General features: G+C 65.8%; 47 protein-coding genes, 1 tRNA gene and 1 other RNA gene (1 of these 49 only partly in view). 10 read left to right on the plus strand and 39 right to left on the minus strand.

Annotated elements, in window-relative coordinates; genetic code table 11:
• Positions 1–227 precede the first annotated feature (227 nt).
• The 4 genes from YS110_05180 to YS110_05195 form a co-directional block, all read right to left on the minus strand.
• On the minus strand, positions 228–536 hold the full coding sequence (locus YS110_05180) for a DUF736 domain-containing protein (GenBank protein ID UJB64194.1): 309 nt from the start codon (positions 534–536) through the stop codon (positions 228–230).
• 504 nt (positions 537–1,040) lie between these two features.
• Complete coding sequence (locus tag YS110_05185) at positions 1,041–1,505, minus strand: thioesterase (protein UJB64195.1); 465 nt, start codon at positions 1,503–1,505, stop codon at positions 1,041–1,043.
• 236 nt (positions 1,506–1,741) lie between these two features.
• Positions 1,742–3,790, minus strand: a complete 2,049-nt coding sequence (locus tag YS110_05190) for a ParB/RepB/Spo0J family partition protein (GenBank protein UJB64196.1) — start codon at positions 3,788–3,790, stop codon at positions 1,742–1,744.
• Positions 3,791–3,884: 94 nt separating this feature from the next.
• A complete protein-coding gene (locus YS110_05195; GenBank protein UJB64197.1) occupies positions 3,885–4,712 on the minus strand; it encodes a DUF945 domain-containing protein in 828 nt (275 codons plus the stop codon).
• Between the two features lie 697 nt (positions 4,713–5,409).
• On the opposite strand from YS110_05195, the gene YS110_05200 reads away from it, so the two are divergent.
• Entirely contained in the window at positions 5,410–5,613 is a 204-nt protein-coding gene (locus tag YS110_05200) for a hypothetical protein (GenBank protein UJB64198.1), read from the plus strand.
• Positions 5,614–5,883: 270 nt separating this feature from the next.
• Here YS110_05200 and YS110_05205 read toward each other — a convergent pair whose 3' ends face one another.
• The 3 genes from YS110_05205 to YS110_05215 form a co-directional block, all read right to left on the minus strand.
• Positions 5,884–6,930 carry a hypothetical protein gene (locus YS110_05205; protein UJB64199.1) on the minus strand — a complete coding sequence of 349 codons (1,047 nt, stop codon included), beginning with the start codon at positions 6,928–6,930 and terminating at the stop codon, positions 5,884–5,886.
• A 265-nt stretch (positions 6,931–7,195) separates the two neighbouring features.
• Entirely contained in the window at positions 7,196–7,990 is a 795-nt protein-coding gene (locus tag YS110_05210; protein UJB67355.1) for an NYN domain-containing protein, read from the minus strand.
• Between the two features lie 250 nt (positions 7,991–8,240).
• Positions 8,241–11,543 carry a hypothetical protein gene (locus YS110_05215; GenBank protein ID UJB64200.1) on the minus strand — a complete coding sequence of 1,101 codons (3,303 nt, stop codon included), beginning with the start codon at positions 11,541–11,543 and terminating at the stop codon, positions 8,241–8,243.
• A gap of 458 nt (positions 11,544–12,001) precedes the next feature.
• Between YS110_05215 and YS110_05220 the strand changes: the two genes are divergently transcribed.
• Both YS110_05220 and YS110_05225 read left to right on the plus strand, forming a co-directional pair.
• A complete protein-coding gene (locus YS110_05220; protein UJB64201.1) occupies positions 12,002–13,840 on the plus strand; it encodes a hypothetical protein in 1,839 nt (612 codons plus the stop codon).
• Positions 13,837–15,417, plus strand: a complete 1,581-nt coding sequence (locus tag YS110_05225) for a hypothetical protein (protein ID UJB64202.1) — start codon at positions 13,837–13,839, stop codon at positions 15,415–15,417. The genes YS110_05220 and YS110_05225 overlap by 4 nt, the downstream gene beginning before the upstream one ends.
• A gap of 203 nt (positions 15,418–15,620) precedes the next feature.
• On the opposite strand, the gene YS110_05230 is transcribed toward YS110_05225, so the two are convergent.
• The 11 genes from YS110_05230 to tolB form a co-directional block, all read right to left on the minus strand.
• On the minus strand, positions 15,621–16,985 hold the full coding sequence (locus YS110_05230; protein UJB64203.1) for a DNA-processing protein DprA: 1,365 nt from the start codon (positions 16,983–16,985) through the stop codon (positions 15,621–15,623).
• The gene (locus YS110_05235; GenBank protein ID UJB64204.1) at positions 16,982–19,057 is read right to left on the minus strand and encodes a DEAD/DEAH box helicase; all 2,076 of its coding nucleotides are present in this window, start codon (positions 19,055–19,057) and stop codon (positions 16,982–16,984) included. Before YS110_05235 ends, YS110_05230 begins: the two co-directional genes overlap by 4 nt.
• Positions 19,058–19,564: 507 nt before the next feature.
• Positions 19,565–20,824: an integrase arm-type DNA-binding domain-containing protein gene (locus tag YS110_05240; GenBank protein UJB64205.1), complete on the minus strand. Its 1,260-nt coding sequence runs from the start codon at positions 20,822–20,824 to the stop codon at positions 19,565–19,567.
• Between the two features lie 218 nt (positions 20,825–21,042).
• Positions 21,043–21,420: a transfer-messenger RNA gene (gene ssrA / locus YS110_05245) on the minus strand.
• Positions 21,421–21,432: 12 nt separating this feature from the next.
• Positions 21,433–22,098: an HAD-IA family hydrolase gene (locus tag YS110_05250; protein UJB64206.1), complete on the minus strand. Its 666-nt coding sequence runs from the start codon at positions 22,096–22,098 to the stop codon at positions 21,433–21,435.
• Positions 22,099–22,106: 8 nt separating this feature from the next.
• Positions 22,107–22,817: a bifunctional 2-polyprenyl-6-hydroxyphenol methylase/3-demethylubiquinol 3-O-methyltransferase UbiG gene (gene ubiG, locus YS110_05255; GenBank protein ID UJB64207.1), complete on the minus strand. Its 711-nt coding sequence runs from the start codon at positions 22,815–22,817 to the stop codon at positions 22,107–22,109.
• A gap of 419 nt (positions 22,818–23,236) precedes the next feature.
• Positions 23,237–23,312 (minus strand) — tRNA-Lys (locus YS110_05260).
• Positions 23,313–23,366: 54 nt separating this feature from the next.
• On the minus strand, positions 23,367–24,131 hold the full coding sequence (locus YS110_05265) for a tRNA threonylcarbamoyladenosine dehydratase (GenBank protein ID UJB67356.1): 765 nt from the start codon (positions 24,129–24,131) through the stop codon (positions 23,367–23,369).
• A gap of 8 nt (positions 24,132–24,139) precedes the next feature.
• Positions 24,140–24,910, minus strand: a complete 771-nt coding sequence (ybgF, locus tag YS110_05270; GenBank protein UJB64208.1) for a tol-pal system protein YbgF — start codon at positions 24,908–24,910, stop codon at positions 24,140–24,142.
• The gene (gene pal, locus YS110_05275; GenBank protein UJB64209.1) at positions 24,910–25,446 is read right to left on the minus strand and encodes a peptidoglycan-associated lipoprotein Pal; all 537 of its coding nucleotides are present in this window, start codon (positions 25,444–25,446) and stop codon (positions 24,910–24,912) included. Before pal ends, ybgF begins: the two co-directional genes overlap by 1 nt.
• Before the next feature lie 47 nt (positions 25,447–25,493).
• A complete protein-coding gene (gene tolB / locus YS110_05280; GenBank protein ID UJB64210.1) occupies positions 25,494–26,810 on the minus strand; it encodes a Tol-Pal system protein TolB in 1,317 nt (438 codons plus the stop codon).
• A gap of 121 nt (positions 26,811–26,931) precedes the next feature.
• Between tolB and msbA the strand changes: the two genes are divergently transcribed.
• Positions 26,932–28,719, plus strand: coding sequence for a lipid A export permease/ATP-binding protein MsbA (gene msbA / locus YS110_05285; GenBank protein UJB64211.1), 1,788 nt, complete (start codon positions 26,932–26,934; stop codon positions 28,717–28,719).
• Positions 28,720–28,781: 62 nt separating this feature from the next.
• Here msbA and YS110_05290 read toward each other — a convergent pair whose 3' ends face one another.
• The 6 genes from YS110_05290 to mltG all read right to left on the minus strand — a co-directional run bounded on the left by YS110_05290 (position 28,782) and on the right by mltG (position 33,482).
• Positions 28,782–29,453, minus strand: a complete 672-nt coding sequence (locus tag YS110_05290) for an ankyrin repeat domain-containing protein (protein UJB64212.1) — start codon at positions 29,451–29,453, stop codon at positions 28,782–28,784.
• The gene (locus YS110_05295; protein ID UJB64213.1) at positions 29,450–30,256 is read right to left on the minus strand and encodes a TatD family hydrolase; all 807 of its coding nucleotides are present in this window, start codon (positions 30,254–30,256) and stop codon (positions 29,450–29,452) included. Before YS110_05295 ends, YS110_05290 begins: the two co-directional genes overlap by 4 nt.
• A gap of 56 nt (positions 30,257–30,312) precedes the next feature.
• The gene (locus tag YS110_05300; GenBank protein UJB64214.1) at positions 30,313–30,672 is read right to left on the minus strand and encodes a PilZ domain-containing protein; all 360 of its coding nucleotides are present in this window, start codon (positions 30,670–30,672) and stop codon (positions 30,313–30,315) included.
• An 18-nt stretch (positions 30,673–30,690) separates the two neighbouring features.
• Complete coding sequence (locus YS110_05305) at positions 30,691–31,686, minus strand: DNA polymerase III subunit delta' (protein ID UJB64215.1); 996 nt, start codon at positions 31,684–31,686, stop codon at positions 30,691–30,693.
• On the minus strand, positions 31,683–32,339 hold the full coding sequence (locus YS110_05310; protein UJB64216.1) for a dTMP kinase: 657 nt from the start codon (positions 32,337–32,339) through the stop codon (positions 31,683–31,685). Before YS110_05310 ends, YS110_05305 begins: the two co-directional genes overlap by 4 nt.
• Positions 32,340–32,504: 165 nt before the next feature.
• Complete coding sequence (mltG, locus tag YS110_05315; protein UJB67357.1) at positions 32,505–33,482, minus strand: endolytic transglycosylase MltG; 978 nt, start codon at positions 33,480–33,482, stop codon at positions 32,505–32,507.
• Positions 33,483–33,542: 60 nt separating this feature from the next.
• On the opposite strand from mltG, the gene YS110_05320 reads away from it, so the two are divergent.
• Positions 33,543–34,448 carry a folate-binding protein YgfZ gene (locus YS110_05320; GenBank protein ID UJB64217.1) on the plus strand — a complete coding sequence of 302 codons (906 nt, stop codon included), beginning with the start codon at positions 33,543–33,545 and terminating at the stop codon, positions 34,446–34,448.
• Between the two features lie 9 nt (positions 34,449–34,457).
• Here YS110_05320 and YS110_05325 read toward each other — a convergent pair whose 3' ends face one another.
• The 3 genes from YS110_05325 to YS110_05335 form a co-directional block, all read right to left on the minus strand.
• A complete protein-coding gene (locus YS110_05325) occupies positions 34,458–37,025 on the minus strand; it encodes a TonB-dependent siderophore receptor (GenBank protein UJB64218.1) in 2,568 nt (855 codons plus the stop codon).
• Between the two features lie 91 nt (positions 37,026–37,116).
• Positions 37,117–37,998, minus strand: a complete 882-nt coding sequence (locus tag YS110_05330) for a FecR domain-containing protein (protein UJB64219.1) — start codon at positions 37,996–37,998, stop codon at positions 37,117–37,119.
• Complete coding sequence (locus YS110_05335; protein UJB64220.1) at positions 37,998–38,537, minus strand: RNA polymerase sigma factor; 540 nt, start codon at positions 38,535–38,537, stop codon at positions 37,998–38,000. Before YS110_05335 ends, YS110_05330 begins: the two co-directional genes overlap by 1 nt.
• 211 nt (positions 38,538–38,748) lie before the next feature.
• Here YS110_05335 and YS110_05340 point away from each other — a divergent pair, with 211 nt between their 5' ends.
• Entirely contained in the window at positions 38,749–40,002 is a 1,254-nt protein-coding gene (locus YS110_05340) for a sodium:proton antiporter (protein UJB64221.1), read from the plus strand.
• Between the two features lie 72 nt (positions 40,003–40,074).
• Here the strand turns inward: YS110_05340 and YS110_05345 are convergent, their stop codons facing one another.
• The 3 genes from YS110_05345 to YS110_05355 all read right to left on the minus strand — a co-directional run bounded on the left by YS110_05345 (position 40,075) and on the right by YS110_05355 (position 42,847).
• Entirely contained in the window at positions 40,075–40,935 is an 861-nt protein-coding gene (locus YS110_05345) for a YbgC/FadM family acyl-CoA thioesterase (protein ID UJB67358.1), read from the minus strand.
• Positions 40,936–40,944: 9 nt separating this feature from the next.
• A complete protein-coding gene (locus YS110_05350) occupies positions 40,945–41,865 on the minus strand; it encodes an alpha/beta hydrolase (protein ID UJB67359.1) in 921 nt (306 codons plus the stop codon).
• A 112-nt stretch (positions 41,866–41,977) separates the two neighbouring features.
• Positions 41,978–42,847 (minus strand): fumarylacetoacetate hydrolase, encoded by an 870-nt coding sequence (locus tag YS110_05355; GenBank protein ID UJB64222.1) that lies wholly within the window; start codon positions 42,845–42,847, stop codon positions 41,978–41,980.
• 61 nt (positions 42,848–42,908) lie between these two features.
• On the opposite strand from YS110_05355, the gene YS110_05360 reads away from it, so the two are divergent.
• A complete protein-coding gene (locus YS110_05360) occupies positions 42,909–44,045 on the plus strand; it encodes an iron-containing alcohol dehydrogenase (protein ID UJB64223.1) in 1,137 nt (378 codons plus the stop codon).
• An 84-nt stretch (positions 44,046–44,129) separates the two neighbouring features.
• Here the strand turns inward: YS110_05360 and YS110_05365 are convergent, their stop codons facing one another.
• Together YS110_05365 and YS110_05370 are read right to left on the minus strand one after the other, a co-directional pair.
• A complete protein-coding gene (locus YS110_05365) occupies positions 44,130–44,954 on the minus strand; it encodes an HDOD domain-containing protein (protein UJB64224.1) in 825 nt (274 codons plus the stop codon).
• A gap of 57 nt (positions 44,955–45,011) precedes the next feature.
• A complete protein-coding gene (locus YS110_05370; protein ID UJB64225.1) occupies positions 45,012–47,390 on the minus strand; it encodes an RNA-binding transcriptional accessory protein in 2,379 nt (792 codons plus the stop codon).
• Positions 47,391–47,503: 113 nt separating this feature from the next.
• Between YS110_05370 and YS110_05375 the strand changes: the two genes are divergently transcribed.
• A complete protein-coding gene (locus YS110_05375; GenBank protein UJB67360.1) occupies positions 47,504–48,550 on the plus strand; it encodes a DUF72 domain-containing protein in 1,047 nt (348 codons plus the stop codon).
• 146 nt (positions 48,551–48,696) lie between these two features.
• Positions 48,697–49,314, plus strand: a complete 618-nt coding sequence (locus tag YS110_05380; GenBank protein UJB64226.1) for a DUF1566 domain-containing protein — start codon at positions 48,697–48,699, stop codon at positions 49,312–49,314.
• 17 nt (positions 49,315–49,331) lie between these two features.
• On the opposite strand, the gene YS110_05385 is transcribed toward YS110_05380, so the two are convergent.
• Entirely contained in the window at positions 49,332–50,702 is a 1,371-nt protein-coding gene (locus YS110_05385; protein UJB64227.1) for a DUF3089 domain-containing protein, read from the minus strand.
• A 193-nt stretch (positions 50,703–50,895) separates the two neighbouring features.
• Here YS110_05385 and YS110_05390 point away from each other — a divergent pair, with 193 nt between their 5' ends.
• Positions 50,896–52,122, plus strand: a complete 1,227-nt coding sequence (locus tag YS110_05390; GenBank protein ID UJB64228.1) for a prolyl oligopeptidase family serine peptidase — start codon at positions 50,896–50,898, stop codon at positions 52,120–52,122.
• Between the two features lie 3 nt (positions 52,123–52,125).
• On the opposite strand, the gene YS110_05395 is transcribed toward YS110_05390, so the two are convergent.
• From YS110_05395 to yddG, 6 genes are all read right to left on the minus strand, one after another.
• The gene (locus YS110_05395; GenBank protein UJB64229.1) at positions 52,126–53,028 is read right to left on the minus strand and encodes an SDR family oxidoreductase; all 903 of its coding nucleotides are present in this window, start codon (positions 53,026–53,028) and stop codon (positions 52,126–52,128) included.
• A gap of 10 nt (positions 53,029–53,038) precedes the next feature.
• Positions 53,039–54,055, minus strand: coding sequence for an NADP-dependent oxidoreductase (locus YS110_05400; protein UJB64230.1), 1,017 nt, complete (start codon positions 54,053–54,055; stop codon positions 53,039–53,041).
• A gap of 102 nt (positions 54,056–54,157) precedes the next feature.
• Positions 54,158–54,568, minus strand: coding sequence for a PaaI family thioesterase (locus YS110_05405; GenBank protein UJB67361.1), 411 nt, complete (start codon positions 54,566–54,568; stop codon positions 54,158–54,160).
• A 23-nt stretch (positions 54,569–54,591) separates the two neighbouring features.
• Complete coding sequence (locus tag YS110_05410; protein UJB64231.1) at positions 54,592–55,383, minus strand: SDR family oxidoreductase; 792 nt, start codon at positions 55,381–55,383, stop codon at positions 54,592–54,594.
• A gap of 126 nt (positions 55,384–55,509) precedes the next feature.
• On the minus strand, positions 55,510–57,375 hold the full coding sequence (locus YS110_05415; protein ID UJB64232.1) for an acyl-CoA dehydrogenase: 1,866 nt from the start codon (positions 57,373–57,375) through the stop codon (positions 55,510–55,512).
• Between the two features lie 70 nt (positions 57,376–57,445).
• Positions 57,446–57,671: the end of an aromatic amino acid DMT transporter YddG gene (gene yddG / locus YS110_05420; GenBank protein ID UJB64233.1), read on the minus strand. It continues 665 nt past the right edge of the window; the window shows 226 of its 891 coding nt (coding positions 666–891); its start codon lies beyond the right edge, outside the window — the gene reads right to left on this strand; its stop codon occupies positions 57,446–57,448.

Consider the following 57,671-nt stretch of genomic DNA (forward strand, 5'->3'; position numbering starts at 1 on the left):
ACAAAGACACATTGACGCAAAACCCCAGTTCCGTAAACCCATCACGACGGATCTACGGAAACCCGCAAAGCAGCAAATCCACAGATCCAAAAATACGCCAACCCTCAAAGACGGATGAACGCTTTCTCGTACTTCCGTACTACGGGGCGAAACAACTCGCACACCGCCCTCACCACCGAAGCCATGAGACAAAAGCGCCCCGCCGAAGCGGGGCGCCGAGGGCGAAGTCAGTCGCCCTTGCTGCGCGACCAGATCAGGTTGTGCCCGCCGTCCTCGCCTTCGACCAGGCGGGCATAGAGAGTGGCTGGGAATGACGGGTCATCCAGGGTCACTGACAGGTAGGGGCGCTCCGCCTTGCTGAGTTTCTTCCACGCTGCGCCGATCTCCAGCCCGTTGCCGGCGACGACGCGGTAGTCCGGAGCGTTCTCGCTTGCCTTGTCGCTGGGCACAAGCCGGATCTTGACGTTGAGCGTCAGGGTGCGAACCGTGCCGGTGTAGCTGCCGTTCTGTGTGGTGAAGGTGCCGATGTTGGCCATGATGAAGTCCTTTCGAGGTTGTCCAGGTCGCGCCCATCGCGGCCTTGGCGTGATCCGATGGGCGAGGGTCGGGCGCGCCGCATCCCGCAGCGAAGCACAGGGGCCGCAGCGCAGCGAAGGACCGGGAGGCCCGAGAAATTTGCCGCGCGAGGAATCCGCGCAGCGGAGGGGAAATTTGTCGGGCCGGACGGTTGCGGCGAACAAGCCCGAGGCGGCGCAAACGAAGTGCAGCACCGCCGTGCCCGAGCCAGGATTCACGGCAAATACAAGGCTGCTGTGGGTGTGATCCTGTGCAGAAAGGATTCATGGCCCCGGTAGCTGGCCGCCTTACCGTCACGCAGCGCTTGCGGCACAGCACCCGAAGCGATTTACGCCAGGCGTCACCGAAGCTCAAGCACCCAGCAATTCACGTTGCGGCAGGTACTGCAGCATGTCCTGCGCACGGCTGCGGGAGAAGGTCACGAAGTCGTCCTGGCAGTACAGACGCATGCCCACATCCACGGGCTATCGCGCCATTCCCACCGGCCGATGTCCACGCTGCAACGCCTCGACCTTGGCCGCGATGCGCGTCTCGATGGCAGTCCGCTGCACCGCCACCAGCGTGACAGCGGCCTCGCACACGACTTCGCTCGTGTCGCAGGCCTGCACACGGAACGTCGCGCTCCGCTCCCCCATCCGTTCAAGCCATCCGCGCAGCCGCAGAGAAGACCCCGGCGGGATCGGGCCTCGGTGGTCGATGCGGATCGTTCGGCCCACCACTACTTCAGCCGCATCGACGTGCTGCTGCATCTCCCGGATGCAGATGGATTCGATCACCGCCACCAGGTAGCCTGTGGCAAGGCATTCAATCAGCCGCTCTGCATACCCGCTGCCGTGAGGCAGCCGTGCAAACAGCGACTTCGCCGTCTGGTCCGCCGGTACGGTATAGGACTCTTCAAAGAATATCTCGCTGACGCCTTGGTGGTTCATGGGTTGTTTGGGTGAATTGTCACAAGCCAGATCAGCGCAGGATTGCGGATGATCGGTGCTGTTCGATGCTCCCGTGTCCTGCAGACTCCTCCTACCCACCGCAGCGAGTTCTGGCGTAGCGCGCCGCTCCGGGCTCAGCGGACTTGGCGCCCCGGAAGTCCCAACGCGCGCGGCAGACCTGCCGCGCGCGTCGCGCCTATTCAAGAAGCCCCGGCTCAACGGCCGGGGCTTCATGCTCACGCCACAGCGTGTGCGTCTTCGTGGACCTCCGAATCAGCGCTGCCACTGGTATCGACGCTGCCATCGGCATCACCCCCGACCTCGCGCCCCGCTTCTGTTTCGACTTCGACAGCCGATTCCTGCCCCCTGAACATCACCGGCAACCACCCTGTCCCCTCAGCCAGCCGTTCGGCCTCGCTCGCAATCTCGCCCTTCTTGAGCTTGCCCAGCCGGTTCACCTGATCGGGCGCAAACACCTGCACCGCTTCAAGTGCCTTGGCTTTCGAGACATGCTCGAAGTAGCCTGCAGCGGTCGGGGTCCACCAGTCGTGCATGTCGAGGTTCACGGCCTGCGCCAGCGCAGCAGCAGGGATTTCTCCCTCCTGTGAAGCCAGCGCACCAACCGTGGAAGCCACACACACCGCCAGCAGTGACAGCAGCTCTTGCTGCGGGAAGGCAAGCAGTTCTGCGAACAGCGCGTCCGAGTCGTTGGGCAGGCGGTGGGCCCACGCCTCCCGCACCTTGCGCATGCCCACGGCTGCGGGGGCATCGGCCATGTCCGGCGCATGCAATCCAAGCCCATCCTGGGGTGTCGCAGAAATGTTGAGTGCCGAGTCTCCCACCCCATAGCTCTCCACGATTACCCGAAGTGCAAGGCGATGCACCAGGGCCACCAGTGCAACGTGGGGATGCCGCGCCACCTCGGCCTGCAGCGCTGCCGTGCGGTGCGCGCTCAGGCGCTTGGCCAGTTTCTCCGAGATTCCGGACTTGACTGGCTCGTCGGTGTCGGCATCCGAGTTGCCGCCCGCCCCGCCCTCCTCCTGCCGCGCCTGATCCCGCAGGGCCTTGGCCTGTTCCTCCCGCAGCAGGCCACGATGCACCACCACCCCGCCCATGGAATCGACCGACACGATGGCACCGGCCAGCGCCACCACGGCAGCCGGGTATTCGACCAGTTGGCGTTCCACGGCCTCCAGTTCATTGCCAAGTACGTCCATGGCGTCGTGCAGCGCCTGCGCCTGCTCGTCGGTCATGTCCTCATTCTCGTCGTCCAGTTGCTCCTGCAGCTTCGCCTGCTGGTCTTCCAGCTTGGCGATGCGCTTGGCCTCGGTCTTGGTGGGTTCCCGGCGTGTGCTCCGCGCCCGCTGGAACTGGTAGAGGTCGGATGCGGTGGCTCGCGGCGCCGCATCCACCCAGACCCAGCCTTCGGCGCGCACCCGTTCAGCCAGCGGGGCAAGCTTGTCCCGCGCCAAGGAGTCCAGCAGTGCACCATCGGTCAGGAAGATGCCGTTGTGATCATCCGCGAACAGATCGCGCCGGACGCCGCCGCCTGCCTGTTCGTACGCCTCCAGCCCGACAAAGTGCGCCACCGCATCGCGGCTGGCGTCAATCTCCTCGCTGGTCAGGTGATCGCGCAGCGCTTCGGGGCTGCGCTGCCACTGCAGCGAATCGTAAAACGCTGCTTCCTGCGCCGCATGGTCGTCGGTGATGGCCAGCGCCATCAACTGCTCCAGCGTCACGGCCTGCGTTTGGAAATCCACCAGCAGCCGGGGCGAGACGTTGGCAAGCTTCAGGCGCCTCTGCACTACCAACGGCGTCACACCGAAATCGGCGGCGATGTCCTCCACGGGCCTGCCTTCGGCCACAAGGTCTTTCCAGGCGAACAGTTCTTCGATGGGCGACATGGCCTCGCGCTGGACGTTTTCGGTCAAGCTGACGGTGCGGGCCGCATCATCCTGCACCAGCAGGCAATAAACCTCATGGTCCTTCGCCAGCTTGCGGCGCTTGACCAGCAGTTTGAGCGCAGCCAGACGACGGCGCCCGGCCACCACATCGTAATGCTCGCCATCTGGCGCGGCCACCACGGTGAGGTTTTGCAGCAGGCCCACACGCAGGATGCTTGATGCGAGTTCGGGAATCGACGTGCCGCCGCTCTTGCGCACGTTGCGGCTGGAGGGCCGCAGCTTGGACAGTGGGATCAGCAGCAGTTCCTGCGAAGCCGCCATGGTGATGGCGGTGCTGCCCGTGGCGATGGCATGGGTTTCCTGAAAGGTAGCGGTGTTCATGATGAAGCTCCTATCGGTCAAAGAAAGGGAAAGAAAAAAGGGAAGCGAGACAAACAAGGGATGACAGGAGGGGCAGCCCCCCTCCGGCCGGAACTCAGGCCTTGAGCTGGCGCATGCCATCAGCCAGCAGCCACAGGGCGCGGTTCAGGCGCAGGTTCTGATCGATACCCTGCACGGGCCGGGTGCTCTGGCGGCGTCCGTTGGCGGCGCGGGCGCGCAGGCCGCCCTTGATGAGGTTTTCTTGGGTGCGGTTGAACACGCTCCACAGGTCGCGGCGGTCGTCGTCCGTGCGGCGGGGCATCAGGATTTGCGTTTCCGTGATGGGCGCAGGCTTGGCCGGGTCGTCGTACTTGAGGGTCAGGGCTGCGCGGGCAAACACCTCCGACTCCCCGGCGTCCAGGGTGATCGCCTGCATGGATTCGCGGGACTGCTGCGCCTGACCGAAGCCATTCAGGACTTCATACGCGCCCTCGATGACCTGCCCTGCCACATCGCCCTTGTGGGGCACGCGCACATCGGCCACGGTGTCGCCGCACACCAGCCCGTTCTGGCAGACGAAGCGGAACATGCCCGCCAGCATCTGGTAGCTGCTGGTCCCGTCATGCGAGTTGAGCAGGATGATTTCGTTGGCTTCGCGGCCATTGATCTGGCTGGCGTGGCGCAGCCGGACCATGTGCTTGGTGAAGTCGCGCCGCCCCTCCTGGCGCACACGGGTCTGGCAGACCATGAAGGGTTGGAAGCCCTCCCCTCTCAGTTCCTGCAGCACTGTGGCCGTGGGGATGTAGCTGTAGCGTTCGGAGCGGCTGCCGTGCGGGGCCTGCGCGAAGATGGACGGGGCCACGGCCCTGATCTGGTCGTCCGACAAGGGATGCTCGGAACGCAGCACCGGTGATTGCGGTGCGAAACGGGATGCGAGTTGCATGGTGATTTCTCCTGACGAAGTTGGCTGTTGAAAAAGCCTCACCGGATTCCTAGATTCAGAGCCCTCTTCGGGCTTCCGGTGGGGTCGGCACGAAGAACCCGGTTGGCCTCGTTGCCACCGTCTTTCCTGAGTTCATCGCCCGCGACGGTCAGGAGCGCGCGGCCGGGTGCCGTCAAGGAAACAAGCGCAGGGTGGGTGCGGCCCGCAGGCGCAGCCGAGGACACGGCCCGGCGCGCCTTGACGGCACCCGGCCGCGGGCTACAGTCGCGAGCAAGGTGATGGATTCAGGAAAGATGGCTGGACAGGCAATGGCCCGATCTCCACGCCGACCCCACGCAAGCGAAGCGCGCAGCGCCGCAGACGCGAAGGCCGATCCGGCACGGCCGGTTCGGCGGTATCCCAGGGGCGCCAAGCCCAGCGCGGCGGGGATGGGCTGCACAGCCGATCCCCTGGAGGCAAGCGCAGCGCGCAGGCCCGGGTCAACGAGCCGGGTCGAAGGCGTCAGCCAAGCGCAGCGAGGGAACGATGGAGGCACGGAAGGGGCGAGACACCACAGGCGGCTCGATGCACGGCACGACAGCGCGGCCGGCCCTGTTCATAGGCCGGAGACGCGCAGACCAAGCATCCTCTTTCCATGCAAGAAGTCATACCCCCACAAATAGCGGCCAGCGTTCACCTGGGCACAATGGCACCTGCCATGGAAATCCAAGAACTACAGGACGAAGACCTGATGGCCCAGGCCCGTGAATGGCGGCTGCGGGCGCTGCGCGGGGAAAAGGAAGCTCGCGGCATGGCGCACGAGCTGGAACGCGAAGTGCGCAGGCGGTTTGGCAATCCCAAGCCGAGACGCAGCACTCGCTCAAAGAGGTGCGCGTGCTGGGAGAGCTACCGTAAGGACTGAGCAGCGCTGGATGCCTTGAACCACTGCATCCCTCACATCAGCAAAAAACCAGCGCAGCCAAGAACAGTCGATCACCAGCTAGTCAATCATCAGGCTCGATAGGAACAGACTTCGCAGAGACCTGTCCCCCGTCACCTGAGAGCAACCCATCCAGGGCTTGCAACCAGGCGCCGGAGCAGGCGGATGCCCGGACCTCAGGTCATCTCGTACGGGAGAGCACTGGACTCCGATCCGTTCCGCAGAGGTGCACAAGGCAAACCCCAGAAAACCTCACTCGGGCCACCACAGCGGCCGATCCGGCGCCCCGCCTTCGGCCCGCAACGCGTCGGCAAGCCCATGCACGGGATCCTTGAGACTGCCTCGCACCAGGGCGATCCATGTATGCAGGATCTCGTCCTCTGACTTGTCACCTGCGATCACCTCCAGGCGGGACAGCATGTCCAGAACACGGTGATAGTCTCCAAGCGCCTCGCCAACGGCAAGGGCGCGCGGTAGCTGGGATGCCCGGGCTTCCCGGCGCTTGGCGCGGGCCTCTTCGGCGGCGGCCGCGATATGGCGTGCGAGATCGGCTTCCTGCCGCACCTTCGCCCGCATGGCGGCTTCCTCGGCAACGAGCTTCGAGCGAAGCGCTTCTGCCTCAGGAAATGCGATCAGGGCCTGCGTGATCTCGGGGAGGCGTTTCTCCATCTGCTCCCGGGTCCCCGTCCACTGGCGGGCAATGGCGCTCCAGTCTCGCTCCAGCTTCAGCTTGTAGGCATCGAGGGCCCTGTACTCCGCAGGCTCATAGAAGACGCCCTTGCGCGGGGGCTTGATGATTTTTTGCGCCTGCTCGGCGAAGTTCAGGCAAATCGAGCCCCCTGCCCTGCGGATCTCGACCGTGTTACGGGAGCCCTTGCCGCTGGCAACGACCTGGCAACCTCCCGCGATGAGTCCACGAAGCAGCGCCTCGTGGAAACGAAGAATCCAGTCAATGTTGGCCGTCGTGGCGGTGATGCGCAGGCAGCCTTCGTCAGTGATGTACCGTCCCATCGACATGTGGTGTCCCGTGACGCCGCCGAAGAAAGGCCGCCCCTGAGCCGCAGCACGTTCCCTGTCCCGCGCCCGCTTCTGCTCCTCACGCTCGATGGACTGGAAGAAGCGGGCCGTCCTGGCCACCAGCGGATGGCAATTGTCGAGCGACGTCGGTATTTCGATGGGCGACACGGCGATGCCGTCTTTCGCGCGTGAGAAGGTTTGCCGGACCTGCTGGAGTCTCGTCGCGTCCTCCGAGCGCTCCGCCGTTGTGTCCTTGTCCGGCAAAGGGATCACAGAGTCCATTTCAGCCGGTGGCAATGGTGTGGGGAGACTGGGCTTTCCAGCCGCATGGCGGGTCCAGAAGCCGACAGGCGGCACAGGAATGTTGTACCTGCGGCAGAGTTTGGACAGGCCGACGTCCGACAAGCCCAATTGAGGTCCCAGATGCCGGAGCGGCGTTTTCCAGACCAGCCCATAAAGTTCTGAACGCTTCACCAACACCTCCTCGGGTACGACACGAAAGAACGCACCAGCGCTGACCCGGACCAGAGCCCTACACGCGCGATGCCTACGCCTCCGGGGCACTCTCCGTCTTGGGCTGCAGGCTCACCGACCAATGCCCTCCCGGCTCCTGCTGCGGCGCCAGCAGGTCGTACGTCTTCACCATGTTCAACAACCCGGAGTGCCCGTAAGTCTGTGGAGAGAAGGCCGGATCGGTACGCTTGAGGTATTGGCCGAGGGCGCCAAGGCCCACCTTGCCCTCCGATGTATCGCTGGCAAGAAGCGCCACGGCTTCCACAAGAAAGCGTGGCCTGCGCTTGACCACAAGCTTGGGAGGCTCCTGCTTGGCCTGATCGGCGTGTGGAGGCTCCGGTTTCGCCGCGGGCTTTTGAGCAGAGTCGAGGACCTGCTCGACCGGCGGCGCGGGACGGACCCATTCGAAGAACTGGTCGCTGGCGTTGCGCAACGCATCGGGCGTCTTGGGCTCACCGACGATGCACACCGTCGCTCCACGCTCTCGCAGCTTGCGGCACAGGTAGGCGAAATCGGAATCGCTGGTGACCAGGCAGAAGGTGTCTGCCCTTGCATCGAAAAGCGCTTCCAACGCGTCCAGCGCCAGCGCGATGTCAGCGGTGTTCTTGCCAGCCGCATACTGGTATTGCAGGCAAGGCGTAAATGCCAGGCGCACCAAGGCATCCTGCCATCTATTGGCCAGCGTGGCCTGGTTGCCATAGCCGCGACGCAGCACGACACGACCAAACTGGGCAACCATGCGCAGCGCATGTTCAAGGATTTCAGGCGAGACGTTGTCGCAGTCGACCAGCACCGCAACGCGGGTCTCTGTGGTGGGGCTGTTATTCATCCGGATTGCCATGCAGGATTTTTTTGACCCCACACGGTAGCCGATTTCAAGCGCTTCCCCGTAAACAATATGTTCGGTCTGATCTCTGGTTGGAAATCGCATTTGAATTGGGCGCCCATTGATCTCAGCCGTCGCCTTCAGGCTGGCTGCAGCCGTTCAAATCCTGATCTCGAATGGATGATGACGCTAGGAGCAGTCAGTGGTCGGTCATGAAAAATTCGGTTTTTGCGAGACGGACTGCCCAATACCACTAAGCGCCACTAGTGACGTTCGATTCTCGATAACTGAGCAGTTGTGCAGAACTACTCCGACCCCACTCGCCTTCAGTTCTTCTCGCCAAAGCCGCTTCCACGGAACATAAGACCTGTTCGATTTGGCTGGGTCGGAACGACTTTTCAAGCCAAGCCCATAGGAAGCGAGAAATCCACAGCAGCATCTCGAAAGCTTGATTGTATGAAGACCAACTGATCTGAGCGGAGAACGGCCGCTGCACCACTCGCGCATGTACTGCGACTTCCTTAGCAACTTTTTTGAGGAGATGATTACTCACACTGACTGATGCCACCGCACAAAGGCTAGCCACTTCGTCGGTGAAGTACCCTTCCGTATCAATCCGGAAAATGATGCTCGACGTATCACGCTCCGTCCACATGTTGAACAACTCTTCGAACCACTGTTTCGCGAGTACATCTACGTCGACCCGCCCTGTGTTTACGAGATGCAACAGGACCTCTCCAAACATCCACGGTGGGGAGCCATGCACCTTCCCATCTACATTTCGCATGGAATCGACCAACTGTTTTAAGGCTAAGTCATCTAGCTTTGCAGGCAGTGATGCGTGAAGTTCCTGTATGAGTGCCTGCCGTACGGGCACGTTCCTGCGGACTGCCCGTGCTGTCATCCAACCGAGCAGACTTAAACGGTCATCCAAAGCCAATAGAGACGTAATGCCGCTCGGTGCCAACGCCTTAGGGTCATCATGCGCAATGCTCTCGAAGGCAACGTATCCAATCCAGCGAAGCAGACCGTTAGCGCTCTTCAGAAGAGCTTCGAGCTGACGGGGTGAGCAAGACCGCGCGACTTCAAATGAGATGAGTCGAGCGGCGCACTTTAGGCCAAATTGCCGACGGCGGTTCGCTCTGAAGCGCTCATCGGCACCCTCTTCGACCCACGTCAGAAAGGCGACAGGGTCTGTCGCCCAAAGGACCTTCAATGCGTAATAGTCGCCCCAAGAAACTTCCGTTACGTCATAACAAAAAATTTGCTGCGGTTCGGCAGCGTGTTTCATCAAATCGGCCAAACTTCTTCGCAATTCGGCGGTCATATCAACCATGGTCCTCCGCTCTGGAGGCTGAATAGCGTCAGGACGATCCGAGTCTAGGTACTTGACCAACGCATCCCTCAGTGGCGGAACAGACGTATCCGGAGCTTCATAAATAGTGTCGCCAGCCATCGTACTGCTCAACACCATGCCAAGGGCGTCCCAGGCTGAATTGAAGTTCGAGAGCTGCACGCCTTCCCTCCAAATTTTTGCGGGCAAGTGCTCGAACACATTGTCTCGAAGTTGGCCGTCACGCAAGAGGCCACGAATACTGAGCTGCTCCTTTAGGGTGGGAGCGTCTGACCCAGTAAGGTCGCAAGATGAAAGCCACCAGTCTAGGATTTCGCCGCACCGAACCATGCCAAGAACATCAATTGGTATGTATCTAGGGAGCTCTTCCTCCTGTGCCTCAGAATCGAATAGGGCCTTAAGCTTTACCGCTCGCCCACCTGATGGACTGGCGCTGGAACGCAGAATCCCGTCAGAGTAGTCAAGCACACGCTGAAGAACGTCCGTCGGAATAGGAGTTATCAGTAGCGGGTAGTTTTCATTTGCCTTCTGTAGAGAGTTCGATAAGTGGTACCCCACGACCGGCCGCATCTGGGCGTCTCGAATAAGCACCATGCGATCATGAAGGTCCTCCTGTGGAAGTCCAAAAACTCTCAAGCGGATCGTCCCATATCGCTTTACCCAGTCTTTGCATGCCGCCAGCAGATTCTGGATACGCCTGTCGGGGCGATCTTCGGGTGGGTCGCCCCCCTCCGCCCACGCATACAAGTGTTCCCACCACGGAGTCGACTCGCTACGCCCTGAGCCTGTGAAAACTGTGTAAGTCCCACTGTCCGAGCCGTATGCGTTCAGAAGGTGGATGCCCATATCTTCCATGTAGGGGTCGAACCAAGCGATGTGCTTGTCTCTGTGCTCTGCGAGAAGAAGCTTAATCCACTCAGCCAGTTCGAGGCGACCAGTGTTCTCGCCCTCGGAATAGCGTAGGAAAAACCTTCCTTTGGATATCGGAGGTACTAAGCTCTTGACTGTGGATGTGACATGCCTGTTTGCAGTTACCCAAGGGTCAGCTTTACGCCCTCCAATGACAGACTCCGTCCCTTTCGTGTGCCGCGTAATCTGCTGCGCTTCTTCGAGTCGGCTCATATGTGAGGGGCGCAACGCCTTGGATAGCCAATCGCTCTTAAAGAGCGCGCGGTAGCCGGTGATATGCATCGTTTGGCCAATCTCACGCACCAGGAATGCGCCCCATTGATAGCAAAGCCAAGTAGTCCCATTTTGAAAGTTCTGCGCTTCGATCTCTAACACGAAAGCATCTCGAATTGCATCTAATGCGGGCGGCCAGTTGAGATTAACCGTCGAAGGGAAAGTAGCAACAGCCGGGATTACTGTTGAAGTGCTGTGAATGACGGCGCCATCATTGAGAAGCCGCGTGTGTACCCTAAAGCTGTTCGCACCGCTAGCGAGCGGCTGCTCTACCTGCACGCTCACGCCGCAGGAAACTGTGTTTAGGTGTACAAGAGCGCCGCCTCGCTCCGTCAAACCAGGAAGCACCAGCAGTTCCAAATCGCCGGTACGCCATGCGTCAAGACCATCAAACTCAAGGCCTGTGTCTGCGCTGAGCAAGTCAATAGCAAAACTGGCGAGTTCTCGGTCTTCGTCTCCTCCAACCAAGAAGAGCTCGGACTTCACCAGGCTGCTAATCGATGCACTGTCGCCGCTACAGCTATCAAGCGGACTGACCTTGTTGGTGGACCAGCGGAAGTAGTCACGAGTAGGCAGATGCATTGAAGGTCGCACCGCAAGGGGGAGCTGTAAATTCAGAGCTCCGAAACGGTCCTCAAAATCTGCAGACATCAAAACGTCAGCTTTCTTGCTGGCATCTGCGAGGGTGGAACCTTCTGTCATGGCTCCCAGGAGCCTAAGCAAGTTATTCGATGAGCAGTAGAGAGTTAGTCGTGCACATTGAGCAAAAAGCCCATCGCGTACGACCTTGAAGTGATCCTCCGCGGGAGAGCTCCAGCGACGATTGCTGAAATCGAATGGCGAAACGCGGCCGTACAAAAGGCGGCTCTCAATAGAACCTCGAACGCGTAGCTGTAACACCCACAGCTCTACAGCACAAACCAAGTCATCGCCACCCAAGATCCTCGCCAACCTAGGGTCAGCTTTGACGATGGTCAGGTCTAATCCTGAGATTGCCGAACCTTGGTCGTGTTTCATCATCTCCTCCTTTTCTGTTCACTTCTATGAAGCGCCATACCATCATTGCGGTTCGTTGCGACGCCTGCGGACCGCAGTAGATTTCCTGATCCTAAAGAGGCTACCTCCGTAGCTCGGTACGGCGCACTTGCTCTTCAAAATGCTGCTAATTTGATAGCAAATGGTGGCCCCTTGGCGGGCATATACGAGCGACTTCTTGTTATCGATAGTACGCGTTCGACACAAAAGGTCTATTGACGGAAGTCGCTGCAGAACCGATCGCAGGCGTGGCAGCTCCAGGCTGGTTGCCGGCGCTCGATGAGGATGGTTCATGCGGCGGCAGTGCGCCTCAAAGCGGACGCTCGCCAAATGCGCAATGTGACCCGGCATGAACCTTCAAACCCGCAGCAAAAGTGAGCGCAGAGGCCGCGGTCGACCCAGCGAACAGGACACATGCGACAAATGCATCGTATGCTTTACATATGTCCGCTGACCGTATCACCTATTGCTTAGAGCGTGTCTCAAGCTATCGCGACTTCGAACGGCTCTGTTCAGGTCTCCTTGCAGGTACCGACTATCCCGGGATAGACCCATTGGGGGGAACCGGTGACGGCGGGCGTGACGCAATCATTCGATCCGATTCGAACGGGCGAAAAATCGTCTTTGCGTACACCGTTCGGGGCGACTGGAAGACCAAGCTCAAAAGCGATTGCGCTCGGGTCCGCGAACAGGCTCACAACCCAGATTTGTTCGTTTTCGTATGCACAGAAGCATTGAACGCTGCGGAAAAGGACGGCGCTCATGAACTCGTCCGGAGTGAGTTCGGTTGGAAGCTAGACCTCTTCGACTTGGAAAGATTAAGGGTGCTACTGGTCGGACCTCAGCGCCATCTCTTGGCGCAGCATCCCAGCATCTTCACGCCTCCGTTTTTTCCGCAAGCAGGTGGTGAATCGCTTTCTGAGAGCCGAGATACCCTGGTTGTTGACCATGTCGACTCCGACCATGCGCTCGCAACTTGGCTTTCGCGCAGACTCACGCTCGCGGGCTTCCGAGTCTGGTGTCGAGGCACCGCGCCTTTTGCAGGTGAAAACCAAGACGAGAGCGTTCGGAAGCTCATTGACCTCAGGGCCACACAATACATCCCCGTCTTGTCGCAATCCAGCATGGCCGATGAATTGCTGCTCGAGCGGTGCGCTTTGGCGGCGGGGAAAGGAGCACTGGTGCTTCTCTGCAAAGCATCCGAGATTGAGCCGTCAAAGTTGCCCTCTCGATTACGCCCTTCCACCCCGGCAGACTTCTCACATTCCTGGAGCACAGGTCTTGAGCAAATCGTGGCCAGGTTGGCAGGTCTTGGAATTCAGCCAGACATCATGCTCGACCAGGGCAAAGCTATAGCGCTGAACGACTACATGCCTACGCGGGTCACCATTGCGAAGGAAGAGCCTGTTTTCGCAAACATCTTTGCGCTGGGATTGCCTGAGACGATGTTGGTCTACGACCTCCACTCAGCGCTATCCACGGCAAAGCTCGATGAACTGAGAACGAGCTGGGCGTTTGTGGAGTTGAATGCCTACCGGTTGGTTGCCTTCACCCCGCCTCCGGAGAACGCCATTCCTTCCGTCAAGGCAATACGCACCCCGGAATTTCTGTGGGCCAACAACCCAGAGCGCGATGGCAAGAAGACAGAGGATGTCGCGAAGGAATTAGTTCGCCGGAGCCTTACCGTCGTTTGTGCGCAAAAGGGGCTGGCTTGGTGTTCAGACAGAAGAATCTATTATTTTCCGGAGCGCGAAGATGGAGCATGGACGCAGCGTATCCGACACGTTGACGGGCGAGACACCCGCGTCAGCCTCACCGGCAAACGGACCAAAGGCTGGGGCGAAAGGGCATCGCCATTCCTCTACCAACTATCTCCTAAGTTCCAGCCACAACGAGACGTTGATGGGAGTTGGAACGTTGTCGTCAACGTCTATGTCCGCCCGACGGACCTCAATGGCAAGGTCTATGAGCTCAAAGAGCTGGGACGACGTCGCAAGGTTGTGACGAAGAATTGGTGGAACAAAGACTGGCTCCCGCGATTACTTGGAGTAGTTCAAGCATTGGAAGCAGAACCTGGTCTCATTCGATATGGCGAAGGACGCCGATCCGTAACGATGAGTACCAACCCGCTCAAATGGATGTGCCCAGTCGGACTCGACGTGCATGCCCTCGCAGGAATGGTCGATATGAGCGAAGAGCTCGCCGAAAACAGGACTCGCGAAGATGAAGAAGACGGGTCCGACGATAGTGATGGCGTGCCCCAGGCTGGAGAGGCTCAATGAGCAATACATTTCATTTTCTGGGCGAGCCACTTCTTGAATTTGGCCATGGCCAAACCGCTGAAGACCCGCATGACGGACTGGCCCTCTTTGGACCTGCAGAGGCAAGGCAGCAGCTCCCGGACAACATTGTTCTTGGCACTGCTAGCGGCATAGAGGCCTGGAAGAATTGGTGCGCCGCGCTGAATGCGCCAGCCTCCTGCATTGACCCCGCCAGACATCGGGCTTGGCCACCGTTTCCAGGCTTTGACGTGGCCTTCGGTGCCAAATGGCCATCGCCGGTTCGCAGCTATGCCATTGACGCAGAGAAGCTCTCGGATGCGTCACGTAAAGCGGATAAACACGACCGCGCATTCGCGGTCACTGGTCTGTACATGGAACAGGTGGAAAAGCTCGGAAAGCTCGATTCACGCCCCGCTCTGGCCATCTGCGTTGTCCCCGACGAAGTCTTTGAGAACTGTCGTCCGAACTCAATCATTCCTCTGAGCAAGCGTAGCGATGCTGGACGAAGCCGCGACGAGCGTTCTTTCCTAGAGCAGGCAATCGTTGACCGAGAAACCGGTCAGCAGGGAATGTTTGACGACTTTGAAGACGAGGCGGTGACCGCTGTCCGCGAGACCTTGGAGACGTTCGAGGAATCTCGTAGCTACTCGCCAGACTTCCGCCGGCAACTCAAGGGCCGATTGATGGGACTCGACCTGCCGGTGCAAATCATCAAGGAGTCAACACTCCATATCACGCCGAAGGTGCGTCTCGGCGAAAAAGGCCAAAACCCATTGTCTGATCGGCTGTGGAATTTCGGCACGGCCATTTACTACAAGTGCGGCGCGAAGCCATGGAAAACGCCCTGGGCTCGAGAAGGCGTCTGCTACGTTGGCCTGGCCTACAAACTCGCCGAAAACAAGCGTACCGCTTGCTGCGCAGCACAGATGTTCTTGGACAGCGGTGACGGCGTTGTTTTCGTCGGTGAGTTTGGTGCTTGGTACTCAGCTAAAACAGGCGAATATCACCTTCCACCGGAAAAAGCTGAGGCGCTGCTGAGAGGCACCATCGAAACCTACCAGGAACAGGACGGTCGACCACTAAAGGAGATTTTTCTGCATACACACTCAGGTGTGAGTCCGGATGAATACAAGGGATTCTTGAGGGCGGTTCCAGAGGGTGTGAAACTCATCTCGATTCGTGTCCGCCAAGACCGTGGCGGTCAGCGCCTGTACCGCTATGACGACCATCCGGACGTCGGAAAGCGAGGCCAGTATCCGGTCCAACGTGGCGTCTTCTGGCAGCGGACAAGCCGCCACGGCCTTTTGTACACCAATGGCTTCAAAGCTCGCATCGCAAGCTACGACGGCTTCGAAATTCCCGTCCCCCTGTCAATCACCATCCAATTTGGAGAAGGTGACATCGTTCAGGTAGCCAAAGACATCCTGGGATTGACCAAGCTGAACTACAACTCTTGCCAGCTGGGTGAAGGTCGGCCTATCACCATCAAGTATTCCGACCGAGTTGGCGAAATTATTCTTGCAAATCCTGGGCTTCCCCAAAGCAGTTGGAAGCACAATTTCAAGTACTACGCTTGACAGAGTCTCTCGACGTTCGCACCTGCTTCGCGCAGGCATCGAACGACTGGCTCAGCGCGCGTATCGCTTTATTACAAAGACCAGGCGACAGCAAGGCCATGGCACGCCCTGACGAAAGTGGCTGTCGATTTGGCGGGCTGCTCCCGAGGCTCGCATTTCGGACTTGGGTGCGGCCTCAGCGAGGCGCGCTCGTCAGAGGGACCTCAAACGACAAGCCGATAGGTCGCGTCGCTCTTCTTCTTTTCGATTACACCTTTGGCAACCAGCCGGTCCAGCCAGTTCCGCGTCTGCATCTGATTGAGATCCAACTCGTCGGCGATCTGAGCGGCCTTCTTGGGTACGTGAAGTAACTGCCGAATCAATTGTTCAAAGGTCGCGAACATCTCCTGCTTCAAGTCAACTGGCGGACTCGAAGGAGCCTCAAGGAGTGTCGACTTTGCGGTTGCAGTCGACGGATCTGACGTACCCTCTTCGAGGGCCTCTGGGTTGCTAGCCGGCTGTTCAAGCATCGACACCTGGCGCACTGCATCTGGAGCCGCATCCGCCCCCCCGCTCGGCGCACCAGCAGCAATCTTGAAGTCAAGATGTCCCTGGTAAGCTGCAGCAGCAGCGGCCATATGGCTATCGTTTGATCGATCGGCAAACAGAGCTTCTAGCGCTTCCCCGTCCTCCGGCTCTGGCCAGGGCAAGGCTCCCTCTCGGAGCAAAGCGTCTAGGCCAGCTGAACGCTTGCCACTCGATCGGATGTAGAGCGGAACGAAGTGAAGCTTGCGAAGCTGCTCTATCGCGCCTGCCCACGTCCCGCCCCGCTCCAAGTCTGAATTCACGACCAAGCCGACGTCAGCCAACGCGAAGATAAATTTGTTGCGAGCGATGGCGTGCCCGACGTTGAAGCCAGCGCTTGGATCGTAGGGCGAAATCAGCAATGTGCGCCTCTCTTGAAGGCCATCTCTGAATCTCCGACTGATCGCCGCCTGCGCCAGTCCTTCTGCCATGACGTTACAGACTATGCCGCCGAGAGCCCCCGCTCCATCCATTGCAGCACTGTCGACACCCTTAGCGCCTCCTGAAATCAAGCCTCTGCCAGCATTGGCAGCCCTCTCTCCGGCACGCTGGGCATAGCTCAGCATCTCGTCGTCCGCGTCACGGGAGCCTACGACCGCCAGGCCGCCGTTGTCGACAAGATCCGGATCGCCACAACCGTACATGATGGGCGGCGCATCGTGCTTGAGGCGCGACTTGATCCGCTTGGGATACCGGGCATCGGCGCGACTCACCACCCAGATCGAGCGCGCACTCCAGTAATCAAGCGCCTGGGCAAGCTGAAACCCTCTGCCCACCAAGCGGGTCAGCCGTCCTGGCCCGAACAGATTCTCGGCTTGGCGCAGCGCAGGAGACTGTGGGCTGAGAAGGTCGGACGGCTGAAAGCCTTCTTGCACAAGGAACCTTGTAAGGTCGCTGTACTCACTTTGCTTCAGCAGTTCCGCACGGGTGCCAATCTTCCCGACCATCAACGGCGCCGTCAAAAGCAAGATCGCTTGGCAGTTTGCGGAGATCTGCAGACTCATTCTTCATTTCCAGTTTTGGCAAGCGCGAGAGGCCACACTTCGCCGCAACCGTTGGAGCGCAGCAGCCAAGCGCCGATCGTAAATGTCCAACCCGAGTTCACGATATCGTCGACCAACAACACTGGACCGACCTTGCCGTCAAAGTCGCTGAATTCAAGCGACTGATCCAGGTTCCTCGCCTGTTGAGAGCTATTGTGCATGGACTTCTGAGCTGAGGTGTGCTTCACCTTGGTCAGCGCCGCGTGGAACGGCAGGCCAAGCTCAGAGGCAAGCCGCTTAGCAAAGCTCGGGACGAGATCCGGATTGTTTAGTGACGGGATGCAGGTAACCCATTTAGGAGCTGGTTCAAAACCTGCCCGGCGCACCAGCCCGGCGCAGGCCTTCACTAGGTCGTCGCCGAAGTGCGCGTGTTCGTAACGAGCATCACGGACGATGTCGCCCCACCCAGCCGTACCGTACATCGAGAGCGCGACACCGTCCCTCGCGCGCGACTTCTCAGCGATGTTTCCGCGCAGACCGTATCCGTCCAATCCTCCGTCAGGCCACTTCTTGCGCGCCTTGATCGGCAAGCTGCTGTCCCTCATGTACCGATCCGCCTCAGCAACGAGCGCTGGATCGACCTCCGTGGGCAACGGTGGACTGCGCGGCGCCTCAACGGTCGTCGGGTCACCATCGAGAGCCGAGACCAAGAACTTCATGTGTCCCTCAGTGAGGGCCATGTACTCCCTCATCTGAGCATGCTCGGCGCGTCTCAGTTCGGTCACCCTCTCAGCCGTCTCCCAGAAGCTCTTCGCCAGCATACTGCCAGTGGCTTTCCAGGCTGAGCCGTCCTTCACGATCGGTGCCGGGCTCTCGATGGCGAGGGCGGTCAGCGTTTTTTCGATTCGCCCCTTGCTCAAGTTGATCGTCTCCTGAAGGCCCGGTACGGAAAGGCCTTCGTCCCCCGCCGCATCGAGCGCCTTCATGACCGCGGTCACCTCGTCCGGTTTCGGAAAAGCGCTCTCGATGAAGTAGGTGTTGATGTCAAGCTGGTTCTTCACCGCCAGCACGATCCCGCGAGCATCTGCGATCGCACGCCCCGCACGCCCCACCTGCTGGTAGTAATGGACGACCGAGGACGGCGGCTGGTAGTTGATGACGAAGGTCAGGTCCGGCTTGTCATAGCCCATGCCAAGCGCGGAGGTTGCGACAAGCGCCTTGACCTTGTTCTCCTTGAGCTCCTGCTCGAGAACAGCGCGATCCTCTGAATCACTTGTATAACCCTTGACCGAAAGGCCGCAGTGCGTGAGCCAACTGACGATGTACTGCACGTGAGCCTTCGTCAGTGCATAGATGATGCCGCTGCCGGGCAGCGAATGGACGGTTTTTGCGAGCCAGGCGAGCCTCTGTGCGTCGCTCGTAAACGTGATCGTCTGCAGTGTGATTGACGGGCGATTCAGCGATCCGCGTTTCACTAGCAGGTCCGGACCAAGGATCCGCTCGAGATCGTTCGACACACGTTCGTTTGCCGTGGCCGTGGTCGCAAGCACCGGCAAGTTGGGAGGCAGCGCTGCAATGAGCCGCGTAACAAGCTTGTACTCGGGCACGAAGTCATGCCCCCAGTCCGAAATGCAGTGGGCCTCGTCGACGACGAGCATCGACACGTTGGGAATCCTCGCCAGAAGGCTGGCCTGGAACTCTGCGCTCGCCAGTTGCTTCGGGTGGAACATGAGGACGTCGATCTTTCTTTCCTCGATCTGTTCGGCGATCTCGGCCCAATCCATCCGATTGGTCGAGTTGACCGCCTTAGCGGTCACCTTCATGCGCTCGGCCGCCATCTCCTGGTCCCGCATCAGCGCGAGCAGGGGCGATACCAGGAGGGTTGGCCCCCCTCCCTGTTCACGAATCAGTTTTGCCGCGATGAAGTAAACGAAGCTCTTGCCCCAGCCCGTCTTCTGAATGACGAGTAGGCGCCCCGCCGCACCCATGACCAGGTGACGAATCGCATCTTCCTGCGAGTCGCGGAAGGTGGCTGCAGGATTGCCACTGCCTTCTCGGAGCAGCTGTAGGGCGCGAGCTTGGTCGTATTGCATGGAACTCCCTCGAACATTTGTGATGCCACTGATTTGACGGGTCACGACGAGCTGGACGCGCGCCCGACACCCAAGAATAATTGATTGCATCGGCGCCCTGGCGGAGCTCGTCCTAAACCTCCGATATAAATGGAGAACCCCCGACATCATCCGGTGCGTACCGACCTCTGGCCGTGCTGCCCGTCGGCAACCGACGCGTCGAGATCGAGGTCTACGCGCCCTGCCGTTGCGCCTGATTGCTGGCACAGCGACGCACTGAGCAAACCTTCGCCTCGTTGCGCGAGCGAGACCATTCGACGGACAGACACGTCGCTCGCCGAAGACAGCTTCTGGTCGAGAAGCAGACGGTAGCCACACCATGGCTGATCGACAGCAATCGCTGCAGAACGGCCGTTCACACCGCCAAGCTCACACGCTTTGCCGACAGGGTCGCAACATCAGTTGGAGAGAAACTGCCATCGATTCATGGCAAACCACCGCAGTGACCAAGCCCAGCGAAACGGCAGATCAGGTATTTGCATTGCCAAGAGTTTTGGAAGTCATCTTGCCTGCTGCTTTGCCTTCTCTCAGCCTGTCCAGATAGTCTGCCCACCGCTGCATCATCTTCGTTCGATGAGCCAGATACTGGGTCCTGTTGTAAGCGCGCCCATTGGCGTCCTTCACGGCGTGAGCCAGTTGCGCTTCGATGACCAGCGGGTCAACATCCAATCGCTCCGCCAACATGGTTCGCGCCGTGGCTCGAAAGCCATGCCACGTCTGGATCTCCGGCGTATAGCCCATGGTGATGAGTGCAGTGCGCACCGAGTTCTCTGAAATAGGCCTGCTGTGGCTGCGCTCGCCAGGAAACACCAATGCGCCGTGACCTGTCAACGGGCGCAGTTCTCGCAGCACTTTCACAGCCTGGGTTGAAAGAGGCACCAGATGTGGATCCCCGTTTTCCTTCCCGTCCTTGCCCCGCTTCATCCGCGCAGCCGGAATCGTCCAGAGGGCGGCGTCCAAGTCCACTTCAGCCCAAGCTGCACCACGCAATTCGCCAGGACGCTGAAACAACAAAGGCGCCAACTGAAGTGTCGCCCGCACGATAGGCCCGCCCTTGTAAGCTTGGATGGCGCGCAGTAGCTCACTCAGCTTGGCCGGTTCGGTAATGGCAGCGAAGTGCTTGCCGCGGTACGGAGACAGCGCGCCTTTGAGATCTCCCGTGATGTCCCGTCCTACCCTGCCTGTCGCGACCCCGTAGCGCCAAACTTGGCGAGCCAACATCAATCCACGATCGGCCGTCTCTACAGCCCCGCGCTCTTCCACCTTGCGCAGGGTTGCCAGCAGTTCCACCGGCTCAATCTCAGCTAGGCGACGCCCCCCAAGCCACGGAAAGAGATCACGTTCGAACTGGCGCAGCGAGCGCTCGGCATGAGAATCACTCCATAGAGGCTTCTGTTTGTCGTACCACTCCAGAGCGACAGCTTTGAAGGTATCCCCGGCACTAGCAGAAGCCTTCAGCCTTTCCACCTTTCTGGCATGCACAGGATTTATTCCTGTCGATTTCTGCAGCCTGGCGGTATCACGAGCCTTGCGAGCCGCCGTCAGGCTGACCGAGGGATAACTGCCCAGAGCCATACGCCCTTCCTTGCCCTCATGCCGATACTTCCAGAACCAGCGCCTCGATCCCCCGGGAGCAACCTCCAGATACAGGCCTCCCGAGTCCGACAAACGCTCCCGCTTCGATGTGGGGGAACAGACGGCGTTGCGGCACTGTGCGTCGGTCAACATGGGGGAACACCTCCAGAGGTTTAGCTAGGATTTCCCCTCTGAAACGGGGGAACAAACGCCGCCAGTCTACCCTTTTCGGATTTTGTTCCCCCGTCTGTTCCCCCGCCTCAGCCTGGCTACCAGGAAATCGCTCCGGACGTCTACACACCGTAACCCATTGATTTACCAAAGAAAAAGGGCGTTCACCGGATGTTGGTGAACGCCCTTGGACGTCGTAATGGTGGAGCTGGCGGGAATTGAACCCGCGTCCGCAAGCCTTCGTCGAGCAGATCTACATGTTTAGCGCTCTGTTTTGAATCTCGCCGTCGGCATCGCGCAGACGCACGCTATGCCGACAGCCAGCACCCTTTAATCTCACCCTCTGCCAAGGTACCCGGCAGACGGCCAGCTGATGTGAATTCCCTTGCAGCCTGGAGGTATCACTACCCCCTTGCCCAGCCCATCAGCGTGCTGTTGCAAGGCTCACCGGATTTAAGCGGCGAGTGCGAAACGTTCGTCGTTTGCAGTTACTTTAGTGAATGGAGATTTACGAGCATCACTCAAGCTCGACATGCACCGCACCGATTCCGAACCCACGTCGAAACCAGGACAGCCCCTTGTGTCTTATTTTAGTCCCTATCGAGCAATTGCAAGAGCTCAAGAGGGGAATTGATGATGGCGTGCGCCCCCCAGTCCAGAGGCTCCTGAACCAGTCCCAAGTAGCCATAGATGGCCGCGACCGTCCCCATGCCTGCAGCATGCCCTGCCTGGATATCGCGCTCGTCATCACCCACGTAGATGCAGTCACGGGGGGCAATGCGCATTCTCTCCGCTGCCTCCAGAAGCGGTGCGGGATGCGGCTTGGCATAGGGCGTGGTATCGCCGCTGACCACCGTGCTGGCCATTGAGAACAAAGGTATGCCGCGCGTCAAAGGTTCGCTGAACCGGGTGGATTTGTTGGTGACGACCCCCCAGGGCAGCCCCAGTCCCGCCAGCCTATCCATGAGCTGAGCCACCCCATCAAAAGGCAAGGTCCGCTCCATCAGGCAAGCTTGGTAGTTCTGGAAGAACTCCTCACGCATCGCAGAAAAATCGGGGTGGTCCGGGCCTATGCCAAAAGCCTCGCCTAACATGCCCCGGGCACCTGCCCCAGCCATCGGCCGATAGCGAGCAAAAGGCAAGGAAGGCAGGCCGCGCTCCACGCGCATCTTGTCGACTGCTGCCCCAAGATCGGGAGCACTGTCGACCAAGGTCCCATCGAGATCAAACAGAACCGCCTTGGCCTGCGCAAACATCCCCCGCATCACACCGCCCTCTGCGTGGCGAAAAGGTAATTCACACTGGTGTCCGCGCCCAGACTGTATCGCTGGGTCAGTGGACTGTACGAGAGGCCCTTGGCTTGGCGTAGCTGAAGCCCCGCCTCTCGGCAATATGCGGCCAGCTCACGCGGCTGAATGAGCTTGGCGTACTCATGGGTGCCACGCGGAATCATTTTCAAAAAATACTCGGCTGCAACGATTGCCAAGGCAAATGCCTTCATGTTGCGATTGATGGTAGAGAAAAAGACCCAGCCGCCGGGTTTCACAAGCTGTGCGCATGACCGTACAACCGATGCGGGGTCGGGCACGTGCTCAAGCATCTCCATGCAAGTCACGACATCGAATTGGTCCGGCTGCTCGGCCGCCAAGGCTTCGGCGCTGATTTCTCGGTACTGGACAGAGGGCGTCTGCGTCTCAAGAGCATGCAACTGGGCAATCCGCAGGGCTTTGGTAGACAGGTCGATGCCCATCACATCCGCCCCCTTGCGGGCCATGGAGTCGGCCAAGATACCGCCACCGCATCCGACATCAAGAACCTTCTTGCCACTCAAGGGGGTCCGCCCAAGGATCCACTCCAGCCGCAAAGGATTGATCTGATGCAAAGGGCGAAACTCGCTCTCAGGATCCCACCAGCGATGGGCCAGTTCAGAGAATTTGGCCAACTCGGCCGGATCGGCATTGATGGTGTCGCTCATGTTTTCATTATCCGCGGGAAAACTAGCGCAAGGAGTCCACAGCTGTCTTCATGTTGTCGTAGATGCCGCGCCGAGCAACCCCATGCGTTGGCAGGCAGCACGCTACCCGAACGTCTCGGTGGGCGTGTCATTGCTGGCCGCACCGCGATGCGCCCCCGGCCAGGAGCACCGACTGGCCCACCATTGGCGCGCCGAATCCAGTGAGATCGTCGGATACCCTTTGCGGCGCACTTGTGCTCTCCAGTACTCGCCGCGCTTCTTAATGCTTGCCACTCGATGTCCTTTCCTAATAGGAAGATCGACTGGCGTTGAGTCTCCGACTGCACCACTTTTGCACCAATCCCGAATTTTTTCGGAAAAGCAAAGAAAAAAGGCCTTGGCGCACACGCGCTAAGGCCTTGATTTCATTGGATTTTATGTGGTGGGTCGTGCAGGATTCGAACCTGCGACCAACGGATTAAAAGTCCGCTGCTCTACCAACTGAGCTAACGACCCAAAATTCTTCTCAACTTCTACAGAGAAGCCATAGATTCTAGCATGTTTTCGCAGCTACGAATCTTTGCGCGCCATATGATCCAACACCCATCCTGCTGCGCACTGGCCAAAAGTCGCAGTCACGGCGACCACCGAACCATAGCCATGGCAGTTGAGCGAGCCGTCACCAGCCAAGCCGCATGACACATCGGGAGGGGCCACCGATTCCCTGCTGAACACGCAGGCAACATTCATCTTCCGCCCTTCCTTCGGCGCGCCATGGTGCTTGCGCAATTGGTAGCGCACCTGGGCCAGCAAAGGATCGTGTGTGACCGCCGACAGATCATCAATGTCCACCTTGTGCGCGAGACGCTTCCCTCCGGCGGCTCCGACGCTGACGAACAACTTGCCCGAACTTCGTGCCCACTGCGCCATGGATGTCTTGGCGCGCACCTGGTCGCAAGCATCGATGACGGCATCGACAGCCACTGGCAGCACGCCAGGCCAGTTCGCGCTGTCAACGAAGTCCTCAACGCAAAGCACGGAGCAGGCAGGATGGATTTGTGCGATGCGGTCGCCCATCGCCTGCACCTTGGCCTGGCCAACCGTTCCGGTCAGCGCATGGACTTGCCGGTTGATGTTCGACTCCGCGACATGGTCAAGATCTATCAGCGTCAATCGGCCGACTCCGCTGCGCGCCAAAGCCTCCGCGGTCCAGGAGCCGACCCCGCCGATGCCCACCACGGCCACATGCGCCGTACGGATGCGCTGGGCACCCTCGACGCCATACAAACGCTCCAGCCCGCCAAAGCGGCGCTGGAGATCTGCCTCATCGGCCACGGGATCCGTCACTTGAGACGCGCCAGGCGTTCCTTGGCGGCACCAGCGGCCTCGGATTGGGGATAGGCCTTGACCAGGTCTTCAAAGGTCTTGCGTGCGGCACGCGTGTCCTTCAATTCCACCTGGCAGTTACCGATCGAGAGTGCGGCCTCGGGCGCACGCCCATGGGTGGGCGCAGCCGCCAGCAATGCCTTGAAGTTGCCAATCGCCTCCTTGTAGTCGCGCGTCGCGTACTGGGCGTTGCCCAGCCAGAAGCGCGCCGAAGGCACGTAGCCGCTGCGCGGGTACTGCTTGATGAAGGTGGCGAATGCCTGGCCAGCGTCAGCGAACTTGCCCGAGCGGAAAACCTCCAGCGCGGACTCGAAATCACGCTTCTCGGCCGGATCTGCTTGGAACTCCTGGCCATCCAGGCTCACCTTCACGGGCTCGAACTGGCGCAGGCGCTCGTCCACGCCCTGCGCCATGTCTTTCTGGCGCCGCTGCAGCTCCGCGATGTCGCGCTGAAGCTGCTCGTTCTGCCCACGCAGCTTGGCCTGTTCGGTGCGCAGCGCCTCGATCTGCGTTTGCAGATCCAGCAGGCTGCGGCGCAACTGCGACGACTCGTCTCCCGTGCGCTGGCTCCCCTGGGTCAACCCATCCACGCGCTGGCGCAACTCCAGGATGGCGCGGCGCGCCTCGTCATCCTCGAAAAGCGCCGCATGGCTACCTACCGCATAGGCGGATGCCAAAGCCGCCACGAGCGCGGCCTTGGCCCAGGAAGGAAAGCGGGCTCTGCGCATCAGCGGTACGACAGTTCAACGCGGCGGTTCTGCGCCCGGGCGTCCTCGCTGCCGCCTTGCACGGCAGGCTTTTCCTTGCCGTAGCTGATGGCTTCCATCTGGCCATCGGACACGCCCAGCAGCCCCAGCGAGCGGCGCACGGCCTCGGCACGCTTCTGGCCCAGCGCCAGGTTGTACTCGCGGCCGCCACGGTCATCGGTATGGCCTTCGAGCATGACCTTGCGGCCCGGTGCGGCCTTGATGAAGCGCGCGTGGGCGTCCAGCACCGATTGGTACTCGGACTTGATGGCATAGCTGTCAAAGTCGAAATAGATGGTGCGGCTCACGCCCACGGGGCCGCCGCCGTCACGGTCGGATTGGCCGAGGTTGACCCCTGCGACACCGCTTTGGGCCGTATTGCCTGTGTTGGCACCGGCATTGGTCGCTGCCGAACGGTCCTCCACAGGGGCCTGATCGTCCAGCTTGACGCCAGTGCTGCAGCCTGCCATCAGGGCGGCCACGGTCAAGGCGATGGAAAGGCGTTTCAAATGTTTCATGCGCAATTGCTCCTGCAATCTTGGATACGGGTTAAATCAGATCGAATTCACTGTTTTTGGTACGGCCCCCAGTCGGGCTCGCGTATGTCTCCGCCCTGCCCCGCCAGCCGTGCCTTGATCTTTCCGTCCAGCGTGGCGGTCATGAGCGCCTCACGGCCCTGCTGCTGGGTGGCGTAGACAATCAAACGGCTATTGGGTGCGAAACTTGGGTTCTCGTCCGCGGTGGTATCGGTGATGGCGTTCACGGCGCCCGTGCCCAGATCCATGACATGCAGCTTGAAGGCCCCGCCGACACGCGAGATATAGGCAAGCCAGCGGCCATCCGGGCTCACGCTGGGCGAGATGTTGTAGTTGCCGGAGAACGTGACGCGCTCGGCGTTGCCTCCCGATGCGCCCACCTTGTAGATCTGCGGCGCACCGCCGCGATCGCTCACGAAGTAGATGGTGCGGCCATCGCCGGAGAACACAGGCTCCGTATCAATGCCGCTGCTTTGCATCAGGCGGCGCGGCTCGCCGCCGTTGGCGTCGATGGTGTAGAGCTGCGAGCTGCCGTCGCGCGTCAGGGTGACGGCCAGTTGCCGGCCATCGGGCGACCAGGCTGGCGCACTGTTGGAGCCGCGGAAGTTGGCGATGAGACGGCGGCGCCCGCTGGCCACGTCATGCACGTACACCACGGGCTTGCGGGACTCGAACGACACATAGGCCAGCTGGGTGCCATTGGGCGCCCAGGCCGGCGAGATGATCGGCTCGGGGCTCGACAAGGCGGCCTGGGCGTTCTCGCCGTCGGCATCAGCCACCCACAGGCTGTAGCGCCCGCCGGCTTTCGTCACGTAGGCGATGCGCGTGGAAAACACGCCGCGCTCCCCCGTGAGCTTCTCATAGACGAAGTCGGCAATGCGGTGCGCCACCAGGCGCAGGTCCCCCTGGCTGACGACGAAGCTCTGCCCTCCCAGATCCTGGGCCCGCACCACGTCCCACAGGCGGAAGCGAATGTCGTAGCGGCCATCGGCCAGGCGCGTGATGCTGCCGGTCACCAGCGAGTCGGCGCTTTTTTGCCGCCACTGGGCCATGTCGGGGCGCGAGACTTCGTCCAGCGCGGCCCCTGCGGCATCAATGCCACGAAACTGTCCGCTGCGCTCCAGGTCGGCCTGCACGATCGCCGAAATGCGCTGCGGCGATTGCGCCTCGCCCCGGAAGGGCGCCAGCGCAATCGGCAACTGCGTCAGTCCGACGCCCGTGACTTCGACACGGAACTGTGCGAGAGCGGGTATGGCGGGGAGGGAGAGGATCGCCGCCAGGACCTGGCGGCGCAAAGGAAGAAGCGGCGCAGCCGCTGGGGAGGGGATGGATCGGTCAGTGGTCATTGGCAGCCGTCGGAACCTTACGCAACAAAGCCGGAAGACAACCCGGCATATTACACATGGATCCCGAACTCCTGTGACAAACGGTATGGTACACCGGGCGAACCGTAGAATCCGGCCCCACATGCAAGCCCCTGATTCCGGAACCCCTCACGCCGCCAGCGCCGCTGCCCCCACGCCACCGGGCCTGCGCGCCAGGTTGCGGCGCCTGCTGCCGTTCTTCAGCGGGCACCGCGTGGCATGGGGCCTGGCCTTCTTCGGCACCGTGGTCGGCGCCATCACCGAACCGCTGATCCCGGCCCTGCTCAAGCCGCTGCTCGACAGCGGCTTCACCGACGGCACGCTGGAGCTGTGGCTGGTGCCGCTGGCCATCATCGGGGTCTTCCTGGTGCGCGGCATTGCCCAGTTCACCAGCCAGTACGCCATCACACGCATCGCCAACGAGGGCATGCTGCTGCTGCGCAAGGCCTTGTTCGAGCGGCTGCTGTCGGCCGAGATGGCGCTGTTCTCGCGCCAGTCGGCCAGCGCGCTCTCCAACACCGTGGTGTACGAGGTGCAGACCGGCGCCACGCTGCTGGTGCAGGCCCTGATGGGCATCTCGCGCGACGGCTTCACGCTGGTCGCGCTGCTGGGCTACCTGCTCTACCTGAACTGGCAACTGACCCTCATCGTCGCCGTCGTGGTGCCCGGCGTGGCCTGGATCATGAAGACGCTGTCGCGCCGCCTCTACCGCATCACCAAGGCCAGCCAGCAGGCCACCGACGACCTCGCCTACGTGGTCGAGGAAAACGTGCTGGCCCACCGCGTGGTGCGCCTGCATGGCGCGCAGGCGGCGCAGAACCAGCGCTTCGGCCAGCTCAGCGACAGCCTGCGCCGCCTGGCGATCAAGGCCACGATCGCCTCGGCCGCCATGACGCCGCTCACGCAGTTGCTTGCGGCGGGGGCCTTGTCCACCGTGATCTGCATCGCCCTGTGGCAAAGCCGCACCGGCGCGGACGGCGGCCAGGCCATCACCGTGGGGGGGTTCGCCTCGTTCATCACGGCCATGCTGATGCTGGTCGCGCCCATGCGCCGCATGGCCGATGTCTCCAACCCGCTCACGCGCGGCGTGGCCGCCCTGGAGCGCGGCCTCATGCTCATCAACGACACCGGCAGCGAGGCGAGTGGCCACCAGGCCCCGAGCCCGGTGCGCGGCGCGCTGGAGCTGCGCGACGTGACCGTGCGGTTCGCGCAGGACCAGTCCCCCGCGCTGGACCGCGTGAGCCTCAGCGTGCGTCCTGGCGAGGTGGTCGCGCTGGTCGGCCCCTCCGGCGCCGGCAAGACCACGCTGGTCAATCTGCTGCCGCGCTTCGTGCTCGCCAGCGAAGGGGAAATCCTCCTGGACAGTTGCCCGCTGCCCGACTGGCGCCTGGACCACCTGCGCGCGCAATTCGCCATGGTGAGCCAGGACGTGGTGATGTTCAACGACAGCATCGCGGCCAACGTGGCACTGGGCGCGCCCCTCGACGAAGCACGGGTGCGCGCCTGCCTGGAAGCCGCCAACCTGGCCGGGCACGTGGCCAGCCTGCCCCAGGGCATGCACACGCTGGTGGGGCACAACGCCACCCAGCTGTCCGGCGGGCAGCGCCAGCGCCTGGCGATCGCGCGGGCGCTCTACAAGGACGCGCCGATCCTGATCCTCGACGAAGCCACCTCCGCGCTCGACACCGAGTCGGAGCGGCTGGTGCAAGACGCGCTGCAGCGCCTGATGCAAGGGCGCACGACGCTGGTGATCGCCCACCGCCTCTCGACCATCGAGCATGCCGACCGCGTCGTCGTCATGCAGCAGGGCCGCGTGGCAGAGCAAGGCACGCACGCCCAGCTTCTGGCCCAGGGCGGCATCTACGCGCGGCTGCAGAACCACACAGGCTGATTTCCAATAAAAATGGCCTTCAGCTCTTGCCAGTCAAGCGCTAGCAGCTATCAAAAATAAAGCTACCACTGGCCCCGGTTCGGTTGGCGCTGCCGGACGGCAGCCGCCAGTTGCTGCGCCAGGTCCTTGCGCCCGGCCCGCAGGGCAAAGTCCGCGGCCGCCAGGCCCAGCTGGTTCTTGATGGCAGGGTCCGCCCCCTCCTCCAGCAGCAACTGCGCGCTGGCGCGCGTGCCGTACTGCGCCGCCAGCATCAGCGGCGTGCTGCCATTGGGCGAGCCGGCGTCGATGTAGGCATGGTGCTCCAGCAGCAGCGCCAGCATCGCGGGCTGCTGGTCGCCGGTGCCGGATGCGGCGTAGTGCAGCGGCGTCCAGCCGGTCTTGTTCACATCGGCGTCCCTGGCGACCAGCGCGCGGGCCAGATCCAGGTGGCCTTTGATGGCCGCCAGCATCAGCGCGCTTTCCCCTTGCGGGTTGGGCTGGTCCACCTTAAGGCCAGGCGCCTGAAGCAAGGCACCGAAGGCCTTGAACGATTCCAGCTGCAGCGCCAGGACCAGGGCCGGCACGCCCTTGGCGTCCACCGTGTTGGGGTCGAACCCTCGGCGCAGCAGCGCCGTGATGGCCCCGGCATCGTCGCGCCGGATGGCGGTGAAGAAATCGTCGTACGAGCCCGCCCAGGCCAGGCCCCACGCGCCCCAGCCCAGCGCCGAGGCGGCCAGCAGGCGGCGGCGCATCATGCCCGCACCCCGGCGAACAGGGCCTCGAAATTGCGGCTGGTCGCCTCGGCCACGGCCTGCACGCCGATGCCGCGCACGGTCGCGATCTGCTGCGCCACATAGGACACGTAGGCCGGCGTGTTCGTCTTGCCGCGGTAGGGGACCGGCGCGAGGTACGGGCTGTCGGTCTCGATCAGCATGCGGTCCATGGGGACGAAGGCGGCCACGTCGCGCAGCTCCTGTGCGCTCTTGAACGTGACGATGCCCGAGAACGAGATGTAGTAGCCCAGGTCCAGCGCCGCGCGCGCCACGGCCATCGACTCGGTGAAGCAATGGAACACGCCGCCGGCACGGTTGCCCGCGCCGTCCTCGCCCTCTTCGCGCAGGATGGCCAGCGTGTCTTCGGATGCGCTGCGGGTGTGGATCACCAGCGGCTTGCCCACGGCCCGGGCGGCGCGGATGTGCGTGCGAAAGCGCGCGCGCTGCCACTCCAGGTCGGCGATGCTGCGGCCGCCCTTGCGGTCTTCCATGCCGTAGTAGTCCAGCCCGGTCTCGCCGATGGCCACCACGCGCGGCAAGGCGGCATGCGCGCGCAAATCCTGCTCGGTGGGTTCGGTCACGCCCTCGTTGTCAGGATGCACGCCCACGGAACACCAGAAATTGTCGTGCGCCAGGGCCAGCGCATGCACCTGCGCGAACTCTTCCATCGTGGTGCAGATGCACAGCGCCCGATCCACCTGCGCCTGCTGCATGGCCTGGCGGATGGCGGGAAGCTGGCTGGCCAGCTCGGGGAACGTGAGGTGACAGTGCGAATCGGTGAACATAGGCTGGAAAACGGCCATGCCGGCCCACGGGCCGGCATGCGAGTAGGCAAAAAAGCTCAGAGCGTTTGCGTCGATCGGTCCGAACCCAGGGCCGTGCCCAGGATTTCCTCGATCTTGAGCCTGAGCTGGCGCGACTTCTCGTCCTTCGGGAAATGGATGCCCACGCCCTGGGTGCGGTTGCCGCCAGCGCGCGCGGGCGTGACCCAGGCCACGCGGCCCGCCACGGGGTAGCGCTGGGTGTCGTCGGGCAGCGTAAGCAGCACGTACACGTCATCCCCCAGGCGGTATTCGCGGTTGGTGGGCACGAAGATGCCGCCCTCGGCAAAGAAAGGAATGTAGGCCGCATACAGGGCCGCCTTTTCCTTGATGGCCAGCTGCATGACGCTGGGACGCGGCGCTGTGGAGGGAGTGCTCATGGGCTCGTGGGGCTCTCTTCAATGGCGTGAGTGTAGTGTCTGGCGCGCCTGTGCCACAAGCGCCTCCAGCATCAGGCCGGTGTTGAACGGATGCTCGGCCGTGCGCGCCGCGCGCGTCAGCGCCTGGGCCCAGCGCGCCAGCGCCAGCAAGGGCGGCGGCGGCGGCAGGTCGGCCGTGGCGAAGTAGCGCGGCGCAGCCCCGCACGCGCTGGCCTGCAGGTCGTGGCAGAGCTTTTGCAGGGTGTTGATGGCCTGGGCCGGGGTGTAGTCGGCCAGCGCCGCCACCTCGCCACGCGCCAGCGCCTTGGGCAGTTGCGCCCAGGCCGCGGGGCTGCGCCCGGCCTGGGCCTGCGCCAGCGCGTCCTGCGCGCGGCCGCCGGCGGCGCGCAACTGCGCCTGCGCCACCTCGGGCGCCAGGCCTTGGGCCTGCAGCCACTGCAGCGCCTGCGCCTCGGCCGGCCAATGCAGCGTGTGGCCCAGGCAGCGGCTGCGGATGGTGGGCAGCAGCAGGTGCGCGGCCTCGCTGGCGAGCACGAAGCGCGTGTCGCCCGGCGGCTCCTCCAGCGTCTTGAGCAGCGCGTTGGCCGTGATGGTGTTCATCTGCTCGGCCGGATAGACCAGCACCGCCTTGCCCCGGCCGCGCGCCGAGGTGCGCTGGCAGAACTCCACCGCGTCGCGCATGGCCTCCACGCGGATCTCGCGGCTGGGCTTGCGCTTCTTGTCGTCGATCTCGGCCTGGGCCTTCTCGGGCAGCGGCCAGCCCTGCGCCAGCATCACGGTCTCGGGCATGAGCACGCACAGGTCGGCGTGGGTGTGCACCGCCACGGCGTGGCAACTGCCGCACTGGCCGCAGGCGCCCTGGGGCGTGGGCGCGTCGCACAGCCAGGCGCGCGCCAGCTCCAGCGCCAGCGTGAACTGGCCCAGGCCCGAAGGGCCCTGCAGCAGCCAGGCGTGGCCGCGCTGGGCCAGGAGCTGGTCGCGCTGCGCGGCGATCCAGGGGGCGATGGCGCTCATGGCGCGGCCTCCTCCAGCCAGCCGCGCTGGCGCAGCGCGGCGAACACCTGCTGCTGCACCTGCGCCAGCGGCTGCGCACCGTCGATGCGCACGAAGCGCTGCGGCGCAGCAGCGGCGCGCTCGGCATAGCCCTGGGCCACGCGCTGGAAAAAGGCCTGCGGCTCGGCCTCGAAACGGTCGGGCGCGCGCGCGGCGGCCAGGCGCCGGGCGGCCACGTCCACCGGCACGTCGAACCACACCGTGGCATCGGGCTCACGCATCAAATCGGGGTCTGGGGAAAGCCCAGTCTGCGCCATATGCTCCAGAATCAATAGCACCGCCTGATCGAACCCGCGCCCTGCGCCCTGGTAGGCGAAGGTGGCGTCGGTGAAGCGGTCGCACAGTACCACCTCGCCACGCGCCAGTGCGGGCTCGATCACCTGCACCAGGTGGTCGCGCCGCGCGGCGAACACCAGCAGGGCCTCGGTCAGCGCGTCCATGGCGTCGTGCAGCAGCAGCGCGCGCAGCTTCTCGGCCAGCGGCGTGCCGCCGGGCTCGCGCGTGCGCGTGACACGGCGGCCCTGCGCCTCGAAGGCACGGGCCAGCGCCTCGATGTGCGAGCTCTTGCCCGCGCCGTCGATGCCCTCGAAGGTGATGAACAGCCCTGGCTCCATATCAGTTCTCCATGGCGCTGCGCGCCACCCACGGCCCATGAAACCGGCGCGCCCCAAGCGCGGGCAGCCGCGCAAGGGCCGCCCCGCCGCGCTGGCTGCGTCCCCCTCCCATAGCGCGAAGCGCGTAGAGAGAGGGGGAAGGCGCGAAGCGCCTCAGGGGGTGTTTCATTTCTGCCCTCGTTGGTAGCGGTTGACCGCGCGGTTGTGCTCGTCCAGCGTGGCGCTGAAATGGCTGGAGCCATCGCCCTTGGCGACGAAGTACAGCGCGCGCGTCTCCTGCGGCTGCACGGCGGCCAGCAGCGCCGCCTTGCCCGGCATGGCGATGGGCGTGGGCGGCAGGCCGGGGCGGGTGTAGGTGTTCCAGGGGTGGTCGGTCTGCAGGTCGCGCTTGCGCAGGTTGCCGTCGAACTTCTCGCCCAGGCCGTAGATGACCGTGGGGTCGGTCTGCAGCAACATGCCCACGCGCAGGCGGTTGGCGAAGACGCCGGCGATGTGCGCGCGGTCGCTGGCCAGGCCAGTTTCCTTTTCCACGATGCTGGCGAGGATCAGCGCCTCGTCCGCGCTCTTGAGCGGCGTATCGCTGGCGCGCTGGGCCCAGGCGGCCTCCAGGCGACGGTCCATGGCGTGCAGGGCGCGGCGCAGCAGCGCCAGCTCGCTGCTGCCCTTGGCGTAAGTGTAGGTGTCGGGGAAGAAGCGGCCCTCGGGGGCCACGCCGGGGCGGCCCAGCCTGTCCATCAGCTGCGCATCGTCCAGCACCGTGGCGTCATGGCGCAGGCCCTCGTCGCGCGCCAGCGCGGCGCGCACCTGGCGGAAGTTCCAGCCCTCGACCAGCGTCAGCGCGCGCAGGGTTTCCTCGCCGCGCGCGAGCTTCTGCAGCAGGCCCTGGGGCGTGGTGCCTGCAGGAATTTCGTAGTTGCCGGCCTTGATGCGCCGGTCCTGTCCCGATACGCGGAACCAGCCGTAGAGCAGGCGCGCGTCGGTACGCACCCCGGCGGCCACCACGGCGCGGGCCACGCCGCGCGGGGTGGTGCCGGGCTCGATCTCCAGCTCCAGCGCCTGGGCGCCGCCCAGATCCAGGGGCTGGTGCAGCCACCAGGCCGCGCCGCCGCCCAGTGCGCCCGCAATCAACAGCAATAAAACCAGTAAGCGACGCACAACCCCAGCGCACAGAATGAATAGAGCCGGGGATGATAATCGCTCGCCATGACCCAGCTTCTCAACGGAATTGCCCCCCTGCCCCACCTGGGCGTGATCCGCGTGGAAGGCGCGGACGCCGCGTCGTTCCTGCAAGGCCAGCTCACCCAGGATTTCGCCCTGCTGCAGGACCACCAGGCGCGCCTGGCGGCCTACTTGTCGCCCAAGGGGCGCATGCTGGCCAGCTTCATCGCCTTCCAGCGCAGCGGCACCGAGCTGCTGCTGGTGTGCAGCCGCGACCTGCTGCCCGCGGCGCTCAAGCGCCTGTCCATGTTCGTGCTGCGCGCCAAGGCGCGGCTGACGGATGCTTCGGCCGATTTCCAGTGCTGGGGCCTGGCCGGGGACGCTCTGCTTTCCATAGCTGGCAGCGCTTTGCCCGCCTGGTCAAAAGCCGATTTTGGCCCTGCAAGCGTGGTGCACCTCTACCCGGCGGAAGGCCAGCCGCGCGCGCTGCTCGTGGCCCCGGCCGACGCCCCCGCGCCCGCCGGCCCGGCACTGGCGCCCGGCCTGTGGGACTGGAGCGAGGTGCGCAGCGGCGTGGCCACGCTCACCGCCCCGGTGGTGGATGCGTTCGTGCCGCAGATGCTGAACTACGAATCCATCGGCGGCGTGAACTTCAAGAAAGGCTGCTACCCCGGCCAGGAGGTGGTGGCGCGCAGCCAGTTCCGCGGCACGCTCAAGCGCCGCACCTACCTGGCGCACGCTCCCTCGGCGCTGGCCGTGGGCGCCGAGGTGTTCGCGCCCGGCGATGCCGAGCAGCCCGTGGGCACCGTGGTGCAGGCCGCCGCCGCGCCGGGCGGCGGGGTGGATGCGCTGGTGGCGCTGCAGGTCGCGGCGGCCGGCGGCGCGCTGCACGCGGGCGGCGTGCCGCTCACGCTGCTGCCGCTGCCCTATGCGCTGCTGGCGGACATCTGAGTTTCTCCGTCATAGCTGCCCGCGCAGCGTCAGCCCCACGCTGCGCGGCTCGCCAAAGATGTTGCCCCCGGCCGTATTGCCCACCGCGCTGAAGTAGCGTTTGTCGAACAGGTTGTTGATGTTGAGCGCCAGCGTCAGGCTCTTTGACAGCCGGTGCTCGACGAACAGGTTCCAGACCGCGCGGCCGGGCTCGGTGAACCGGTAAGCCACTGCGGGCCCATCGAAGGCGCCCGCGCCGTCGCGCCCGCCGGTGGGGTTCCAGGTGCCGACGGTGCCGCTCTTGAAGAAGCTGGACTGCGCCCGCACGCCGCCGCCCACCGTCCAGCCCGCCAGGCTGCCCCACAGGTCGTAGCGCGACGCAAGCTTGAAGATGTGCTTGGGCGTGTAGCTGGCATAGCGCGTGCCGTCGCTGGCGCCGTAGGAGGTCTCGTTGTCGTCGTAGGTGTAGCCGGCATTGACCTGCCAGCCCTGCGCCAGCTTGCCGCTGACTTCCGCTTCGATGCCCTGGGCCAGGAAGCGGCCGTCGCCGCTGTAGCAGCAGCTGCGGCCGGGCACGTCGAAGCCACTGGAATCGCTGACCCGCACCGCGAAGTTGTCGCGCCGCGAACGATAGACCGTGAGGTTGGTCTGCAACAGCCCGTCCCAGTGCTCGCCCTTCACGCCCAGCTCGAAGCTGCGGCCCGTGGTGGGCGACAGCGGGCGGCCGGACTCGGTGTAGTAGTTGCTCTGGTCCTCGAAGCTCCTGGCGACGGTGAAGTACGCCGACCAGTGCGGCGACAGCTCGTAGGCCAGCGCGTAGAACGGTATGAAGTTGCCGCTGCTCTGGTTGGTGGCGATGTAGGGCTGGCCGTCGCTGTCCCAGGTCGAGCCGCCGGGGCGCTGGATGCGGATGCGCGAATAGCGGCCGCCCAGCGTGGTGCTCCAGCCCCGGCCCAGCTCGAAGCGCGCGTTGGCGTATGCGCCCTGCTCGCGCGTGCGGCTGGCCATCGTGCCGTCGAACGCGCCGCGCGCATTGCGGGGCAGCAGCGCATCGGGGTTCACCGTGCGCCAGTCGTTGATGTCCACGCGCCCGGCGGTGCCATAGTAGAGATCCGTCACGTTGTCTGAATCGCGGTGGTCAGCGCCAGCGATCAGGCGGTGGCGCCGGCCCAGCAGGTCGAACTGGCCAGTGACGTAGCCGTCAATGGCCGTCACCTTGTGCTCCCCCTCGGCCCAGGTGCCCTCATAAAGATACGAGCCCGTACCCGTGCGCGGATTCACCGCGCCGTTGTACGAAGAGACGTTGGTGCGCAGCGACGATGCCGTGCGTGACGCGTTCAGGTGCCCGATCCACGACGCCCCGAAGTCGTGGCGCAGGCTGGCGAATGCATTGGTCGAGTGTGCATCGGTGAAGGACCACCGGGTGTACCCCAGCCCGCGCGGCACCGGCAGCGGCTCGCCCGTGGCATAGCGCGGCAGATGCGGTGCGCCGTCGCGGCCGGAGCCCTCGTTGCGGTCGTGGCTCATGCCCACGGTGAGCTCGGTGCGCTCCCCCAGGTCGGCGGCCAGGGTGCCGTAGAGCGTGGAGAGCTGCCGATCGGCACCGCCAAAAAAATACTGGCGGTCGTTGTAGGCCGCGACGAGTCGGCCCCGCAGGTTGCCCATCTCCGCGATCTTGCCGGTCACGTCCACCTCGCCCTGGTAGTTGTTCCAGGAGCCCGCCGACACGCGGTACTTCAGGTGCGGCTCGGCCAGCGGCTTCTTGCGCACCAGATTCATCGCGCCCGAGGGCTGCCCGCTGCCCGAGAAGACGGCATCCGGGCCGCGCAGCAGCTGCACGTTGTCGTACTTGGCCATGCCAGTGTTGCTCGACGTGTCGTAGTCGTTCCAGACGGACGAGGGCGAGCCGTCCACCAGGATGCTGGTCACCTTGAACCCGCGGGTGTAGTAGCTCGACGCCATGTAGCCCGTCGTGGACGGCGCCAGCGTCACGCCCGGCAGTTGCTCCACGGCCGCGTCCAGCGTCGTGATCTGCTGGTCGTCGAGTTGCTGGCGCGTGAGCACGGACACCGAGCGGGGCACGTCGCGTAGCGCGACCTGGCCCTTGCCCACCGCCTGCGCCGCGTAGGAGCCCGAGCCCTCGGTGCGATCCACGTTCTCGGCGGCGGCTGTCACCTTCACCTCGGCCAGCGTGGCGCCGGCGGTGGCGGCGGCTGCCGTGCCGACCACGGTGTAGCCCCCGCCCTCCCCCGTCTGCCGCGCCACGAGGCCCGAGCTGGCCAGCAGGCGCTGTAGCGCCTGCGCCACCGTGAGCCGGCCCCGCACGGCCGGCGCCGCCCAGCCCTCGGTGAGCGCGGTGGAAAAGACGATACGCGCGCCAGACTGGCGGGCCAATGCCGTCAAGGCACGATCCAATGGCTGGGCCGGTATGTCGATCTCAGCGGCGGCGGCGGCCTGCGCCTGGGGCGGCGGTAACGCCTCCTGGGCACTGGCGGGGATGGCTGCGCAGGCGGCGAACGCGCCGAATGCCGCAAATGCGATATGCGCCCCGGGATGGCGCTGGCGGCCCGGCGTATGGGCATGGATTTCTGGGTGCATGGATTCCCTCGTTGGCATGGATGTGGAAACAGGTTCGCGCCGGAGCGCGTTCATGCCGTTGGCGTGCGAGGGATCGCGAAGGTGATGTCGGTTACATATCTTTACCTTCGCCAGCGACCCGCCGGCGTGCGCCGATGTGCACCGCGCCGTCCGCTGCGCGGCGCACGCGCACGGGCAGGGCTTGCGGCAGCGCATCAATGAGCGCCTCTACGCCCTGCACGTCGTAGTCGCCCGAGAGGCGCAGCGCCGCCAGCGCAGGGTCGTCGGCAAGCGTCACGGGCGCGCCCCGGTAGCGCTGGATCTGACGCACCGCATCGGCCAGCGGCGTGCCGTCAAAGGCCATGCGTCCCTGCTGCCAGGCAGTGGCCTCTTGCGGCACCCGGCCCTGGCCCGCCTCCAGGGCGTCCGGCCGCACGAACTGGCCGGCGTGCAGCACCAGGGCCGTGCGGCCGCGCGTGACCTCGACCGCGCCCTCGGTCACGATGACCTGCGCGCCGGCCCCTTCGCGGCGCACGTCGAAGGCAGTGCCGATGTCGCGCACGCGGGTGTCGCCCGCCTCCACGACGAAGGACCGCCAGCCGTGCGCGGCCACGAAGGCCGCTGCGCCGGCTTCGAGCACGAAGCGGCGCGACGCCAGCCGGATCTCCACCTGCACCGTGCTTGCCGTGTCGAGCTGAATGCGGCTGCCGTCGTGCATCTCCCAGCGCGCCTGTTGACCAATGGCGGTCTGCAGCGTCTCGGTGCGCAGCACCGGGTCGGCCCACCAGGCGCCTGCCACCAAGGCCACCAGCACGGCGGGCAGGGCTGCGCGGGCGGCGGCCTTGCGGCGCGCGTGCTGGCGCTCGGTCTGCGCGCGCGCTTCGCGCAGCAATTCCTCGCGCGACGGCACCAGGCCACGCAAGGCGTCCAGGTGCGCGGCGGGCGGGTACGTGGTCGGCCTGGGCGGCGGCGGTTGTTGTTTTCCGCTGTCCATCACACGCCGCCCGCGCTGCGGTACAAGGCGCGCGCGGGCGCCCAGCGGAGCGCGACGTCGCGCAGGGCCCGCGCGGCATGGTGGCTGACCATGCTGCGGGTCACGCCGATGGCCTCAGCGATCTCCTGGTGGCCCATGCCATGCACGCAATGCAGCAGGAAGACCTGGCGCGCGCGTGGCGGCATAGCCTCCACAATGCGCGCCAGCGCCTGCACCTCGCGCTTGAATGCGAGCGCGGCTTCGCCATCCCCCCCGGCCGCGAAGGCTTCGGGCGGCTCGGCCCGGCTTTCGATCAGCGCCGCGCGAACATCGTCATGGCGGCAGAAATCGATGGCTTGGTGCAGCACCGCGCGCCGCAAGTACGCCAGCGGCGTGTGCACGTCGGCGGCATGCGGCGCTTCAAGCACCCGCACGCACACGGCATGGACGGCATCGTGCGCGCAGTCCCTGCCCGCGAACCGCTGCCGCACGTAGCTGACCAGTTCGTCGTAGTGCAGCGCCAGCGCGGCGACCAGAGGAGAAGCCAGGGAGGAAGACACGGCAAATCAGAATAATATGAACGAGAAACATTCTTATTATTGACAATATTGCTTCGCTCTCCATCGGGCCTCATGGCACGGCGCACACCCGTGCCATCCAGAAAATCAAGGCAAAAGTGGCACCAGCGCTACTCCGGCAAGCGCCAGCAGCTATGATTTTTGCGTTGGCACAACGCAGCCCGCGTCAGCCCGTCCACTCCGCCACCCCAGCATGCCCACCATCTTCCAAGGCGCCGGCGTCCTGTTCGCCATCGTCGCCGTTTTCGGCGTCATCAACCTCAAGTACCTCAAGCGGCTCGGCCTGCCTGACACCCTGGGCATCACCCTGACAGGCCTGGTGGCCTGCCTGGCCGTCTCGCTGATCGGCCTGACGCGCCCGGAGATGTCGGCCTACGCGCAGAAACTCGTCACCCAGATCAACTTCAGCGAAGTGGTGTTCCACGGCCTGCTGAGCTTCCTGCTGTTCGCCAGCGCGCTGCACGTCGATTTCTCGCGCCTGCGCGAGCACAAGGTGGCCATCATTTCGCTCTCGACGCTGGGGGTGCTGATCTCCACCGCAGTGGTCGGCGTGGGCATGTACTACGCCACGGCGGCACTGGGCCACCCCATCCCGCTGCTGTGGTGCCTGGTGTTCGGCGCGCTGATCTCGCCGACCGACCCCATCGCCGTGCTGGCGGTGCTCAAGAGCGCGGGCGCCCCGCCCTCGCTGGAGGCCAAGATCGCCAGCGAGGCGCTGCTGAACGACGGCACGGCCATGGTGACCTTCCTGACCCTGGTCGGGCTGGCGACGGGCGCCTCGGAGTTCTCGGCCGCGCACGTCGGCACCCTGCTGCTGCGCGAGGTCGCCGGCGCGCTGGTGTTCGGCGTGGCCGCGGGCTATGCGGCCTGCTGGCTGCTCAGCGACATCGACAGCTATCCGGTGGAAATCCTCATCACGCTGGCGCTGGCCACGGGCGGCTACAGCCTGGCCGAGTACTTGCACGTCTCGGCGCCGCTGGCCGTGGTGGCCATGGGCCTGGTGGTGGGCAACCACGGGGCGGCCAGGCACATGTCGGACAAGACCCGGGAGCACCTGTTTAGCTTCTGGGGCCTGCTCGACGAACTGCTCAACCTGGTCCTGTTCGGGCTCATCGGCCTGGAGGTGATCGCGCTGGCCTTCGACTTTTCGGGCCTGTGGGTCGGCCTCGTCGCCATCCCGGTGGTGCTGCTGGCGCGCGGCGTCAGCGTGGCCCTGCCGATGGCGGCGCTGCGGCGCTTCCGCCAGGTCAGCCCGCACGCGGTCAAGATCATGACCTGGGGCGGCCTGCGCGGCGGCATCTCGATCGCGCTGGCCCTGTCGCTGCCGGAATTCCAGGGGCGCGACCTGGTCATCGGCGTGACCTACGTGGTCGTGGTCTTCAGCCTGCTGGTGCAGGCCACCACGCTGGGCCGCCTGGTGCGCCGCTACGCGCAGCCCGATGCCTGACAACGCCAGGATTTTGATCAAATTAGCCGCTAGGCCTTACCCAGTAAGCGCCAGAAGCTATCAAAAGCATAGTCAACCCAGCCTGCGGTGCATGGCGATGTGGGTGATGCCCGCTTCCTCGAAGCGCTCGCCCTGCGGCGCGAAGCCGGCGCGGCGGTAGAAGCCCTCGGCGCTGCACTGCGCGTGCAGCGTGACCTCGCGGTCGCCGCGCGCCTGGGCGGCCTGCACCAGGCCGTCGAGCACCATGCGGCCCCAGCGCTGGCCGCGCACAGTGCGGTCCACGGCCATGCGGCCGATACGTGCCAGCCCGGGGCCGTCGTGCAGCAGGCGCCCGGTGGCCATGGGCATGCCCAGGCGGTTGTAGGCCACGGCGTGCAGCGCCGTGGCGTCCTGCCCGTCGATCTCCAGCGCGGGGTCGATGCCCTGCTCGCGCACGAACACCTCCACGCGCAGCTGCGTGGCGTCGCGCCCCAGCGTGGCCCAGTCGCCCACGCGCAGCTCGACCATCTCGCCGCCCGCCTCGAAGTGCCCGACCATGGCGCGCAGCGCGGGCGGCACGGGGCGCTTGGTCTGCGTCGCCGGGTCGGCGAAGACGTAGAGCAGCTCCACCGACACCAGCAGGCGTTCGCCCGCGAAGATGCCGGCCTCGAACGCCATGGAGCTGTCGCCGATGCGCACGCAGCGCATGCCCACGTCGAGCCAGTCGTCCAGGCGCGCCGAGGCGTGGTACTCCACGCTGGCTTTCTTCAGGTAGACCTCGCCGCCGAGCTGGCGCATGCCCGCCTCGTAGGGCAGCGCCAGCGCGCGCCAGTACTCGGTCATGGCGCAGTCGGCATAGGTCAGGTAGTGGGCGTTGAAGACGATTTTCTGGATGTCCACCTCGGCCCAGCGCACGCGCAGGCGGTGGAAGCAGCGGAAGTCCTGGTAGGTCATGGCCATGTGTCAATCCGTTTGGAAGGCGCGGCGCAGGGCCTGCGCGGCGTCGTGGTGGGCCTGGCGCGCCTCGGGAATGGCGCGGCCCATCTTGATGAATTCGTGCGTCACGCCGCGGTAGAGCTCCAGATCGACCGGCACGCCGGCGGCGCGCAGCTTGTCGGCGTACAGAATGCCTTCGTCCACCAGCGGGTCGCACTCGGCCAGGCCAAGCCAGGCCGGGGCCACGCCGTCCACGTCGCTGGCGTTGAGCGGCGCGAAGCGCCAGTCGGCGCGCTCCTCGCGCAGCGCCACGTAATGGCCGAAGAACCAGTCGATGGCCGTCGCATCCAGCACCAGGCCGCGCGCGAAGGCGCTGTGCGAGGGCGTGTCCTGGTACGCCGTGGTGCCGGGGTAGAACAGCAGTTGCAGCGCCAGCGGCAGGCCCGCGTCGCGCGCCAGGATGGCGTTCACAGCCGAGAGCGTGCCGCCCGCGCTGTCGCCGCCCACGGCCAGGCGCGCCGGGTCGGCGCCCAGGTGCGCGCCATGGCGCGCGAGCCACTGCAGCGCGTCCCAGGCGTCGTTGCTGGCGGTGGGAAAGCGGTGCTCGGGCGCCAGCCGGTAGTCCAGCGACACCACCATGCAGCCCGCCAGCCGCGCCAGTTCGCGGCACAGCACGTCGTGCGTGGCGATGCTGCCGATGGTGAAGCCGCCGCCGTGCAGGTACAGCAGCAGCGGCAGCGGCGCGCCCTCGGTGGGCGCATACAGGCGCGCCGGCAGCGCATGGCCGTCGCGCGCGGGGATGTGCAGGTCTTCCACGCGCGCCAGCGCGGCCTTGGGCAGCTCCAGCACGCCGGCGCCGGCCTCGTAGGCGGCGCGCGCCTGCGCCACGGGCAGGGTGTGCAGCGGCGGGCGCGCGGCGCGCTCCATGGCCTGGAGCACGGCGCGCATCTGCGGGGTGAGGCGGTGGGAGGAAACGGGGGCGGTCACGGGCGGCTCAGCGAAAGCCCGCCATCATGCCGGAAGAACGCGCACAACACGCCCACGGCCGCCCCGCCGCCTGTCACTTGAACGTCACCCGCACCGGCTGCGCGCCCGGCAGCCCCTCGTAGGTGGCCGTGACCGTGAGGCCCGGCTTGGGCGGCAGCAGCGGCGAGAACGAACCCAGGCTGACCAGGTCGCCCGGCTGCAGCGCGATGCCCTCCTGCCGCAGCGCCTGCGCCAGCCACACCACGGCGTTCAGCGGGTGCTCCAGGATGTCGCTGCCCTTGCCCCGGCCCAGCACGGCGCCCTGCGCGTCGGCCAGGGTCACCTGCATGCCCTGCAGCGCGTCCAGCAGCGCATAGCGCTCGGCGCGCAGCGCCGGCACGGCCAGGGGCTGGCCCGCCACGCCCAGGCGCGCGCCCACGTTGATGGCGCTCACCCCGGCGCCATTGAGCTTGGGCGGCGCCTGCACCAGCAGGTCGGGCAGCTCGATGAAGGGAATCACCTGGTCAATGGCCTCCAGCACCTCCATGGGCGTGCGCGCCTGGTTGACGGCCGCGCTTTTCACGCGCACCAGCATGTCGGCCTCGAACAGCGGGCGCGCGCCGAACGCGGCGTCGATGGTGGCGCCGCTCGGCTGCACCATGCCTTCGTAGAGCGTGCCCCAGACCGGCTTGTCGGTGCCGAAGCGCTTTTGCACCGCCGGGTTGGTCAGCCCCGCCTTGTAGCCCACCACCTTGCCCAGGCGCGGGGCGATCCGGGCGTTGAACTTGGCGCGCGTGCAGGCACCGTCGGCATCGCTCAGGCCCTCGGGGTTGGCCGCCGGCGTGCGGGCCAGGTAGTGCGCCGCCAGGTCGTCCGCCTGGGCGTCGCTCAGGCATTCGGCCTGCACGCCTGTCGCGCAGGCGACGCCCAGCAGCAGGGTGATGAGGGTTTGCTTTGTATGCATATTTGTCTCCTGGGCATAAAGTTCGCGGCCATCCTATCCGCAACCCTTGGCACCGCACACCATGGCTTTCATCAACTACGTCACCCAGATCCAGTTTGAATTCGGCGCCGTGCGCCTGCTCGCGCAGGAGTGCGCGCGCGTGGGCATCGCGCGCCCGCTCGTCGTCACGGACCCCGGCGTGAAGGCCGCCGGTGTGCTGCAAAAAGCCCTGGATGCCCTGGCCGGGCTGCCCGTGGCCGTGTTCGACCAGACCCCGCCCAACCCCACCGAGGCCGCCGTGCGCGCCGCCGCCGCGCTCTACCAGGCGCAGGGCTGCGACGGCCTGGTGGCCGTGGGCGGCGGCTCGGCCATCGACTGCGCCAAGGGCGTGGCGATCGCCGTGGCGCACGAAGGCCCCCTGACGCACTACGCCACCATCGAGGGCGGCTCGCCGCGCATCACTACAGCAGCAGCGCCGCTGATCGCCGTGCCCACCACCAGCGGCACGGGCAGCGAGGTGGCGCGCGGCGCCATCATCATCGTGGAGGACCACCGCAAGCTCGGCTTCCACTCGTGGAACCTGGTGCCCAAGGCCGCCATCTGCGACCCCGAGCTGACGCTGGGCCTGCCGCCCCTGCTGACGGCCGCCACGGGCATGGACGCCATCGCGCACTGCATGGAGACCTTCATGTCGGCCGCGTTCAACCCGCCGGCCGACGGCATCGCGCTCGACGGGCTGGCGCGCGGCTGGGCGCACATCGAGGCTGCCACGAAGAACGGCGGCGACCGCGAGGCGCGCCTGAACATGATGAGCGCCAGCATGCAGGGCGCCATGGCGTTCCAGAAGGGCCTGGGCGCCGTGCACAGCCTGAGCCACAGCCTGGGCGGCGTGAACCCGCGCCTGCACCACGGCACGCTGAACGCCATGTTCCTGCCCGCCGTGGTGCGCTTCAACGCCGGCGCCGAATCGGTGCGGAAGGACAAGCGCCTGGAGCGCATGGCCCACGCCATGGGCCTGGCCGCAGCCGGCGACATCCCCGACGCCATCCGCGCCATGAATGCCCGCCTGGGCCTGCCCACGGGCCTGGCCGCCATGGGCGTGACGCCGGACCTGTTCGACGGCGTGATCAAGGGCGCGCTGGCCGACCACTGCCACCAAACCAACCCGCGCGTCGCCACGCCCGAGGAATACCGCGAGATGCTGCACGCCTCGCTGTAGCCGGGACTTCTTTTTTGATAGCTGCCAGCGCTTTCTGGCAAAGGGCTGGAGGCCTATTTCCCTCGAAATCGAGGGAACGGGCCGTCACACATAGTCGCCCGCGTCCGGCCGCGCCGTCCAGTCGATCGGGTCCTGCTGCAGCACCATGTCGATGTCCAGCCCCAGCGCCAGCCCGACCTCGCCCGGAAAGGACACGGCCAGCTCCTTCTCGCCCCAGCCGACCTCGCGCGCGCGGGCGCGCCAGGCCGCCAGGTGCAGCACCCCGGCCAGCGGCTCGTACACGTCGTTGTCGAAGGGCGCGCTGAGGTAGCGCAGCGCATCCACCACCACCTCGGGCAACTGCCAGCGGCGCGCCATGGCGGCGCTGACCTGGGCGTAGCAGTAGCCGAAGATGCGCTGCTCGATCTTGGCGCGGCGCGGGTCGAACGGCGGCACCAGCGTGTCCACCGACTGCGCCTTGTCGGTATCCGCCAGGTGCAGCACGATCTCGCCCAGGCCATGCAGCAGGCCGGCGGTGTAGGCGGCGATCTGGTTGTGGTGCACGAAGCCCGCGAGCGAGCGCGCCATCTTGGCGGTGTTCAGGCTGTAGCGCCAGAACTGCTGCAGGTTCACGCCCGGCACCGTGCGCGAGGCCGCGCCCAGCGGCGCCGCCGCCACCAGCGCGCGCAGCTGCGCCGTGCCCAGCAGGGCCAGCGCCTCGGGCACGCCGACGATCTGCCGCGGCGCCTGGAAGGCGGCCGAGTTGGCCTGCTCCAGCAGGCGCGCGGACAGGCCCGGATCGATGCCGAAGAGCTGGTTGACCCGCCGCAGATTGGGCTCCGCCGGGGCCAGCGCATTCATCAGCAGCGCCACCGTGCGCGGCATGCAGGGCAAGGCGACGGGGGTCGCCAGCAGGGCGTTGATCTCCATGGAAGGCCTGAGTGGGGGTGCCCGCGATTATGTACCGCAGGCACCTTTTGTTACCGCTCAGCGCCCGCGCTGTTGCAGCTTGGCGAATGCCGAGGCCATGGCGCCCTGCGGCGCGGGCTCGTTCGTGCGGCGCTGCGGCGCGGCGTAGCCGCGGCCCGCGCCCTCGAAGCGGTTGTCGCGCGGCCCGTCGCGGCGCGCGGGGGTGGCGTCGAGCCGCATGGTCAGGCTGATGCGCTTGCGCGCCGCGTCCACCTCCAGCACCTTCACCTTGACGATCTGCCCGGTCTTGACCACCTCGCGCGCGTCGCTCACGAACTTGTTGGCCAACTGGCTCACGTGCACCAGCCCGTCCTGGTGCACGCCCAGGTCGACGAAGGCGCCGAACTGCGCCACGTTGCTCACCGTGCCCTCCAGCACCATGCCTTCCTTGAGGTCGGCGATGTCTTCCACGCCCTCGTTGAAGCGCGCCACCTTGAAGTCGGGGCGCGGGTCGCGGCCGGGCTTTTCCAGCTCGGCCAGGATGTCCTTCACCGTGATGGGGCCGAATTTCTCGCTGGCGAACAGCTCGGGGCGCAGGGTCTTGAGCATGTCGGCGCGGCCCATCAGCTCGGCCACGGGCTTGCCGGTCTTCTCGATGATCTGCTGCACCACGGGGTAGGTCTCGGGGTGCACGCCGGTCATGTCCAGCGGGTTCTCGCCGTCGCGGATGCGCAGGAAGCCCGCTGCCTGCTCGAAGGTCTTGGCGCCCAGGCCGCTGACTTCCATGAGCTGCTTGCGGCTCCTGAACGCGCCGTTGGACTCGCGCCAGCGCACCACCGACTTGGCCACGCTGCCCGACAGGCCCGACACGCGCGACAGCAGCGGCACGCTGGCGGTGTTCAGGTCGACGCCGACGGAGTTCACGCAATCCTCGACCACGGCGTCCAGCGTGCGCGCCAGCTCGCTCTGGTTCACGTCGTGCTGGTACTGGCCCACGCCAATGCTCTTGGGCTCGATCTTCACCAGCTCGGCCAGCGGGTCCTGCAGGCGGCGCGCGATGCTGGCGGCGCCGCGCAGGCTCACGTCCACGTCGGGCATTTCCTGCGAGGCGTATTCGCTGGCGCTGTAGACCGAGGCGCCGGCCTCGCTCACCACTATCTTTTCAATAGCTGGCAGCGCTTGCCCCGTAGGGTCCGAGGCCTGTTTTTGCATCAATTTGATGAGGTCGGCGGCGAGCTTGTCGGTCTCGCGGCTGGCCGTGCCGTTGCCGATGGCGATGAGCTGCACGCCATGCTTCATGCACAGTCGGCCCAGCACGGCCAGGCTGCCGCCCCAGTCGCGGCGCGGCTCGTGCGGGTAGACGGTGGCGGTCTCCACCAGCTTGCCGGTGCGGTCCACCACGGCCACCTTGACGCCGGTGCGGATGCCCGGATCCAGCCCCATCACGGCGCGCGGGCCGGCGGGCGCGGCCAGCAGCAGGTCGCGCAGGTTGTCGGCGAAGACCTTGATGGCCACCTTCTCGGCCTCTTCGCGCAGGCGCGAGAACAGGTCGCGCTCGGTCGAGAGGCTGAGCTTCACGCGCCAGGTCCAGGCCACGCACTTGCGCAGCAGGTCGTCGCTCTTGCGGCCCGCGTGGCTCCAGCCCAGGTGCAGGGCGATGCGGCCTTCGGCGATGCTGGGCTGGCCCGGCTCGGGCTCCACGGGCAGCACCAGCTTGGCTTCCAGAATCTCCAGCGCGCGGCCGCGGAACACAGCCAGCGCACGGTGCGAGGGCACGCGGCCAATCGGTTCGTCGTACTCGAAGTAGTCGCGGAACTTGGCCACCTCGGGGTCGTTCTCGTTCTTGCCCTCGACCTTCTTGGAGCGCAGCAGCCCCTCGGCCCACAGCCATTCGCGCAGCGACTGCACCAGCACGGCGTCCTCGGCCCAGCGCTCGGAGAGGATGTCGCGCACGCCGTCGAGCACGGCGAAGGTGGTCGAGAAATCCGGCCCCGGCTTGCCGTCGTCGAGCGTGGTGGCGGGCTGGCAGAAGGCCTGTGCCTCGGCGTGCGGATCCAGCGCCGGATCGGCCAGCAGCTTGTCGGCCAGCGGCTCGATGCCGAATTCGCGCGCGATCTGGCCCTTGGTGCGGCGCTTCTGCTTGAAGGGCAGGTAGATGTCCTCCAGCTCCTGCTTGGTCGGCGCGGCGGCGATCTGCGCGCGCAGGGCATCGGTCAGCTTGCCCTGCTCGTCGATCGCCTTGAGCACGCTCACGCGGCGCTCTTCCAGCTCGCGCAGGTAGGCCAGGCGCGCCTCCAGCTCGCGCAGCTGCACATCGTCCAGGCCGCCGGTCACCTCCTTGCGGTAGCGCGCGATGAAGGGCACGGTGGCCCCGCCGTCGAGCAGCTCCACGGCGGAGCGCACCTGGGATTCGGTAATCTTGATTTCTGCGGCCAACTGCCGGACGATTTGCTGCATGTGCCTTGCGGGACTCGGGAAAATGCGAAGCGCGGGAGTTTGCCATAGCGCGGCGGATGCCCCCGGCCCCAAGGCCCGCCAGGCGGCCACGCCCACAATCGATGACCTTTTTGATGCAGGACGACCTCTTCGGCGCCACGCCGCCCCAGCCCACCGCCCCCGCCCAGACCCGCGCCCAAGCCCCCGCGCGCCGTGCCGGCATCCAGCCCGTGGCATGGGACGACGCCCTGCACGCGCTGGCCCGCCGCCTGCCGCCGCTGCTGCGCCTGGGCACTTCGTCGTGGAGCTATCCCGGCTGGCAGGGCCTGGTGTGGGAAGGCGCGCATTCCGAGCCCACGCTGGCCAAGAAGGGGCTGCCCGTGTACGCCCAGCACCCGCTGCTGCGCACCGTGAGCATCGACCGCAGCTTCTACCGCCCCTTGAGCGCCAGCGACTACCTGCGCTACGCGGAGCAGGTGCCGGCGGATTTCCGCTTCGTCGTCAAGGCGCCCAGCCTCGTCACCGACGCCCTGGTGCGCAGCGAGGACGGCCAGGGGCGCGCGCCCAACCCGGCCTTTCTCGACCCGCAGCTGGCCGCGCAGGAGTTCGTGGCGCCCGCGCTCGAAGGACTGGGCGCGCGCACCGGCGCGCTGGTGTTCCAGCTCAGCCCCCTGCCCTGGCAGCAGCTCGAGCGCCTGCCCGCGGTGCTGGAGCGCCTGCGCGCCATGCTGCAGGCCCAGCCGCCGCTCTCCGCCCCCGACGCCGTGCTGGCCGTGGAGGTGCGCGACCCCGCCTGGCTGGCGCCCGAGCACCTGCCGCACTTCGCCGACGTGCTGCGCGAGAGCGGCGCCACCTACTGCCTGGGCCTGCACGCACGCATGCCGCCGCTGCAGGCGCAACTGCCCTTGCTGCGCCGGCTCTGGCCCGGCCCGCTGGTGTGCCGCTGGAACCTGCACCCGGCCAACGGCCCGCACGGCTACGAGGACGCGCAAAAGCGCTACGCCCCCTACGACCGCATCCACGACCCCGAGCCGCAACTGCTGGCCGAACTGGCGCGGGTGATCGCCGGCACCACGGGGCGCGGCCAGCGCGCCTACGTGACCATCAGCAACCACGCCGAGGGCTGCGCGCCGCTGACCGCAAGGCGCCTGGCCGAGCAGGTCGTGGCATGCCTGGATTGACGCTCCTGGATTGATAGCTGCAAGCGCTTTTCCGCCAAGGCCAGAAAGCCTTTCTGGCATGAAACAGGCACCGCGTTAACCAGCATCGCCGAGGCCGGTGCAATGGGCGACAATCGACACACCCCCGCCCACAGGAGTGTTCCGCCATGCCCATCCTGCGCCGCCTCTGGATCGTGCTTGCCCTGCCGGCCTGCGCCTGGGGCCAGGGCGCCCCGCTGGCGCCGAACCAGCCCCATCTGCGGCCCTCCGACGATGGCGCCTACGTCATCGACACCCAGTCGCGCCTGGCATGGCCGCGCTGCGTCGAAGGCATGGCATGGACGGGCAGCACCTGCATGGGCACGCCGCGCACGCTCACGCACGCGCAGGCCCTGGTGCTGGCCACGCAGCGCTGGAAGGCCGAAGGCGTGCGCTGGCGCCTGCCGCGCGTGCCCGAGCTGCGCCGCCTGGTGGACAAGAGTGCCCAGCCCCCGGGCCTGAACCCGCGCCTGTTCCCGCGCGCGCCGGCCGACTGGCACTGGACCGCCACGGCCAACGTGAACACTTCCACCGTCAACCCCTACGCCTATGGCAACGTGGCGCGCGGCGGCCAGGGCGAGAGCAACCTGTCGCTGGTGCAGGGCTGGGCCGTGGACACCGGCAGCGGCGAGGCGCGCTCCGACTTCGGCCGGGGCACGCCGCTGTACGTGCGCCTGGTGCGCCCCGCGCCGCAGCCGCCCCAGCCCGAGGCGGCGGCGGACGGCGAGGACGAAGAAGACGACTGACCCCGGCCAAACCGGCACTACCGCCCGCTGCTGCCCTGCGTGATGCGCAGCGCCAGTTCCCCATGGTCGGTGCCGCTGGCGTTGCCGGCACGCAAGTGAACCGGATAGACACCGGGGTGCTGCGGCGTGCCGGTGATGACGCCCGTTTCCGCATCCAGCGCCAGGCCGGGCGGCAGCCCCTCGGCGGCAAAGCGCGCCGGGCGCGGCTGCGCCGCGATGCGCCAGTGGAACGGCTCGCCGGCCCGCGCCGTGGCCGTGGAGAGCGGCCCCAGCAGCGGATGGCCCACCTGGTCGCGCTGGCGCAGAAAGGCCGCCAGGCGCAGGCGGGCGTTCTCGCGCAGGTCGAGCCAGAACAGGCTGATGTCGAAGACGTGGAAGTTGCCGGCCTCGAACACGCCGCCGTCGTTGAACAGCTCGGGCGGCAGCGGATCGGGGCGCACGAAGGCGTAGCGGCCATCGTCGCGCACCTCCAGCCATTGCCCGCGCGGCTGCGTGAAGTGGCTGCCCGCGACGCCGAAAGGCACCGCGCCGCGGTGGCGGCTGGCGGGCGTGCGCGGTTCGTCCGCGTTCCAGCTCACCGGGTTGATGCTGGCCAGCAGCGCCCCCGCTGCCGCCACCACCCAGCGCTGGCGCGCGGCGTTCCAGTAGGCGTTCTTCCCCCAGGCCGCCAGATCCGCCGCGCCGCCCTCGCCGAACACGCCCCAGACGGCGGCGCAGCCGGTCTGCGCCGCCCGCGTGCAGGCGGGGATGCGCGTCAGGTCCTGCGTGAACACCGTGCGCGGAATGGGCTGGCCCGGCAGGTAGGCTGCCACCAGGCGCAGTTCCAGCGGCGTGCCCTGGATGGCCTCCGACAGCAGGCGCTGCGCATGGCTGGCGCCCTGGCTGTGGCCAACGAGAAAGAACGGCAGCCCCTGGTTGTAGTGCGCTGCGTAGTACGCGAAGGCGCGGCGCACGTCGGCATAGGCGCGGTTGCTGGGCGCCTGCTGCGCCTCTTCGTCCAGGCCGTAGGTCGGCAGCGTGATCTGGCGGTAGCGCGGCGCGTACACCCGCGCCACGCCGTTGAAGGGCGTGGCCTGCGCCATCAGCATCAGCCGCCCCTGAGCCTCGGCCTGCGGGTCGTCGATGGGCGCGTTGCGCACGTCGGCGCGCATGCTGGTCGTCGGGTGCACGTAGAACACGTCGGCATGGGCGTAACGCTGCAGATCGAGGAAGCCGCCGCCCTTGGGCGTCAGCGCGGCGGCGGAGGGCTGGCCGGGCAGCGCCAGCCAGTGCGCGGCGCGGGCGTAGTCGATGGGCGCCCGGTCCGGCGTGCTGGCGCAGCCCGCGATCAGGGCGCAAACAGCCAGCGCCAGCGGGCGCAGGAGCGGGAAACGGCGAAGGGTCGTCATCGTGCACTTCCTTGGCCGCGCGGGGCCGTGCGCGGCACGCCCCTTGTACCGGCCAGTGCACGCCGCGGGCAAGCGGGCTGCCCCTGAGCCGCCCGGCTTTCTTGATGCCACGCAAGCCCCTGGGCAGGCGCGGTTGCCATGGCCTGGAGGCGTGGATAGAGTTTTTTCCCGGTTCGTCCCCGAGGAGGTTTCAATGGCCAGCAGCCTGGAGCGCGGTCGCACGCGCGTGGTCGGCTTCGCCGACGCGGAAATGGAATTCCAGCTCATCCGGCAGATGGGCGCGGCGCGCTACGGCGGCGCAGCGGTGGGCGAATGCCTGGCGCTGGCGCAGCGCATCGAAAGCGGCATGCCCGCCAGCTGGGTGTCCGCCTTCGCCGATGCCGCCGTCCGCCAGGAGGCCGACGCGCAACGCCGCGCCGCGCGCGGCCACGCCGTGAGCGCGCACGACCAGTACCTGGTGGCCAGCAACAGCTACCGCGCGGCCGAGTACTACTGCGGCATCGCCGACCCCCGGCACGCGCAGTTCGGCCAGCGCAGCCGCGCCTGCCTTCTCGCCGCCATGCAGTTGCAGGGCCATCCCTTCGAGGCCCTCACGCTGGTGCTGGACGGCACCCCGCTGCCCGCCTACCGCGTGCGCCCGGCCAGCGCGGGCGACGCGCCGTGCAAGACGCTGATGATCGTCAGCGGCTACGACGGCACGCTGGAGGAAACCTACCTGGCCTACGGCCGCGCCGCGCTCGAACGCGGCTACCAGTTGCTGCTGTTCGCCGGCCCCGGGCAGATGGACACCATGCGCTGGCACCCCCACCTGGCCTTCATACCCGAGACCGAGCGCGTGGCGGCCCTGGCGCTGGACTACCTGCTGGCGCGCCCGGACACCGACGCCGCGCGGCTGGCGCTGATGGGCATCAGTTTCGGCGGCTACTTCGCCACCCGCATGGCGGCGCACGAGCCGCGCATCCGCGCGCTGATCGCCAATTCGCCCATCGTCGATCTGCACGCCTACATGGTCTCGTTCGTCGGCTTCGACCCGGCGCAACTGCCCGACGCGGAGGACTTCCGGCTGGCCGATATCGACCACATCCCCGACAGCGTGGCGCCGCCGCAGACGCGCGAGATGATGCGCAACCTGATCCTGCGCTTCGGCCAGGACAGCTTCAAGCGCACCTACCAGCGGCTGCGCGATTTCTGCGTCGATGGCGAGGGCCTGGCACGCATCCGCTGCCCGGCGCTGGGCCTGGTGGGCAGCGGCGAAGGCGCCGAACCCCTGGCGCAGCATGCGCGCTTCCTGCGCCAGGTGGCGGGCGCCGAGGGCCATGTGTTCGGCCCCGAGGAAGGGGCCGAGGGCCATTGCCAGTCGGGCAACCTGGCGTTTTCGGCGGCGGTCGCGCTCGACTGGCTCGACGAAGCCCTGGACTGAACCCTAGGCGCGCAGCGCCGCCTTGAGCTGCGCGCCCACCTCGGGCCGTTCCAGGAACGGGTCGGCCGGGTTCTCGGTGCGCAGGATGCTCTCCATGCGGCTTTGCAGGTTGCCCAGCGCCTTGGGGTGGCTGAAGATGTAGAACTGGTCGGCCGCGATGGCGTCGAACACCTTCTGCGCCACGTCCGCCGCCGTCACCTTGCCGCTGGTGACGGCCTTGTCCGTCATGGCCTGGCCGATGAGCTGGCTCTTGGTGGGCTTCTCGTCGGCCATGCTGGCCGGGCGGTTGCGCTCGCTGTGGCTGATGCCGGTGGGCACGAAGTACGGGCACAGCACGCTGGCGCCGATCTGGTCGGTCACCAGGCGCAGGTCCTGGTACAGCGTCTCCGACAGGCTCACCACGGCATGCTTGCTGACGTTGTACACGCCCATGTTGGGCGGCGTGAGCAGGCCGGCCATGCTGGCGGTGTTGACGATGTGGCCCCGGTAGCCGGGGTCGGCCTGGGCGGCGGCCAGCATCATGGGCGTGAACAGGCGCACGCCATGGATCACGCCCCAGAGGTTGACGCCCAGCACCCATTCCCAGTCGCGCACGGTGTTTTCCCACACCAGGCCGCCCGAGCCCACGCCCGCGTTGTTGAACACGAAGTGCGGTGCGCCAAAGCGCTGCTGCACGGCGTCGGCCAGCGCCTGCATCTGCGCGGCGTCGGACACGTCCACGCGCCGCGCCAGCACCGCGCAGCCCGCGGCCTGCAGCTCGGCGGCGGCGGCGTCCAGCGCGTCCTGCTGCACGTCCACCAGCACCAGGTTCATGCCCAGGCGCGCGCCGATGCGCGCGCATTCGAGCCCGAAGCCCGAGCCTGCGCCGGTGAGCACGACGGTCTTGCCCTTGAAGTCTTGGATCATGGCCGCGCTCTCACACCAGCTTCACCAGCTGCTTGCCGAAGTTCTTGCCCTTCAGCATGCCCAGGAAGGCCTCAGGCGCAGCGGCAAGGCCCTGCGCCACCGACTCGCGCGGACGCAGCTTGCCCGTGGCCACCAGGGTGCCCAGTTCCTTGAGCGCCTCGGGCCACACCTCCATGTGCTCGCTGACGATGAAGCCTTCGATCTTCACCCGGTTGATGAGGATGAGCGCGGGGTTCTGCAGCGGCAGCGGCTGGCCGTCGTAGCCGGCGATCATGCCGCACAGCGCGATGCGCGCGAAGGGGTTGGCGCGCAGCAGCACGGCGTCGAGGATGTGACCGCCCACGTTCTCGAAGAAGCCGTCGATGCCATCCGGGCAGGCCTCCTTGAGCGCGCGCGCCATGCTCTTGAGGTCGGTGTGCTCGCGGTGGTCGATGCAGGCGTCGAAGCCCAGCTCCTCAGTGGCGTAGCGGCACTTCTCCGGGCCGCCGGCGATGCCCACCACGCGGCAGCCGCGCGCCTTGGCCAGGGCGGCGAAGGCGCTGCCCACGGCACCGGTGGCAGCGCTGACCACCATGGTCTGGCCCGGCTTGGGGTCGATGATCTTCACCAGGCCGTACCAGGCTGTGACGCCGGGCATGCCCACGGCGCCCAGGTAGGCCTGCAGCGGCACGTGCGTGGTGTCCACCTTGCGCAGCGCGCCGGGCTGGTTCGCATCGACCACGCTCCACTCCTGCCAGCCGCCCATGCCCACCACCTTGTCGCCCGCGGCGTACTTGGGGTGGCGGCTTTCCACCACCTCGCCCACGGTGCCGCCGATCATCACCTCGCCCAGCGGCTGCGAGGCGGCGTAGCTCTTGCTGTCGTTCATGCGGCCGCGCATGTACGGGTCCAGGCTCAGGTAGTGGTTGCGCACCAGCACCTGGCCGTCCTGCAGCGGCGGGGTGTCGGTGGCGACGAGCTTGAAGTTGCCCACCGTGGCTTCGCCCTGCGGGCGGTTGTCGAGCACGATCTGATGGTTTTGTGGCATGAGATTTCTCCTTGTCGGTGAACTATGTTTTTGAGAGCTGCCAGCGCTTTGCTGGCAAGGGCTGGAGGGGTTTTTTATGCCAAGACGGCATGCATCGGAAGCTCAGTCGGACACCACGGCGCCCCCCGCTTGCGCGGCGGGCACGAGCTTGAACGTGCCCGAGGCATGGCAGCACAGGCGGCCCTGGGCATCGAACACGCTGCCCTCGGTGAAGGCCATGGCGCGCGTGCGGTGCAGCAGCCGCCCGCGTGCCACCAGCGGGCCATGCGCGGGCTGCAGGAAGCTGGTCTTCATCTCGATGGTGACGGCCCCCATGCCCGGCGCCACGCTGCGCGCGGCGATGGCCATGGTGACGTCCAGCAGCGTCATGCTGGCGCCGCCATGGGTGACGCCGAAGGAATTGAGATGCCCGGGCTGCGCCTCGTAGTGCAGCTCGGACTCGCCGTCCTGCGCCCGCGCCAGGCGAAAGCCCAGCGTGTGGACGAAGGGAATGTCGGCGCCGAATTCACGCATGTGCGGTGCTGCGGCGGTGTCCATCAGCCGCCGACGAGCGCGCTCACGCCGCCGTCCACCGCCATCCACTGGCCGGTGATGTGCTTGCCCGCCGCGCTGGCGTAGAGCATGGTGATGCCCTTGAGGTCTTCGTCGTCGCCCAGGCGCAGCAGGGGCGCGTGGCGCTTCATCTCGTCCTCGCCCAGCGTGTCGATGAGCACCTCGGCCATCTTGGTGCGGAAGAAGCCGGGGCAGATGGCGTTCACGGTGATGCCGTGCACGCCCCACTCGCCCGCCAGCGCGCGCGTGAAATTCAGCACCGCGCCCTTGGAGGTGTTGTAGGCGATGGTCTTCATGCCCACGGGGTTGCCGCCCAGCCCGGCGATGGAGGCGATGTTGATGATGCGCCCGCCCTGGCGCGGAATCATGCTGTGCTTGGCGATGGCCTGCGACAGCAGGAAGTAGCCGCGCACGTTCAGGTTCATCACCTTGTCCCACGCGGCCAGCGGGTGGTCCTCGGCCGGTGCGCCCCAGCTCGCGCCGGCGTTGTTGACGAGGATGTCCACATGGCCCAGGCGCTGCAGCGTTTCCGAAGCCAGGCGGGCGATGTCTTCCTCCTTGGCGCAGTCGGCGGCAATCCAGCGCGCGTCGATGCCCTGGGCTTGCAGCTCGGCCACGGCCTGCTCCAGATCGGCCGCCTTGCGCGAGGTGAGCATGATGCGCGCCCCCGCCTCGCCCAGCGCCTGCGCCATCTGCAGGCCCAGGCCGCGCGAGCCGCCGGTAACGAGGGCGGTCTGGCCCGTGAGATCGAAAAGTTGTTGCACGCTGCGCGCCATGGTGTGTTCTCCTGGTAGTGGTTCTTGCGACGGGGTATTGTGAAGAGCGCCGGGCGGCACTGCTGTCGCCTGTGCGATTGGCACCGGCACGGCCGCCCGGGCTGGCCTCAGAACGTGTTCACGGCCTCAGAAGGCGTCTTCGGCCAGCGCGGCGCAGGTGGCGTCGCGCGTGCGCACCACGCCCAGCCAGGCGCCGATCTTCGGCAGTTCGTAGTGGAAGAAATAGCGTGCAGCGCCCATGCGGCCAGCGTTGGCAGCGATTGAAAGCGCAGCATCGGCAGCCAGCACGCTGCGCGCCACGTCAAGCCATATCCACGCCAGCACCACATGGCCGAAGGCCTGCATGTAGGGCACGGCGTTGGCCAGGGCCTCGCCCGGGTTGCCCGTGGCCCAGGCTGCCTGGGTAGCTTCGGCCACGTCCTGCAGCGCCTGGGCGAGCTGGTCGGCGTAGGCCGCCAGCGCGGGGTACTGGCGCGCCTGGGCGATGGTGGCCCCGATGGTGCGCGCCAGCAGCTGCAGCCCCGCCCCGCCCTGCATGACGACCTTGCGGCCCAGCAGATCGGCGGCCTGGATGCCGTGCGTGCCCTCGTGGATCATGTTCAGGCGGTTGTCGCGCCAGTACTGCTCCACCGGGAAGTCGCGCGTGTAGCCGTAGCCGCCGTGGATCTGGATGGCGAGCGAATTGGCCTCCAGGCAGAACTCGCTGGGCCAGCTCTTGGCGATGGGCGTGAGCACTTCCAGCAGCAGTTTGGCCTGGGCGGCGGCCTCGGCATCGCCCGTGCGACCTTCATCGACCAGCCTGGCGCAGTACAGGTTGAGCGCCAGCGCGCCCTCGCCGTAGCTTTTTTGCGCCAGCAGCATGCGCTTGACGTCGGCGTGCTCGATCAGGCGCACCTGGGGGGCGCTGGCGTCCTTGCCGCCGTTGCCGACGGGACGGCCCTGCAGGCGCGTCCTCGCGTAGTCCAGGCTGGCGTAGTAGCCCGCCAGCCCGAGCATGGTGGCCGCCATGCCGATGGAAATGCGTGCCTCGTTCATCATGTGGAACATGCACTTGAGGCCCTCGCCCGGCTGGCCCACCAGGTAGCCGATAGCGCCCGCCCCCCGGCCGTCCAAGCCGCCGCCCTGCCCTGCGCGCACCGGGTACTTGCCCTCGCCGAAGTTCAGCAGCGTGTTGGTGGTGCCGCGCCAGCCCAGCTTGTGGTTCAGGCCCGCCAGCGCCACGTCGTTGCGCTCGCCGGTCAGGTTGCCCTCGGTGTCCACCAGCTTCTTCGGCACGATGAACAGCGAGATGCCCTTGACGCCCGGCACCAGCTTGCCGTCGGGCCCCGGAATCTTGGCGAGCACCAGGTGCACGATGTTCTCTGTCAGCTCGTGGTCGCCCGAGCTGATCCACATCTTGTTGCCGCGCAGGCGGTAGCGCGGGCCCAGCGGGTCGGCCGCGAAGCCTTCGCCGTCCGCCTCGGCGCGCGTGGTGATGTCGCTCAAGGACGAGCCCGCCTGCGGCTCGCTCAGGCACATGGTGCCCGACCAGCGCCCATTGAATTCGTTCGCCGCGAACACCTGCTGCTGCATGGGCGTGCCGTGCACCAGGATAGCGTTGGCGTTGCCCGTGGTCAGCAGGTTGGAGCCGATGCTGATCGACGCACAGCCAAAGAAGCTGCCCGCCGCCGACTCCACCAGGTAGGGCAGTTGCATGCCGCCCATCTCATAGTCCTGCGCGGCGCTGAGCATGCCGCTGTCGGCGAAGGCCTGGCGCGCATCGTGGGTGCAACTCGGCAGGATCACCTTCTCGCCGTCGAACTGCGGCTCCTGCGTATCGACGGTGCGGTTGAACGGCGCGTACTTCTCGCGCGCGATGCGCTCGCAGGTGTCGAGCACGGCATCGAACGTCTCGCGCGAATGGTCGGCGAAGCGCGCGCGCGCGGTGAGCGACCCGGCTTGCAGCCAGTCGTAGAGCAGGAAGTCGAGGGTGGAGCGGAGGGAGGTGGTCATGCGGCAAATTATGGAAGCACCGCCCCGGCGCGGCATGTCCGCTGCGTGACGCAAATGGGCGGCGAGGCCGCTAGGCCGCCCGGCCCCGCGTCGCCAGCCAGCACAGGATGGCCCCGCCGCACACCATGAACGCCCCGATCCAGAACGAGGCCGGCAGCGGCACCCGCAGCAGCGCCGCTGCCAGCGCGGCCGAGAGCACCGGGATGAAGTACGACGCCCCCGCCAGGATGGTGACGTTGCCATGCAAGATGCCCACGTTCCACGCCGCGTAGCCAAACCCCATGGCCGCCGCCGCG

It is taken from the genome of Acidovorax sp. YS12 (genome assembly GCA_021496925.1).
In the GTDB taxonomy this organism is placed as follows: domain Bacteria; phylum Pseudomonadota; class Gammaproteobacteria; order Burkholderiales; family Burkholderiaceae_C; genus Paenacidovorax.

Excerpts from the sequence above, each read along its gene's own strand:
- YS110_05395 (UJB64229.1), bottom strand. The coding sequence starts at position 53,028 with ATGATCCAAGACTTCAAGGGCAAGACCGTCGTGCTCACCGGCGCAGGC.
- YS110_05345 (UJB67358.1), bottom strand. The coding sequence starts at position 40,935 with ATGACCTACCAGGACTTCCGCTGCTTCCACCGCCTGCGCGTGCGCTGG.
- YS110_05375 (UJB67360.1), top strand. The coding sequence starts at position 47,504 with ATGCAGGACGACCTCTTCGGCGCCACGCCGCCCCAGCCCACCGCCCCC.
- YS110_05250 (UJB64206.1), bottom strand. The coding sequence starts at position 22,098 with ATGTTTGCGCAGGCCAAGGCGGTTCTGTTTGATCTCGATGGGACCTTG.
- YS110_05290 (UJB64212.1), bottom strand. The coding sequence starts at position 29,453 with ATGATGCGCCGCCGCCTGCTGGCCGCCTCGGCGCTGGGCTGGGGCGCG.
- YS110_05185 (UJB64195.1), bottom strand. The coding sequence starts at position 1,505 with ATGAACCACCAAGGCGTCAGCGAGATATTCTTTGAAGAGTCCTATACC.
- YS110_05380 (UJB64226.1), top strand. The coding sequence starts at position 48,697 with ATGCCCATCCTGCGCCGCCTCTGGATCGTGCTTGCCCTGCCGGCCTGC.
- msbA (UJB64211.1), top strand. The coding sequence starts at position 26,932 with ATGCAAGCCCCTGATTCCGGAACCCCTCACGCCGCCAGCGCCGCTGCC.
- YS110_05365 (UJB64224.1), bottom strand. The coding sequence starts at position 44,954 with ATGGAGATCAACGCCCTGCTGGCGACCCCCGTCGCCTTGCCCTGCATG.
- YS110_05340 (UJB64221.1), top strand. The coding sequence starts at position 38,749 with ATGCCCACCATCTTCCAAGGCGCCGGCGTCCTGTTCGCCATCGTCGCC.
- YS110_05350 (UJB67359.1), bottom strand. The coding sequence starts at position 41,865 with ATGCGCGCCGTGCTCCAGGCCATGGAGCGCGCCGCGCGCCCGCCGCTG.
- ubiG (UJB64207.1), bottom strand. The coding sequence starts at position 22,817 with ATGAGCGACACCATCAATGCCGATCCGGCCGAGTTGGCCAAATTCTCT.
- YS110_05330 (UJB64219.1), bottom strand. The coding sequence starts at position 37,998 with ATGGACAGCGGAAAACAACAACCGCCGCCGCCCAGGCCGACCACGTAC.
- YS110_05230 (UJB64203.1), bottom strand. The coding sequence starts at position 16,985 with ATGAGTCTGCAGATCTCCGCAAACTGCCAAGCGATCTTGCTTTTGACG.
- YS110_05295 (UJB64213.1), bottom strand. The coding sequence starts at position 30,256 with ATGTTCACCGATTCGCACTGTCACCTCACGTTCCCCGAGCTGGCCAGC.
- YS110_05225 (UJB64202.1), top strand. The coding sequence starts at position 13,837 with ATGAGCAATACATTTCATTTTCTGGGCGAGCCACTTCTTGAATTTGGC.
- YS110_05190 (UJB64196.1), bottom strand. The coding sequence starts at position 3,790 with ATGAACACCGCTACCTTTCAGGAAACCCATGCCATCGCCACGGGCAGC.
- YS110_05370 (UJB64225.1), bottom strand. The coding sequence starts at position 47,390 with ATGCAGCAAATCGTCCGGCAGTTGGCCGCAGAAATCAAGATTACCGAA.
- YS110_05215 (UJB64200.1), bottom strand. The coding sequence starts at position 11,543 with ATGATGAAACACGACCAAGGTTCGGCAATCTCAGGATTAGACCTGACC.
- YS110_05205 (UJB64199.1), bottom strand. The coding sequence starts at position 6,930 with ATGGACTCTGTGATCCCTTTGCCGGACAAGGACACAACGGCGGAGCGC.
- YS110_05310 (UJB64216.1), bottom strand. The coding sequence starts at position 32,339 with ATGGAGCCAGGGCTGTTCATCACCTTCGAGGGCATCGACGGCGCGGGC.
- pal (UJB64209.1), bottom strand. The coding sequence starts at position 25,446 with ATGAAACATTTGAAACGCCTTTCCATCGCCTTGACCGTGGCCGCCCTG.
- tolB (UJB64210.1), bottom strand. The coding sequence starts at position 26,810 with ATGACCACTGACCGATCCATCCCCTCCCCAGCGGCTGCGCCGCTTCTT.
- YS110_05200 (UJB64198.1), top strand. The coding sequence starts at position 5,410 with ATGGAAATCCAAGAACTACAGGACGAAGACCTGATGGCCCAGGCCCGT.
- YS110_05415 (UJB64232.1), bottom strand. The coding sequence starts at position 57,375 with ATGACCACCTCCCTCCGCTCCACCCTCGACTTCCTGCTCTACGACTGG.
- YS110_05355 (UJB64222.1), bottom strand. The coding sequence starts at position 42,847 with ATGCATACAAAGCAAACCCTCATCACCCTGCTGCTGGGCGTCGCCTGC.
- YS110_05390 (UJB64228.1), top strand. The coding sequence starts at position 50,896 with ATGGCCAGCAGCCTGGAGCGCGGTCGCACGCGCGTGGTCGGCTTCGCC.
- YS110_05180 (UJB64194.1), bottom strand. The coding sequence starts at position 536 with ATGGCCAACATCGGCACCTTCACCACACAGAACGGCAGCTACACCGGC.
- YS110_05385 (UJB64227.1), bottom strand. The coding sequence starts at position 50,702 with ATGACGACCCTTCGCCGTTTCCCGCTCCTGCGCCCGCTGGCGCTGGCT.
- YS110_05405 (UJB67361.1), bottom strand. The coding sequence starts at position 54,568 with ATGCGTGAATTCGGCGCCGACATTCCCTTCGTCCACACGCTGGGCTTT.
- YS110_05305 (UJB64215.1), bottom strand. The coding sequence starts at position 31,686 with ATGAGCGCCATCGCCCCCTGGATCGCCGCGCAGCGCGACCAGCTCCTG.
- YS110_05325 (UJB64218.1), bottom strand. The coding sequence starts at position 37,025 with ATGCACCCAGAAATCCATGCCCATACGCCGGGCCGCCAGCGCCATCCC.
- YS110_05400 (UJB64230.1), bottom strand. The coding sequence starts at position 54,055 with ATGCCACAAAACCATCAGATCGTGCTCGACAACCGCCCGCAGGGCGAA.
- YS110_05300 (UJB64214.1), bottom strand. The coding sequence starts at position 30,672 with ATGAGCACTCCCTCCACAGCGCCGCGTCCCAGCGTCATGCAGCTGGCC.
- YS110_05210 (UJB67355.1), bottom strand. The coding sequence starts at position 7,990 with ATGAATAACAGCCCCACCACAGAGACCCGCGTTGCGGTGCTGGTCGAC.
- YS110_05195 (UJB64197.1), bottom strand. The coding sequence starts at position 4,712 with ATGCAACTCGCATCCCGTTTCGCACCGCAATCACCGGTGCTGCGTTCC.
- YS110_05320 (UJB64217.1), top strand. The coding sequence starts at position 33,543 with ATGACCCAGCTTCTCAACGGAATTGCCCCCCTGCCCCACCTGGGCGTG.
- YS110_05235 (UJB64204.1), bottom strand. The coding sequence starts at position 19,057 with ATGCAATACGACCAAGCTCGCGCCCTACAGCTGCTCCGAGAAGGCAGT.
- YS110_05360 (UJB64223.1), top strand. The coding sequence starts at position 42,909 with ATGGCTTTCATCAACTACGTCACCCAGATCCAGTTTGAATTCGGCGCC.
- YS110_05410 (UJB64231.1), bottom strand. The coding sequence starts at position 55,383 with ATGGCGCGCAGCGTGCAACAACTTTTCGATCTCACGGGCCAGACCGCC.
- YS110_05220 (UJB64201.1), top strand. The coding sequence starts at position 12,002 with ATGTCCGCTGACCGTATCACCTATTGCTTAGAGCGTGTCTCAAGCTAT.
- ybgF (UJB64208.1), bottom strand. The coding sequence starts at position 24,910 with ATGCGCAGAGCCCGCTTTCCTTCCTGGGCCAAGGCCGCGCTCGTGGCG.
- YS110_05240 (UJB64205.1), bottom strand. The coding sequence starts at position 20,824 with ATGTTGACCGACGCACAGTGCCGCAACGCCGTCTGTTCCCCCACATCG.